General features: G+C 60.3%; 59 protein-coding genes, 1 other RNA gene and 2 pseudogenes (1 of these 62 only partly in view). 40 read left to right on the top strand and 22 right to left on the bottom strand.

The genetic code is table 11. The annotated features are described in order from the left end of the window. Positions 1-288, top strand: partial view of a metalloprotease PmbA gene (pmbA, locus tag BN1127_RS07695; RefSeq protein ID WP_005331315.1) — the 3' end only. The gene continues 1,056 nt to the left of window position 1, outside the view; only the last 288 of its 1,344 coding nucleotides appear in the window; its start codon lies off the left edge, out of view; it ends in the stop codon at positions 286-288. An 80-nt stretch (positions 289-368) separates the two neighbouring features. Here the strand turns inward: pmbA and murA are convergent, their stop codons facing one another. Genes murA through mlaF form a run of 7 tightly spaced genes read right to left on the bottom strand, consistent with a single transcriptional unit; the run spans position 369 to position 4,893 of the window. Beyond that, entirely contained in the window at positions 369-1,625 is a 1,257-nt protein-coding gene (murA, locus tag BN1127_RS07690) for a UDP-N-acetylglucosamine 1-carboxyvinyltransferase (protein ID WP_005331316.1), read from the bottom strand. A gap of 16 nt (positions 1,626-1,641) precedes the next feature. Then, on the bottom strand, positions 1,642-1,899 hold the full coding sequence (gene ibaG / locus BN1127_RS07685; RefSeq protein WP_005306001.1) for a BolA family iron metabolism protein IbaG: 258 nt from the start codon (positions 1,897-1,899) through the stop codon (positions 1,642-1,644). Further along, positions 1,899-2,171: an STAS domain-containing protein gene (locus BN1127_RS07680; protein WP_042649054.1), complete on the bottom strand. Its 273-nt coding sequence runs from the start codon at positions 2,169-2,171 to the stop codon at positions 1,899-1,901. Before BN1127_RS07680 ends, ibaG begins: the two co-directional genes overlap by 1 nt. After that, on the bottom strand, positions 2,168-2,803 hold the full coding sequence (gene mlaC, locus BN1127_RS07675) for a phospholipid-binding protein MlaC (protein ID WP_042649053.1): 636 nt from the start codon (positions 2,801-2,803) through the stop codon (positions 2,168-2,170). The genes BN1127_RS07680 and mlaC overlap by 4 nt, the downstream gene beginning before the upstream one ends. A gap of 2 nt (positions 2,804-2,805) precedes the next feature. Then, the gene (mlaD, locus tag BN1127_RS07670; RefSeq protein ID WP_042649052.1) at positions 2,806-3,306 is read right to left on the bottom strand and encodes an outer membrane lipid asymmetry maintenance protein MlaD; all 501 of its coding nucleotides are present in this window, start codon (positions 3,304-3,306) and stop codon (positions 2,806-2,808) included. A 7-nt stretch (positions 3,307-3,313) separates the two neighbouring features. Further along, positions 3,314-4,093 carry a lipid asymmetry maintenance ABC transporter permease subunit MlaE gene (mlaE, locus tag BN1127_RS07665; protein WP_025328536.1) on the bottom strand — a complete coding sequence of 260 codons (780 nt, stop codon included), beginning with the start codon at positions 4,091-4,093 and terminating at the stop codon, positions 3,314-3,316. Further along, the gene (gene mlaF / locus BN1127_RS07660) at positions 4,093-4,893 is read right to left on the bottom strand and encodes a phospholipid ABC transporter ATP-binding protein MlaF (protein ID WP_025328535.1); all 801 of its coding nucleotides are present in this window, start codon (positions 4,891-4,893) and stop codon (positions 4,093-4,095) included. The genes mlaE and mlaF overlap by 1 nt, the downstream gene beginning before the upstream one ends. A gap of 206 nt (positions 4,894-5,099) precedes the next feature. Between mlaF and BN1127_RS07655 the strand changes: the two genes are divergently transcribed. From BN1127_RS07655 to npr, 10 genes are all read left to right on the top strand, one after another. Next, a complete protein-coding gene (locus BN1127_RS07655) occupies positions 5,100-6,095 on the top strand; it encodes a KpsF/GutQ family sugar-phosphate isomerase (protein ID WP_025328534.1) in 996 nt (331 codons plus the stop codon). Then, on the top strand, positions 6,095-6,649 hold the full coding sequence (gene kdsC / locus BN1127_RS07650; RefSeq protein ID WP_042649051.1) for a 3-deoxy-manno-octulosonate-8-phosphatase KdsC: 555 nt from the start codon (positions 6,095-6,097) through the stop codon (positions 6,647-6,649). The genes BN1127_RS07655 and kdsC overlap by 1 nt, the downstream gene beginning before the upstream one ends. Then, on the top strand, positions 6,646-7,206 hold the full coding sequence (lptC, locus tag BN1127_RS07645) for an LPS export ABC transporter periplasmic protein LptC (RefSeq protein WP_042649050.1): 561 nt from the start codon (positions 6,646-6,648) through the stop codon (positions 7,204-7,206). Before kdsC ends, lptC begins: the two co-directional genes overlap by 4 nt. Beyond that, entirely contained in the window at positions 7,193-7,711 is a 519-nt protein-coding gene (lptA, locus tag BN1127_RS07640; protein WP_042649049.1) for a lipopolysaccharide transport periplasmic protein LptA, read from the top strand. Before lptC ends, lptA begins: the two co-directional genes overlap by 14 nt. Positions 7,712-7,723: 12 nt before the next feature. Then, positions 7,724-8,449: an LPS export ABC transporter ATP-binding protein gene (gene lptB / locus BN1127_RS07635; RefSeq protein WP_010675872.1), complete on the top strand. Its 726-nt coding sequence runs from the start codon at positions 7,724-7,726 to the stop codon at positions 8,447-8,449. 65 nt (positions 8,450-8,514) lie between these two features. After that, on the top strand, positions 8,515-9,954 hold the full coding sequence (locus tag BN1127_RS07630) for an RNA polymerase factor sigma-54 (RefSeq protein WP_041204880.1): 1,440 nt from the start codon (positions 8,515-8,517) through the stop codon (positions 9,952-9,954). A 20-nt stretch (positions 9,955-9,974) separates the two neighbouring features. Next, complete coding sequence (gene hpf / locus BN1127_RS07625) at positions 9,975-10,262, top strand: ribosome hibernation promoting factor (RefSeq protein ID WP_005305957.1); 288 nt, start codon at positions 9,975-9,977, stop codon at positions 10,260-10,262. 2 nt (positions 10,263-10,264) lie between these two features. Then, positions 10,265-10,711, top strand: a complete 447-nt coding sequence (gene ptsN / locus BN1127_RS07620) for a PTS IIA-like nitrogen regulatory protein PtsN (protein ID WP_005331355.1) — start codon at positions 10,265-10,267, stop codon at positions 10,709-10,711. Positions 10,712-10,751: 40 nt separating this feature from the next. Continuing rightward, the gene (rapZ, locus tag BN1127_RS07615; RefSeq protein ID WP_041204881.1) at positions 10,752-11,618 is read left to right on the top strand and encodes an RNase adapter RapZ; all 867 of its coding nucleotides are present in this window, start codon (positions 10,752-10,754) and stop codon (positions 11,616-11,618) included. Positions 11,619-11,638: 20 nt separating this feature from the next. Next, the gene (npr, locus tag BN1127_RS07610; protein WP_005331359.1) at positions 11,639-11,911 is read left to right on the top strand and encodes a PTS phosphocarrier protein NPr; all 273 of its coding nucleotides are present in this window, start codon (positions 11,639-11,641) and stop codon (positions 11,909-11,911) included. Between the two features lie 18 nt (positions 11,912-11,929). On the opposite strand, the pseudogene BN1127_RS23075 reads toward npr, so the two are convergent. The 4 genes and pseudogenes from BN1127_RS23075 to BN1127_RS07590 form a co-directional block, all read right to left on the bottom strand. Beyond that, positions 11,930-12,987, bottom strand: a pseudogene (locus BN1127_RS23075) (PTS sugar transporter subunit IIA); the annotation flags it as partial. 102 nt (positions 12,988-13,089) lie between these two features. Beyond that, complete coding sequence (gene degS / locus BN1127_RS07600) at positions 13,090-14,211, bottom strand: outer membrane-stress sensor serine endopeptidase DegS (protein ID WP_041204883.1); 1,122 nt, start codon at positions 14,209-14,211, stop codon at positions 13,090-13,092. Positions 14,212-14,300: 89 nt separating this feature from the next. After that, the gene (locus tag BN1127_RS07595; protein WP_042649048.1) at positions 14,301-15,659 is read right to left on the bottom strand and encodes a Do family serine endopeptidase; all 1,359 of its coding nucleotides are present in this window, start codon (positions 15,657-15,659) and stop codon (positions 14,301-14,303) included. Between the two features lie 81 nt (positions 15,660-15,740). Further along, complete coding sequence (locus BN1127_RS07590) at positions 15,741-16,121, bottom strand: Z-ring associated ZapG family protein (protein ID WP_042649047.1); 381 nt, start codon at positions 16,119-16,121, stop codon at positions 15,741-15,743. 139 nt (positions 16,122-16,260) lie between these two features. Here BN1127_RS07590 and zapE point away from each other — a divergent pair, with 139 nt between their 5' ends. From zapE to BN1127_RS07550, 8 genes are all read left to right on the top strand, one after another. Then, positions 16,261-17,355: a cell division protein ZapE gene (zapE, locus tag BN1127_RS07585; protein WP_042649046.1), complete on the top strand. Its 1,095-nt coding sequence runs from the start codon at positions 16,261-16,263 to the stop codon at positions 17,353-17,355. Between the two features lie 266 nt (positions 17,356-17,621). Further along, a complete protein-coding gene (rplM, locus tag BN1127_RS07580; protein ID WP_005336289.1) occupies positions 17,622-18,050 on the top strand; it encodes a 50S ribosomal protein L13 in 429 nt (142 codons plus the stop codon). Positions 18,051-18,064: 14 nt separating this feature from the next. Then, complete coding sequence (gene rpsI, locus BN1127_RS07575; protein WP_005331372.1) at positions 18,065-18,457, top strand: 30S ribosomal protein S9; 393 nt, start codon at positions 18,065-18,067, stop codon at positions 18,455-18,457. A 300-nt stretch (positions 18,458-18,757) separates the two neighbouring features. Further along, a complete protein-coding gene (petA, locus tag BN1127_RS07570) occupies positions 18,758-19,348 on the top strand; it encodes a ubiquinol-cytochrome c reductase iron-sulfur subunit (RefSeq protein WP_025328515.1) in 591 nt (196 codons plus the stop codon). A 2-nt stretch (positions 19,349-19,350) separates the two neighbouring features. Further along, on the top strand, positions 19,351-20,568 hold the full coding sequence (locus BN1127_RS07565) for a cytochrome b (RefSeq protein WP_042649045.1): 1,218 nt from the start codon (positions 19,351-19,353) through the stop codon (positions 20,566-20,568). Continuing rightward, entirely contained in the window at positions 20,565-21,299 is a 735-nt protein-coding gene (locus BN1127_RS07560) for a cytochrome c1 (protein WP_025328514.1), read from the top strand. Before BN1127_RS07565 ends, BN1127_RS07560 begins: the two co-directional genes overlap by 4 nt. Positions 21,300-21,386: 87 nt before the next feature. Then, positions 21,387-22,016, top strand: a complete 630-nt coding sequence (gene sspA / locus BN1127_RS07555) for a stringent starvation protein SspA (RefSeq protein WP_025328513.1) — start codon at positions 21,387-21,389, stop codon at positions 22,014-22,016. Positions 22,017-22,033: 17 nt separating this feature from the next. Further along, positions 22,034-22,441 (top strand): ClpXP protease specificity-enhancing factor, encoded by a 408-nt coding sequence (locus BN1127_RS07550; protein ID WP_025328512.1) that lies wholly within the window; start codon positions 22,034-22,036, stop codon positions 22,439-22,441. A gap of 46 nt (positions 22,442-22,487) precedes the next feature. Here BN1127_RS07550 and dolP read toward each other — a convergent pair whose 3' ends face one another. Genes dolP through BN1127_RS07530 form a run of 4 tightly spaced genes read right to left on the bottom strand, consistent with a single transcriptional unit; the run spans position 22,488 to position 25,774 of the window. After that, positions 22,488-23,066 (bottom strand): division/outer membrane stress-associated lipid-binding lipoprotein, encoded by a 579-nt coding sequence (dolP, locus tag BN1127_RS07545; protein ID WP_042649044.1) that lies wholly within the window; start codon positions 23,064-23,066, stop codon positions 22,488-22,490. Between the two features lie 4 nt (positions 23,067-23,070). Beyond that, positions 23,071-23,661 (bottom strand): D-sedoheptulose-7-phosphate isomerase, encoded by a 591-nt coding sequence (locus BN1127_RS07540; protein WP_005331389.1) that lies wholly within the window; start codon positions 23,659-23,661, stop codon positions 23,071-23,073. A gap of 9 nt (positions 23,662-23,670) precedes the next feature. Further along, positions 23,671-24,066 (bottom strand): YraN family protein, encoded by a 396-nt coding sequence (locus BN1127_RS07535; RefSeq protein WP_082030007.1) that lies wholly within the window; start codon positions 24,064-24,066, stop codon positions 23,671-23,673. After that, positions 23,984-25,774, bottom strand: a complete 1,791-nt coding sequence (locus BN1127_RS07530) for a penicillin-binding protein activator (RefSeq protein WP_042649043.1) — start codon at positions 25,772-25,774, stop codon at positions 23,984-23,986. The genes BN1127_RS07535 and BN1127_RS07530 overlap by 83 nt, the downstream gene beginning before the upstream one ends. 199 nt (positions 25,775-25,973) lie before the next feature. Here BN1127_RS07530 and rsmI point away from each other — a divergent pair, with 199 nt between their 5' ends. The 21 genes and pseudogenes from rsmI to mutT all read left to right on the top strand — a co-directional run bounded on the left by rsmI (position 25,974) and on the right by mutT (position 49,120). Further along, complete coding sequence (gene rsmI, locus BN1127_RS07525) at positions 25,974-26,807, top strand: 16S rRNA (cytidine(1402)-2'-O)-methyltransferase (protein ID WP_042649042.1); 834 nt, start codon at positions 25,974-25,976, stop codon at positions 26,805-26,807. 61 nt (positions 26,808-26,868) lie between these two features. Beyond that, positions 26,869-27,255: RNase P RNA component class A (gene rnpB, locus BN1127_RS20925), an RNA gene on the top strand. Positions 27,256-27,697: 442 nt separating this feature from the next. Continuing rightward, positions 27,698-28,156, top strand: coding sequence for a division/cell wall cluster transcriptional repressor MraZ (gene mraZ / locus BN1127_RS07520; protein WP_042649041.1), 459 nt, complete (start codon positions 27,698-27,700; stop codon positions 28,154-28,156). Continuing rightward, complete coding sequence (rsmH, locus tag BN1127_RS07515; protein ID WP_042649040.1) at positions 28,157-29,095, top strand: 16S rRNA (cytosine(1402)-N(4))-methyltransferase RsmH; 939 nt, start codon at positions 28,157-28,159, stop codon at positions 29,093-29,095. A 3-nt stretch (positions 29,096-29,098) separates the two neighbouring features. Beyond that, positions 29,099-29,413, top strand: a complete 315-nt coding sequence (ftsL, locus tag BN1127_RS07510; protein ID WP_005332094.1) for a cell division protein FtsL — start codon at positions 29,099-29,101, stop codon at positions 29,411-29,413. Beyond that, complete coding sequence (locus tag BN1127_RS07505) at positions 29,410-31,176, top strand: penicillin-binding transpeptidase domain-containing protein (protein WP_042649039.1); 1,767 nt, start codon at positions 29,410-29,412, stop codon at positions 31,174-31,176. Before ftsL ends, BN1127_RS07505 begins: the two co-directional genes overlap by 4 nt. Positions 31,177-31,277: 101 nt before the next feature. Continuing rightward, a pseudogene (locus BN1127_RS23130) lies at positions 31,278-31,475 on the top strand (Mur ligase domain-containing protein); the annotation flags it as partial. A gap of 126 nt (positions 31,476-31,601) precedes the next feature. Next, a complete protein-coding gene (locus tag BN1127_RS23065; RefSeq protein ID WP_414730587.1) occupies positions 31,602-32,888 on the top strand; it encodes a Mur ligase family protein in 1,287 nt (428 codons plus the stop codon). Continuing rightward, positions 32,885-34,240, top strand: a complete 1,356-nt coding sequence (murF, locus tag BN1127_RS07495) for a UDP-N-acetylmuramoyl-tripeptide--D-alanyl-D-alanine ligase (protein ID WP_042649037.1) — start codon at positions 32,885-32,887, stop codon at positions 34,238-34,240. Before BN1127_RS23065 ends, murF begins: the two co-directional genes overlap by 4 nt. Continuing rightward, complete coding sequence (gene mraY, locus BN1127_RS07490) at positions 34,234-35,316, top strand: phospho-N-acetylmuramoyl-pentapeptide-transferase (RefSeq protein ID WP_005332102.1); 1,083 nt, start codon at positions 34,234-34,236, stop codon at positions 35,314-35,316. The genes murF and mraY overlap by 7 nt, the downstream gene beginning before the upstream one ends. A 3-nt stretch (positions 35,317-35,319) precedes the next feature. After that, positions 35,320-36,603, top strand: a complete 1,284-nt coding sequence (murD, locus tag BN1127_RS07485) for a UDP-N-acetylmuramoyl-L-alanine--D-glutamate ligase (RefSeq protein WP_042649036.1) — start codon at positions 35,320-35,322, stop codon at positions 36,601-36,603. After that, positions 36,600-37,784, top strand: coding sequence for a cell division protein FtsW (ftsW, locus tag BN1127_RS07480; RefSeq protein ID WP_042649035.1), 1,185 nt, complete (start codon positions 36,600-36,602; stop codon positions 37,782-37,784). The genes murD and ftsW overlap by 4 nt, the downstream gene beginning before the upstream one ends. Beyond that, on the top strand, positions 37,781-38,866 hold the full coding sequence (gene murG / locus BN1127_RS07475; protein WP_042649034.1) for an undecaprenyldiphospho-muramoylpentapeptide beta-N-acetylglucosaminyltransferase: 1,086 nt from the start codon (positions 37,781-37,783) through the stop codon (positions 38,864-38,866). The genes ftsW and murG overlap by 4 nt, the downstream gene beginning before the upstream one ends. A 109-nt stretch (positions 38,867-38,975) precedes the next feature. After that, positions 38,976-40,430, top strand: coding sequence for a UDP-N-acetylmuramate--L-alanine ligase (gene murC / locus BN1127_RS07470; protein ID WP_041204901.1), 1,455 nt, complete (start codon positions 38,976-38,978; stop codon positions 40,428-40,430). 97 nt (positions 40,431-40,527) lie between these two features. Beyond that, positions 40,528-41,280, top strand: coding sequence for a cell division protein FtsQ/DivIB (locus tag BN1127_RS07465; RefSeq protein ID WP_041206795.1), 753 nt, complete (start codon positions 40,528-40,530; stop codon positions 41,278-41,280). After that, on the top strand, positions 41,261-42,520 hold the full coding sequence (gene ftsA / locus BN1127_RS07460; protein ID WP_025328454.1) for a cell division protein FtsA: 1,260 nt from the start codon (positions 41,261-41,263) through the stop codon (positions 42,518-42,520). Before BN1127_RS07465 ends, ftsA begins: the two co-directional genes overlap by 20 nt. Positions 42,521-42,559: 39 nt before the next feature. Continuing rightward, a complete protein-coding gene (gene ftsZ / locus BN1127_RS07455; RefSeq protein WP_005305686.1) occupies positions 42,560-43,711 on the top strand; it encodes a cell division protein FtsZ in 1,152 nt (383 codons plus the stop codon). Positions 43,712-43,812: 101 nt separating this feature from the next. After that, positions 43,813-44,736 carry a UDP-3-O-acyl-N-acetylglucosamine deacetylase gene (lpxC, locus tag BN1127_RS07450; protein ID WP_042649033.1) on the top strand — a complete coding sequence of 308 codons (924 nt, stop codon included), beginning with the start codon at positions 43,813-43,815 and terminating at the stop codon, positions 44,734-44,736. 140 nt (positions 44,737-44,876) lie between these two features. Beyond that, the gene (locus BN1127_RS07445; RefSeq protein WP_042649032.1) at positions 44,877-45,782 is read left to right on the top strand and encodes a M23 family metallopeptidase; all 906 of its coding nucleotides are present in this window, start codon (positions 44,877-44,879) and stop codon (positions 45,780-45,782) included. Positions 45,783-45,839: 57 nt separating this feature from the next. Next, positions 45,840-48,560: a preprotein translocase subunit SecA gene (gene secA, locus BN1127_RS07440; protein ID WP_042649031.1), complete on the top strand. Its 2,721-nt coding sequence runs from the start codon at positions 45,840-45,842 to the stop codon at positions 48,558-48,560. Between the two features lie 155 nt (positions 48,561-48,715). Continuing rightward, the gene (gene mutT, locus BN1127_RS07435) at positions 48,716-49,120 is read left to right on the top strand and encodes an 8-oxo-dGTP diphosphatase MutT (protein WP_005332118.1); all 405 of its coding nucleotides are present in this window, start codon (positions 48,716-48,718) and stop codon (positions 49,118-49,120) included. A 75-nt stretch (positions 49,121-49,195) separates the two neighbouring features. On the opposite strand, the gene yacG is transcribed toward mutT, so the two are convergent. The 7 genes from yacG to BN1127_RS23125 form a co-directional block, all read right to left on the bottom strand. Next, positions 49,196-49,390, bottom strand: a complete 195-nt coding sequence (gene yacG, locus BN1127_RS07430) for a DNA gyrase inhibitor YacG (RefSeq protein WP_042649030.1) — start codon at positions 49,388-49,390, stop codon at positions 49,196-49,198. 9 nt (positions 49,391-49,399) lie between these two features. Further along, positions 49,400-50,122: a cell division protein ZapD gene (gene zapD / locus BN1127_RS07425; protein ID WP_042649029.1), complete on the bottom strand. Its 723-nt coding sequence runs from the start codon at positions 50,120-50,122 to the stop codon at positions 49,400-49,402. Positions 50,123-50,159: 37 nt separating this feature from the next. Then, positions 50,160-50,774 carry a dephospho-CoA kinase gene (gene coaE / locus BN1127_RS07420; protein ID WP_042649028.1) on the bottom strand — a complete coding sequence of 205 codons (615 nt, stop codon included), beginning with the start codon at positions 50,772-50,774 and terminating at the stop codon, positions 50,160-50,162. A gap of 18 nt (positions 50,775-50,792) precedes the next feature. Beyond that, on the bottom strand, positions 50,793-51,665 hold the full coding sequence (locus BN1127_RS07415; protein WP_042649027.1) for a prepilin peptidase: 873 nt from the start codon (positions 51,663-51,665) through the stop codon (positions 50,793-50,795). Between the two features lie 80 nt (positions 51,666-51,745). After that, positions 51,746-52,987, bottom strand: a complete 1,242-nt coding sequence (locus BN1127_RS07410; protein ID WP_042649026.1) for a type II secretion system F family protein — start codon at positions 52,985-52,987, stop codon at positions 51,746-51,748. Between the two features lie 129 nt (positions 52,988-53,116). After that, entirely contained in the window at positions 53,117-54,823 is a 1,707-nt protein-coding gene (tapB, locus tag BN1127_RS07405; protein ID WP_042649025.1) for a PilB family type IVa pilus assembly ATPase TapB, read from the bottom strand. 3 nt (positions 54,824-54,826) lie between these two features. After that, complete coding sequence (locus BN1127_RS23125) at positions 54,827-55,288, bottom strand: pilin (protein WP_082030008.1); 462 nt, start codon at positions 55,286-55,288, stop codon at positions 54,827-54,829. Between the last annotated feature and the right edge of the window lie 140 nt (positions 55,289-55,428).

Raw genomic sequence — 55,428 nt, 5'->3', positions numbered from 1 at the left:
ACCGGCCAGGACTTCCAGGGCATGCTCAAGGAGATGGGCACAGGCCTGCTGGTGACCGAGCTGATGGGGCAGGGGGTCAATATCGTCAATGGTGACTACTCCCGCGGCGCCGCCGGTTTCTGGGTTGAGAATGGCGAGATCCTCTATCCGGTTGAGGAGATCACCATAGCCGGCAACCTGGCCGACATGTTCAGCACCCTGGTGGCGGTGGGGAACGACGAGGACGAGCGCTCCAGCCTCAAGACGGGCTCTGTGCTGGTCGAGCAGATGAAGCTGGCGGGGCACTGAATCGCCAGACCCCGGAAATGAAAAAGGCCCCCTCGCCTGGCGAGGGGGCCTTTTTATTGCTCATCGGCAGGGAGTGACGATCACGCCTTGATACGCTCTATGCATCCGCCCAGGCCTTGCAGCTTGTGCTCTATGTCTTCATAGCCACGATCGATGTGATAGATGCGCTCGACCATGGTGGTGCCTTCGGCCACGAAGCCGGCGAGGACCAGGCTGGCGGAGGCGCGCAGATCGGTTGCCATCACCTGGGCACCCTTGAGTTGTTCGGTGTCGCGGCAGATGGCCACGTTGCCCTGCAGCTCGATGTCCGCGCCCATACGTACCAGCTCGGGCACGTGCATGAAGCGGTTCTCGAAGATGGTCTCGGTGACCATGCCGGTACCCTTGGCCACGGCGTTCAGTACGGTGAACTGCGCCTGCATGTCGGTCGGGAAGGCCGGGTAGGGAGCCGTCTTGATGGTGACCGGCTTGAGGGTGCGGCCCGTCATGTCGAGGGAGATCCAGTCTTCCCCCTTCTCGATGAGCGCACCGGCCTCTTCCAGCTTGACCAGTACCGCTTCCAGCAGGGAAGGATCCGTCTTGCGGCAGGTGATCTTGCCCCCGGTGACGGCGGCACCCACCAGGAAGGTACCGGTTTCGATACGGTCTGGCTGCACGCTGTAGCTGCCGCCGTGCAGACGCTCGACCCCGTCTATGGTCAGGGTATCGGTGCCCGCACCCTGGATCTTGGCGCCCAGGGCGTTGAGGAAGTTGGCGAGATCGACCACTTCCGGCTCGCGGGCGGCGTTTTCGATCACGGTGCGACCGTCGGCCAGGGTGGCGGCCATCATCAGGTTCTCGGTACCGGTGACGGAGATCATGTCCATCAGGATGTGGGCGCCCTTGAGGCGACCGTCGACACGGGCCTTGATGTAGCCATCTTCGATGGCGATCTTGGCGCCCATCAGCTCGAGGCCGTGAACGTGCAGGTTGACCGGGCGGGCACCGATGGCGCAGCCACCGGGCAGGGAGACGTCAGCCGCGCCGAAACGGGCGGCCAGCGGGCCCAGCGCCAGTATGGAGGCGCGCATGGTCTTCACCAGCTCGTAGGGGGCGACGTGGTTGTTCACGGCGCCGGTCAGCACTGTCACGTTGCCGTTGACCTTGGTGCTGGCACCCAGCATCTCCAGCAGCTTGAGGGTGGTGCCCACGTCCTTGAGGCGCGGCACGTTCGAGAGCTGGATCTCCTCGTCGCACAGCAGGGTGGCGAACAGGATCGGCAGGGCGGCGTTTTTGGCGCCGGAGATGGTCACTTCACCGGAGAGGGTGCAGGGGCCGGTGATCTTGAATTTGTCCATTTACTTAGATACCAAATCAGGAGGGCAGTAGAAATTTACGTTCGCGCTTCCATTCGGCATCGGTAAAGGCCTTGATGGAGAGGGCGTGGATGGCGTTGCTGGCGATCTTGTCCATCAGCGGGGCATAGATGGCCTGCTGCTTCTTGACCCGGCTCATGCCGTCAAACATGTCGCCGACCGCAATCACCTGATAGTGACTGCCGTCGCCTTTGACATGGACTTCGGACAATGGCAAGGCCTCAAGGAGTATCGCTTCAATTTCAGAGACTTGCATTATGCGTCCTCGGTGTTGGGCGGGGTGGGTTGAAACAGACTGGCCACACCGTACAGCTTGGCCAGGGTATAAAAATCAGTGGAGGCGCCCACCAGTTGCGGCGTGGCCCCCCGTGTCAGGGTGGCTTTGGCCCACTTGACCAGCAGGGCCAGGCCGGCGGAATCCAGGGTGGTGACCCCGCTCATATCGAGCGCATCGTCTTGCCACCACTCGGATCGCCGTTGCCACAGGGCGTTGACCTGCGGTGCCTGCAGCTCCCCCTGGAGTGTCATGACTTGAGCACCAGCGGCTTGGCATTGTGCTCGCGCAACTGGGCGATCACCGCATCTATGCCGTTCTGGCGAATGAGGCCACCGAGCTCGCTCTGCTTGGCGGAGAGCAGGCTGATCCCTTCGGCAACCATGTCGAAGGCCTTCCATTCACCTGTCTTGTTGTTCTTGCGCAGCTTGAACTCGAGGAAAATGTCCGGCTTGCCGGCCTCTTTCACGCTGACGTTGACGGCGGTGATGTTGCTGTCACCGGGCGCCTTGCCAGGCTGGACCTTGACGGTCTGCTTGTCGAAATGGGCCAGGGCATCGGCGTAGGAGCTCACCATGTACTCGGTGAACACCTGGACGAAGGCATCGCGCTGGGCCGGGGTGGTTTCCTTGATCTGGTTGCCAAGCACCTTGTAGGCGGCGAAGCGGTTGTCCACATAGGGCAGCAGCTCTTCGCGGATGATCACCCGCAGGTGATCCGGGTTGCTCTTGACCTGGGACTTGTCCGCCTTCAGGCGGGCGAAGGTCTGCTGGGCTGCCTGATCCACCAAGGCATAGGGGTCGGCGGCATTGACCGCCGCCAGGGCGGAGACGGAAAACAGCATGCTGGTCATCAGACCCAGCAGCAGGGCGATCTTCTTGAACATGGTTACTCCTTGGTTGCTGGCGTATCGGTGGTCGGGGAAGACTGGCTGTAGAGGAACTTGCCAATCAGGTCTTCCAGCACGATGGCGGACTTGGTGTCTTCGATCATGTCGCCATCCTTGAGCATGCTGGTGCCCATCTCTTCATCGGTGAAACCCGGTGCCAGGCCGACATACTGCTCGCCCAGCAGACCCGAGGTCAGGATGGAGAGGGTGCTGGTTTCGGAGAACTCGCCGGCACTCTTTTGCATCTGCAGGGAGACGATGGGCACCTGGCTCTTGGCATCCAGCGTGATGTCGCTGACTCGACCGACGACGACGCCGCCGACCTTGACCGGCGAGCGCACTTTCAGGCCGCCGATATTATCGAAATGGGCGCGCAGGGTATAGGTTTCTCCTTCCGGTTTGAAACTCAATCCCGCCACTTGCAGTGCCAACGCCAGAATGGCTGCGATGCCAGCCAGCATGAAGGCACCGACCAGGAATTCTACTTTGCTGAACTTCATCTTTCCCTTATCCAAACATGACTGCGGTGAGTATAAAATCCAGACCGAGCACGGCCAGGGATGAGTGGACCACGGTACGGGTCGTCGCCTGACTGATCCCGGCCGAGGTCGGCTTGGCATCATAGCCATTGAAGAGCGCGATCCAGGTCACCACCAGGGCGAATATCACACTCTTGATGGCTCCTTGCATGATGTCGTCCTGCCAGTCGACGGAGGCCTGCATGGCAGACCAGAAACTGCCCTCATCCACCCCCAGCCAGTCGACCCCGACCAGTTTGCCGCCGAAGATGCCGATCAGGCTGAACATGAAGGCCAGCAGCGGCATGCTGATGACCCCAGCCCAGAAACGGGGGGCTACTACCCGGCGCAGCGGGTCCACCGCCATCATCTCGAGGCTGGAGAGCTGCTCGGTGGCCTTCATCAGGCCGATCTCGGCGGTGAGGGCCGAACCTGCACGACCGGCAAACAGCAGGGCGGTGACCACAGGGCCCAGCTCCCGCAGCAGGGAGAGAGAGACCAGGGGCCCCAGACTCTGCTCGGCGCCGAAGTCCTTCAGTACGTTGTAACCCTGCAAGGAGAGCACCATGCCGATGAAGAGACCCGACACCAGTATGATGGCGACCGATTGTACCCCCACCACATAGAGCTGCTGTACCAGCAGGGGGAAGTGCTTGCGGGGCTCGGGTTTGCCCGCCAACGCGTGAAACAGCATGATGGTGGCGCGGCCGACGGCGCTGATGAAGCGCACCCCGCTCCGCCCCAGCTTGCTTATCTGACTTATGAACATCACAGATCCTGTAGCAGGTCGCCTGCCGGAAAATGAAACGGAACAGGACCGTCGGGCAATCCCTTGAGGAACTGCTCGACCTCGGGATTGTGCTCCTCGCGAAGTTGCTCCGGCGTGCCCTGTGCCACCACCCTGCGGTTGGCGATGATGTAGGCGTAGTCGGCGATGCTGAGCACCTCCTTCACATCGTGGGTGACGATGACGGAGGTGATGCCGAGGGCATCGTTGAGCTCCTTGATGAGCTTGACCAGCACCGCCATGGTGATGGGATCCTGGCCGACGAAGGGCTCGTCATACATGATGAGATCCGGATCCAGTGCTATGGATCTGGCCAGGGCTGCACGACGGGCCATGCCGCCGGAGAGCTCGGAGGGCATCAGGCGGGCGGCGCCACGCAGACCCACCGCCTGCAACTTCATCATGACGATGGTGTGGATCAGCTCTTCCGGCAGACCCGAGTGTTCCCGCAGCGGGAAGGCCACGTTGTCGAACACCGTCATGCCGGTGAACAGGGCGCCGCTTTGGAACAGCATGCTCATCCGCTTGCGCACTTCATACAGACGGCTGCGGGAGAGGGTGGGGATGTCTTCCCCGTCAAACAGAATATGACCGGACTCAGGCTTCAGCTGGCCACCGATCAGGCGCAGCAAGGTGGTCTTGCCGATGCCGCTGGGGCCCATGACGGCGGTGACCTTGCCACGGGGAATGGTCAGGTTGATCCTGTCGTACAGCAACCTATCTCCGTGACTGAAGGTCAGGTCGGAGATGGTGATCAGGTCATCGTTCAAACAATTGTCCATCCGGTATAAATGAAGAGCGAATTTTATGGGCTAGTCTAGGTCTAAGCAACAGCAAGGAACAACTATTGAGCGGCTTTGCCCCCCAAATACGCGACAGTTTTATGTAACAACTTGCATCAGCGGCAGAGCGTCCCGCATCCGATTCGCTTATCTCGGCAGACTTTTTTATAATCCCGCAGCAAATTTCGGCCCGGAGCTGTGCCTTTATGTCTGTAAAGCCTGAAAAAGTGTCTGAATTGTTCGATTTCCGTCGCAGTGCCCGTGCGGTGCTGGACATAGAAAAACAAGCCATCGATGGGCTCTACCAGTACCTCGACGAGACCTTCGAGCGCGCCTGCGAGATGGTGCTGCGCTGCGCCGGCAAGATAGTGGTCACCGGCATGGGCAAGTCGGGTCATGTCGGCAACAAGATTGCCGCGACCCTGGCCAGCACCGGCACGCCAGCCTTCTTCCTCCACCCTGGCGAAGCCAGCCACGGGGATCTGGGGATGATCTCCGCCGGGGACCTCATCATCGCCATCTCCAACTCAGGCGAGAGTGACGAGATCCTGGCCCTGCTGCCGGTGCTCAAGCGTCGCGGCATTCCGCTCATCTGCATGACCGGCAACCCGGCCTCCACCATGGCCAAGGAGGCCAACGTGCACCTGTGCATCAAGGTGGAGAAAGAGGCCTGCCCGCTGGGTCTGGCCCCGACCTCCAGCACCACGGCGACCCTGGTGATGGGGGACGCCCTGGCCGTAGCCCTGCTGGAAGCGCGTGGCTTTACCGCCGATGACTTCGCGCTCTCCCACCCGGGCGGGTCGCTGGGCAAGCGGCTCTTGCTGCGGGTCGGCGATCTGATGCACAGCGGCGAGCTGTTGCCCCGGGTGGGGATAGATGCCACCATCAGCCAGGCGCTGCTGGAAGTGAGCCGCAAGGGCCTCGGCATGACGGCTGTGGTGGATGAACAGGGGCTGCTGGCCGGTCTGTTCACCGACGGTGACTTGCGCCGGATCCTGGATCTGCAGGTGGACATTCACCACACCCCGATCAGCCGCGTAATGACGGCCAACTGTGTTACCGTAGGGCCTGAGATGATGGCAGCCGAGGCCGTCAAACTGATGGAAACCAGAAAGATTAACGGATTGCTGGTGGTGGATGAAGAGCGGCGACCACTTGGCGCCTTCAACATGCACGACCTGCTGAGAGCCGGGGTGATTTGATGCAAGACGTACCGACCCTCTATGGTCCGGTGACGCGCAGCCAGTACGAGAAGGCGGCGCAGATCCGCCTGCTGGTGTGCGATGTGGATGGGGTGCTCTCCAATGGCTTCATCTATATGGGCAATAACGGCGAAGAGCTGAAGACTTTCTGCACCCGTGACGGTGCTGGCATGCGTGCCCTGCTCAACGCCGGCATCGAGATTGCCATCATCACAGGGCGCAACTCCCGTATCGTCAGCGATCGGATGAGGGGCCTGGGGGTGCAGCACCTGGTGCAGGGGGCGGATCAGAAACTGCCTCACTTCGAGGCGCTGCTGGCCAAGCTGGGCCTGACGCCGGAGCAGGCCGCCTACATGGGGGACGACACCATAGATCTGCCGGTGATGCAGGCCTGCGGCCTCGGCATCGCAGTGGCAGATGCCCATCCGCTGGTGCTGGCTCGTGCCGATCTGGTGACCCGTCTGGGGGGCGGAGTGGGCGCGGTGCGCGAGGTGTGCGATCTCATCCTGCAGGCGCAGGGCTTGGGCGACTACCAACCCGAGGCCTCGGTATGAACAAGCAGACGTTTCTGTTCGCCCTGCTGTTTCTGGCGGCACTCGCCGCCTGGCAGCTTGGCGAGATCGAGCTGGCGCCCGAACCGGCTGCCAAGGTAGAGAACTATCAACCGGACTTCACCGCCAAGAATCTGGTCACGACCCGCTTCAACGAGCAGGGCAAACGAACCGAGCGGTTGGAGTCCGAATATGCGGAGTATTACCAGATCCTCGAGCAGGCCACCTTCGACAAGCCGGTGGTCTACATGTTCGATGAGCAGGGGGAGGCTGAATGGAAAGTCACGGCCGAAACCGGGGTGCTCAACACAGATGACAACGTGATACTGCGTGACAAGGTACATCTGGACGGCCTGCTGCCGGCGTCTTTCATCTCCACGCTGGATACCCCTTATCTGGAGCTGGATCTGGTGACTCAGGACGTGAGAAGCAACCAGCACATCAGCATAGTGGGTCAGGAATTCCAGACCGAGGGCGTTGGCCTGAAGGGCCATCTGGAACGTAAATATTTCGAATTACTGGATAAAGGCCATGCCACTTATTTCAATGAAAAACGTTAATCTGGTCCTCGCGGCCCTGCTTCTGTGCAGTACAGTGAGCGCCAAAGAGTCCGACTTTGCCGAGAAGGTCTATGTGGATGCGGTCAAGCAAGTGGCCGAGATGCAGGACAACCGCATCACCTTCAGCGAAGACGTGATCATCACCCAGGGCACCATCAAGATTAAGGCCGACAAGGTGGTGGTGATCCGCTCCGGCGATAAAGGGGCCGAGGTGATGACCGCCTATGGCAATCCCGCCACCTTCTTCCAGATCCTGGACAACGGCAAGCCGGTCAATGCCCACGGCAACAGCATTCGCTACGAGCTGAAGAACCGCCTGGTCACCATCACGGGCAACGGTCAGCTCAAGCAGGAAGACAGCCAGGTCACCGGCGACCTCATCCGCTACGACATCGTCAAACAGAAGATGATCGCCGAGAGCAAGGGACCCACCCAGCGAGTCAAGACGGTGTTCCTGCCGGATCAGGTAGAAAACTTCGACAAACCCGCCGATCAGAAGAAGTAGGAAACAGAAGCCATGGCAGTGTTAAAAGCAACGGGTTTGCAGAAGAGCTACAAGCGCCGCATGGTGGTCAGCGACGTGAGCCTGGAAGTGGGTACGGGCCAGATAGTGGGGCTGCTTGGCCCGAATGGTGCCGGCAAGACCACCTCCTTCTACATGATCGTGGGCCTGGTGCAGCGGGATGCGGGTCTCATCACCATAGATGAGCAGGACATCAGCCTGCAGCCCATGCATATTCGCGCCCGCAATGGTATCGGTTACCTGCCCCAGGAAGCCTCCATCTTCCGACGCCTGTCGGTGTTCGACAACCTGATGGGGGTCATGCAGACCCGTAAGGGGTTGAGCCGCGAGGAGCGGGAGGATAAGGTCGAGCAGTTGCTGGAAGAGTTCAACATCACCCATATTCGCGACAGCCTGGGTCAGAGCCTGTCGGGAGGGGAGCGGCGCCGTGTCGAGATCGCCCGTGCGCTAGCGGCAGAGCCGCGATTCATCCTGTTGGATGAGCCCTTTGCAGGTGTTGATCCTATTTCGGTCATAGACATCAAGAAGATCATCCAACATCTGAAGGAAAGAGGGCTGGGCGTGCTTATCACGGACCACAACGTCAGAGAGACGTTGGATGTGTGCGAGAAGGCCTACATCGTCAGCCACGGCAAGATGATTGCCGAAGGCGCACCGGCCGACATCCTCGCCGATGAGCAGGTCAAGCGCGTCTATTTGGGCGATCAATTCAGTCTATAGTAAGGGGGCACCCCTCATTTTTGTTAGGTGACCGCCTCGCTGAACATAAGGATATCCCGACGTAGATGAAGCCGACATTACAGTTGCGTCTCGGCCAGTCCCTGACCATGACGCCACAATTACAACAAGCGATTCGTCTGCTCCAGCTCTCCACCCTGGAACTCCAGCAGGAAATTCAGCAAGCGCTCGATAATAACCCCTTGCTGGAGCAGGAGGAGAATGAGGCGCACGAAACCAGTCCGATAGAGCCCCAGGACGCCAGTCAACTCGACTCCAGTGACGCAATGGCACAGGACAAGATGCCGGATGAACTGCCGGTGGACACTACCTGGGATGAGGTCTATTCCGCTGGCACGGCTCAGAGCGCTGGCCCCATCCATGACGGGGAAGACAGCGTCTATCAGGGGGAAACCACCGAAAATCTGCAGGATTATCTGTTGTGGCAGATGCGACTGACGCCGTTCAGTGATCTGGATGCCGCGATTGCCCTCGCCATCATCGATGCCATCGATGAGTCTGGCTACCTGACCGTTTCTCTCGAAGATATTCAGGCTGCAGTCAGCAGTGAAGAGGTAGAAGTTGAACTGGATGAAGTGGAAGCCGTGCTCAAGCGGGTGCAGCATTTCGATCCGGTTGGCATCGCCGCTCGCTCGGTACAGGAGTGTCTGTTGATCCAGCTTGGCCAGTATTCGCCGGATCTGCCCTGGCTCAATGAGGCAAGGGAGGTGATCCGCGAGCACATGGACTTGCTCGGCAACCGTGACTACCGCACCCTGGCGCGCAAGACCCGGCTCAAGGAGAGCGACCTCAAGGAGGTACTGGATCTCATCCAGCAGCTGGAGCCCAGACCCGGTAATGGCATCATCCAGAGCGAATCGCAATACGTGATCCCGGATGTTTCCGTGGTCAAGAAGGGGGCGAAGTGGGTGGTTGAACTCAACCCGGATTCGGCGCCGCGCATTCGTGTCAACGAGGCCTATGCGGCAATGGCACGCAATGCCCGCAGCAGCACGGATACTCAGTTCATTCGTTCCCATTTGCAGGAAGCCAAGTGGTTCATCAAGAGTCTGGAGAGTCGAAACGACACCCTGCTCAAGGTGGCAAGCTGCATAGTCGAGCAGCAACAGGGTTTCTTCGAGTACGGTGAAGAGGCCATGAAGCCCATGGTACTCAACGACATCGCCGAGGCGGTGGAGATGCACGAGTCGACGATTTCACGGGTGACGACCCAGAAGTACATGCATACGCCCCGTGGCATCTTTGAACTGAAGTTTTTTTTCTCCAGTCATGTCAACACGGAGGGAGGAGGAGAGTGCTCATCGACCGCAATTCGCGCCCTGATCAAGAAGCTGGTGACGGCCGAAAACCCGGCCAAACCGCTTAGTGATAGCAAGATCGCGGATTTGCTGGCCGAACAGGGTATTATGGTGGCGAGACGCACGATCGCAAAGTACCGTGAATCCTTGTTGATCCCGCCATCCAATCAGCGCAAACGCCTGGTTTAGGCAAACAAAAGGAAGACGTTATGCAAATTAACCTGACCGGACACCATGTCGAGATTACCGAAGCTCTGCGTGATTATGTGAATAACAAATTTGCCAAACTCGAGCGTCACTTTGACCATATCAACAACGTACATGTGGTGTTGAGCGTCGAAAAACTGAACCAGATCGCCGAAGCCAAGCTGCACGTCAGCGGGGGAGAGGTGTTCGCCAATTCGCAGCATGCCGACATGTATGCGGCGATTGATACCCTGCTGGATAAACTGGATCGGCAGATCATCAAGCACAAAGATAAGTTAAATCAAAAATAACTATGCAACTTGAACACATACTGAGTCGGGACTGCACCAAGAGTGCGGTCCCTTGTACCAGCAAGAAACGCGCCCTCGAGATCATCAGTGAGCTGGCTGCAGAGCGCCTCGGCGCCTCCCGCCAGGTGCTGTTTGAAAGCCTGCTGGCGCGGGAAAAGATGGGCAGTACCGGGATCGGTGCCGGTATTGCCATTCCCCACGGCCGGATCGACGACGCCTTTGCGCCGACCGCTGTGCTGATGACCTTCTCTGAACCCATCCCTTTCGATGCTATCGACAATCAACCGGTTGACCTGCTCTTTGCATTGCTGGTGCCGGAAAGCGAGTGCAAGCAGCATCTCAAGACCCTTTCCCTGATGGCATCCAAGCTGGGTGACAAGGCCGTCTGTCGCCAGTTGCGCCAGGCGACTAGCGATGAAGAACTCTATCAGATCATGACCTCGGCCTGATGCCGGGTCTGACGCAGCCACGTTGGCGTGAGGGGACAAGATGCAGTTAATAGTGGTAAGCGGTCGTTCGGGCTCCGGTAAGACGGTAGCCCTGAGGGTGCTGGAGGATCTGGGTTACTACTGCGTGGATAACCTGCCGGTCAATCTGCTGCCCCAGCTGATCGTCTCGGTGGAGAGCCAGTATGACAAGCTGGCGGTCAGCATAGACGTGCGCAACCTGCCGACCCAGCCAGACAAGTTGGACAACCTGTTGACCCAGGTGCGCAACGAAGGGCGGGTGGAGTTCTCCAGCTTCTTCTTCGATGCAGACAACGGGACCCTGCTCAAGCGCTATGGCGAGAGCCGCCGGCTGCACCCCCTGTCTCGCAAGCAGCTGTCGCTGGATGAGGCGATTCGGGAGGAAACCCACCTGCTGGCGCCCCTCTCCTCGACCGCCGATCTGCGCATCGATACCACCAACCTCAGCATTCACGACCTCAGCGAGCTCATCAAGACCCGGGTGCTCGGCAAGAAAGAGAATGAGCTGGTGCTGGTGTTCGAGTCGTTCGGCTTCAAATACGGCATCCCCAAGGATGCGGACTTCGTGTTCGATGCCCGTTTCCTGCCCAATCCCCACTGGATCCCGGAGCTCAAGCCGTTCACCGGCCAGGACGAGCCTGTAGCCAACTACCTCTCGGCCCAGGCGGACGTGATGCTGTTCATCCAGCAGATAGAGAACATGCTGGTGACCTGGTTGCCCCACCTGGAGCGCAACAATCGCAGCTATGTGACCGTTGGGATCGGTTGTACCGGCGGGCAGCATCGCTCGGTGTTCATCGCCGAGCGGCTGGCCAGCGCATTCCGGCTGCTTGGCAAGAACGTGCAGATTCGTCACCGCACGCTGGACAAGCGCTCCCCCCAAGCCTGACAGACCCACAGGATGTTCAGATGACAGTTTCCGCCTCGGTAGAAGTCAAAAACAAGCTGGGAATCCATGCCAGACCGGCCATGATGCTGTTCGAACTGGTGCAGGGATTCGATGCTCATGTGCTGCTGCGCAACGAAGACGGCATCGAGGCCGATGCGGACAGCGTGATCGGTCTGCTGATGCTGGACTCCGCCCAGGGCAAGCAGGTGGAGGTGCAGGTGGAGGGCCCTGAAGAGGTGGAGGCCCTGGCCGCCGTGGTGGCACTGTTCACCTCGGGCTTCAACGAGGAGTGAGCGGCACCTCCTTTGCCGTCATGACCCGGCGCGCGCCAGCGCCTTGAAGTCGTTAAAGTCCCGACAAGCCAGCAGAGCCCTGCTGGCTTTTTCGTTCATCAGCGCCAGAAACAGATCGTAGAGCCCCATCGCCTCCTCGTAGTCCGCCTTGCTGATGGCAAGCACGAAGATGAGGGTGGTGGTCTCACCATTGCCCCACTCGAGGCCTGCACTGTATAGATCAGTGTGCGGTGGGCCAGCAGGCCGAGGGAGTGGGGCAGGGCTATGCCTTCTCCCAGCAGGGTGGATACGATGCGCTCCCGCTCGTGTAACGATCCCCTGAACCCAGTCTCAACAAGCTGCTCGGACTCCAGCTGGTCACCGATGCGGCACAAACAGCCGCGCCTGACTGAGCGGCTCTGTGACCACCATGAAGTGGTCGGTATCGAAGTACTTGTCCAGCAGGTAGAGGCGGGTGCGATCGGTCAGTACCAGCTTGCTGAACTGCTCCAGCTGGTACTGGGTCGTGAAGGGGTACAGTTTGTACCACGGGGACGTTTTTCTCGCTCACTTTGACTGTGCTGATGACGAAGTCCAGTTCGATCTGCGCCAGCCCCTCGTAATCCCGTTCTTGTGGTTCGCCAGCGGGTTGTGGCTGCCTATCTGGTAGTTGACCCGCAGCAGAATGGCACTGATGTGAGCCTGCAGGTCGGCACGCAACTGCGGGTCGCCGCGAAGATCGAAGATCATAGGAGTAGTGCTGGTGAATGCAGGTCAGCGGATGTGAACCAGTTGCTCGCTCTTGGCGGCCATGGCCGGGCCGAGCTGGGGGGATCTGCAGTGAGGCGGGTCTGGATCTGGATGACGAGGCTGGCGATCTCCTCCTGCCCCGGCGGGGCCTGGGTTGGTAACTCGGCATGGATGTCGCGGACCACCACGGCCAGGGTCAGGCTGATGTCATCGCTGGCAAACTGGCACAGCTCGTGGCCAGCCGCCTGACGCAACAGGGTGATGGCGTAGGAGATGGTGAGTTGTTGCAGGCTCTCGTCGGCGAGGCGCAACAGATGACGGCAGAGCTGATCGTGATAACCGGTGCCGCGCTGGTGGAAACTCTGAGTCATCTCACGCCAGGGAAGACGGGCCTGAGAGGTAGGCACGAAAAAGGGGCCTTGATGGCCCCTTTATTGACTCCCTTGCCGTCAGCTGGCGGGTGATGCACTGCTGGTGGGCAGGTTCTGGTAGCGCACGTCTTCCTCTATGATGACGTCGACGTCCAGGGGCTTGCCATTGCGGATCACCGAGATGGTCAGCTTGGTGCCGGGGCGGCTCTCGACGATCTTGTCCATCACGGGGCGCACGCCGCTGATGGCCTCGCCGTTGATCTTGAGCAGCACATCCCCACGCCTGAGGCCGGCCTTGGTGGCGGGACCATCGGGATCCAGGCTCTCTACCACCAGACCCTGCAGATCCCCGAGATTCATCATGCGCGCGACTATGGGGTTGATCTCGACGCTGGAGATGCCGAGGTAGCCGCGAATGACCCGGCCATTGGCAATCAGCTCGTCCATGATCCGCTTGGCCAGCTTGTAGGGGATGGCGAAGCTGATGCCGTAGCTCTCCTGATTGCCGTTGAGGTGGTAGGCGGCGGTGTTGATGCCCACCAGATCGCCACGGCCATTGACCAGGGCGCCACCCGAGTTGCCCTCGTTGATGGCGGCATCTGTCTGCAGCAGATCCTGCCGGCCGTTGCTGTCCGGCCCCATGCTGGAGAGCCCTATGCGGCCGGTGGCACTGATGATGCCCTGGGTGATGGTCTGGCCGACGTTGTAGGGGTTGCCGATGGCGAGCACCACGTCGCCTACGTCAGGCAGGCGCTCGGGATCCTGCGGTATCACCGGCAGGTTGTCCGACTCTATGTAGAGCACGGCGAGATCGGTCAGCTTGTCGGTGCCGACCAGCTCGGCGCTGAATACCCGGCCATCCTGCAGCGCGACTATGATCTGGTCCGCATCGGCGATGACGTGGTAGTTGGTCAGCACATGGCCGCGCTGGTTCATGATGACCCCTGAGCCCAGCCCCTGTGGCCTCAGCTCTGCCTTCTCGCCGCGATTGCCGGCGAAACTGCGGGTGTAGATGTTGACGACGGCAGGGCCGGCGCGGTGGGCGGCATAGGAGAAACTCAGCTCGCGGGAATTGGTGATGAGACCCGGCAGGGGGGCGCCGCCCCGAAAACTGGGGAACAGCAGCAACAGGAGCGCAGCCACGGTGAGGCCAAAGCCGACAGACTTGCCCAAGTAACTGATCAAAGGTGGGATTTTCATGTCATTCTCGTCCGTACATGCTGCGCGCAGAGAATAACATTATCGGTGGATAAAAATCACCCGCGGCGGTTGCCGCGGGTGTGAGGGACTTAACGGATCACCAAATAGAGCGAGGAGTCGCCACGCTGTATGTTCAGCGCCAGGACTTCCGGCTTGTTCTTCAAGGCCTTGGTCAGCTCATCCATGGAGTTGATACGCAGACGGTTGACGCCGATGATGATGTCGCCCTTCTGCAGGCCGGCGGCGGCGGCAGGGGAGCGCGGATCTATGTCGGCCACCGCTACGCCGGTCACCGGATCCGTGGTGGTGCTGAGCTTGGCCCCTTCCAGTGCCGGGTGCAGGGCGCTGGCGAGGATCTCGCTGTCATCGGCCTTCTTCAGGGTGACCTTGACGGTCTGCTCCTTGCCATCACGGATGAGGCCGAGTGCAACCTGCTTGTCGGCGCCCATGGTGGCGATCTTGGCCCGCAGTTCACCGAACGAGCGGATGGGCTTGCCATCTATGCTGATGATGATGTCGCCGGCCTTGATGCCCGCCTTGGCGGCGGCGGAGTCAGGCATGACCTGGTTGACGAAGGCACCATCCTTCTTGTTGTAGCCGAAGGACTTGGCGATGTCGGTGGTCAGCTCTGTGCCGGTGATCCCCAACTGGCCACGGCGCACTTCACCGTATTTCACGATCTGCTCGGACAGGTCGCGCACCATGTTGGAGGGGATGGCGAAGCCGATACCTATGTTGCCGCCGTTCGGGCCCAGGATGGCGGTGTTGATGCCGATAAGCTCCCCACGCAGGTTGAGCAGGGCGCCACCCGAGTTGCCCGAGTTGATAGCCGCATCGGTCTGGATGAAGTTCTCCAGGTTCTCGATGTTGAGGCCGCTGCGACCCAGGGCGCTGACGATACCCGAGGTGACGGTCTGACCCAGGCCGAAGGGGTTGCCGATGGCCAGGGCATAGTCACCGACCCGCAGCTCGTCCGAGTCGGCGAACGTGATCTGCACCAGGTCCTCCGCCTTGATTTGCAGCAGGGCAATATCGGACTGCTTGTCTTCACCTATCTTCTTGGCCGCGTATTCGCGACCGTCTTTCAGGTTGACCTTGATCTCGTCCGCCTCGTGAACCACGTGAGCGTTGGTGATCACGTAGCCCTTCTTGGCATCTATGATGACGCCGGAACCTAGCGCCTGGAAGGGCTGTTCGCTCACCTGTTCGTCAGGCATGTTGGGGCCGAAGAAGAAGCGGAATTGTTCCGGCAGGCGCTGGCGGGTGATCTTCTTGCCAGAGACGGAGATATTGACCACGGCAGGGGTCACCTGCTCGAGGACGGGGGCCAGGCTCGGCATCTCCTGACTGTTGCCCATCAGGGGCAGGGCGGCTTGTGCCGGTGCTGCGGACAGGGCGATACCGACACTGAGGGCTAACACACTGAATACAGAAAAAGATTTACGCATATGAGAAACAGCTCCCAGAAAAAGTTGCAGTGCAATCGTCAAGGTCTGACCACGATAAGGCGTAATTAGTTCCACCAGAGGCTAACCGGGCTGCTTGAGCAGGCCGGAGGCTCCCGCGTAGTCACGGGGTGGCTGGCCGGGCTCCTCGTTGGCGGACTCAGCGGTTGCTTCTTCCACCTGAGGTTCGCGGAACAGGGGCTCTTGCGCCTTGGCGAGGAACTTGCTCTGTTCGGCCATGTGGCGATAGAGGGTCTGGTATTGCTCAGCCAACTGCTCCATCAGGGCGGCGCTGTCGGCGAAGTGGGTGGTGATCTGGCCCTGGTAGCTTTCCAGCTCCTTGTGAGCCTTTTTCAGCTCCTGTTCCAGGCGCCCGGCATCCCGGCTGCGGACAGTGAAGCGGCCGATCAACACGCCGATGATCAGGGCGGCTACCGCCAGCAGGATCCCGTTTAACAGAGTCATAGAAGCTCCTTGTTACAGCTAAATCGATGAGTTTGAGGCGGCCGGATTGACCGCGATGCCTCGTTGGCACTATACCGTGCACCCCGAGAGCGTGATACCATTTTGTCCCTCATTCAGGGACTTGGAGGCGGTTTACAGGATGACCCCGCAGCAAAAATACCAGCAGGATTTGCAGCGTCCTGGCTTTTTGGCCGATCCGGCCCAGGCGATGGCCGTGACCCGCCTGGAGCGACTCTATCAGGATTTGTGCGCCAGCCCGACTCCGACCAGATCCCGTGGCCTGCTGGGCTGGCTGCAAAAGCCGAAAGCCCGCGAGCCCATCCTGGGTCTCTATATGTGGGGCGGAGTGGGCAGAGGCAAGACCTGGCTGATGGATACTTTTTTCGACAGCCTGCCGGGGGAGCGCAAACTACGCGTCCACTTCCACCGTTTCATGCATCGGGTGCACGACGAACTCAAGGGACTGACCGGTCAGGCCGATCCGCTCAAACTCATCGCCAGCAAGCTCGCCAGCGAGACAGACATCATCTGCTTTGACGAGTTTTTCGTCTCCGACATCACGGATGCCATGCTGCTGGGCACCCTGTTCCAGGAGCTGTTCGGTCATGGCGTGGTGCTGGTGACCACCTCCAACATTCCACCCAAGGAGCTCTATCGCAATGGGCTGCAGCGGGCCCGTTTCTTGCCGGCCATCGAATTGATCGAGCGCCACTGCGAGGTGCTCAATGTCGATGGTGGCGTCGATTACCGGTTGCGCACCCTGGAGCAGGCGGAAATCTATCACTTCCCGCTGGATCAGCAGGCCAAGACCAATCTGGACCGCTACTTTGGACAATTGACCGGGCTGGCGCAGATCACACCCGCGACCCTGGAGGTCAACCATCGTCAGCTGAGCGCGTTGGGCGTGGGGGAAGGGGTGCTTTATATGGAGTTCGAGCAGCTCTGCTGCACCCCGCGATCCCAAGGGGACTACATAGAACTGGCCCGGGAGTTTCACACCGTGCTGCTGGCCAACGTGCAGCCCATGGGCACAGGTACTGACGATGCGGCGCGACGTTTCATCGCCATGGTGGACGAGTTCTATGAGCGGCACGTCAAACTCATTCTGTCGGCGGCGGTGCCCATGGCCGCGCTCTACGGCGATGGCCTGCTGAATTTCGAATTCAAGCGCTGTCTTTCACGGCTCCAGGAAATGCAATCGCACGAATACCTTGCCAGAGTGCACCTTCCTTAGTCACAATACCGCGCCTGCCAGTCGGATGGGCATCTGCGGCAGGTAGGGCCGGGCGACATTTGCTAGCTTCATGGCAGTGAAATTAGCAGGTGATATTTAAGGCAACTTCACTTATAATCGCCCGGCCCACGTTACAGCTGTCGATAAGGCAGCAACACTTTAAGCTTTACTTGTATTCGAAGGGGTACAGGTAGGCCATCGTTTGTTGTTTGTGGGAGAGCCCCCATAAGCAATTGGGTCTGTAACAGGTAATTGGGTTTAACTTAATGAAAACTTTCGTTGCCAAGCCAGAAACCGTAAAACGTGACTGGTACATTGTGGACGCAGAGGGTAAAACTCTGGGTCGTATCGCAACCGAGATCGCTGCTCGTCTGCGTGGTAAGCACAAAGCTGAATACACTCCGCACGTTGACACCGGTGATTACATCATCGTTGTAAACGCTGAGAAGGTACACGTAACCGGTAAGAAATTTACCGACAAAATGTACCACGCTCACTCCGGTTTCCCGGGTGGTATCAAGTCCATCAGCTTTGACAAGCTGATTCAGCGCAAGCCGGAAATGGTAATCGAAGCTGCCGTCAAGGGCATGCTGCCGAAGGGGCCGCTGGGCCGTGCCATGTTCCGTAAGCTGAAAGTTTACGCAGGCGCAGAGCACGCTCATGCTGCTCAGCAACCTCAAGTACTGGATATCTAACGGGAACTGGCAACATGGCAGAAAATCAATACTACGGTACCGGCCGTCGCAAAAGCTCCACTGCTCGCGTCTTTATCAAAGCGGGTAGCGGTAAAATCATCATCAACCAGCGCTCCCTGGAGCAATACTTCGGCCGCCCGACTGCCCGCATGGTAGTTCGTCAGCCGCTGGAACTGGTTGAGATGACCGAGAAACTGGATCTGTACATCACCGTTAACGGTGGTGGCATCTCCGGTCAAGCTGGTGCGATCCGCCACGGTATCACTCGTGCTCTGATGCAGTACGACGAGACCCTGCGTTCTGAACTGCGTAAAGCTGGCTTTGTTACTCGCGATGCCCGTAAGGTTGAGCGTAAGAAAGTTGGTCTGCACAAAGCGCGTAAGCGTCCGCAGTACTCCAAGCGTTAATTCGCTTTTGGTACGCACTCTCACGAGTGTCAAAAAAGCCTGGCCATGTGCCAGGCTTTTTTTATTGGTAATATTACATACGCCAATGCTAACCATACGTCACAAAAGACAAAAATTTGTGTATTTATTGTTTTTGCCCATCGCTTCTCTTTCTTGTCAAATTGTTATCTTTTCTTTAAAATTTCCATGGTCTTTCTGTGTCAATTGCCACTCCGCCTCCGCCGCAGTTGTCAGAGGGAGAGGAGATAGGAAACGGGGACACTATAAGAATGAGCGGAGTCCACATGGGAGAGTTTTTGGATGAGCAATGCGCCAGTTGATACCGGTCGCCGCAGATTTCTTACCTGGTCAACGGTTGCCGTTGGCGGAGTAGGAGCTGCTTTTACCGCAGTGCCGTTTATAAAGTCATGGAATCCGAGTGCCAAAGCCAAAGCGGCAGGGGCACCGGTAGAGGTGGATATCAGCAAGTTGGAGCCGGGTCAGCTGATCCGCGTCGAGTGGCGCGGCAAGCCGGTCTGGGTGGTGAAGCGCACCAAGCAGACGCTGGATGCCCTGGCCACTCACGATGACAAACTGCGTGATCCCGCTTCCGATGAGCCACAACAGCCGGACTATGCCCATAACGGTTACAGATCCATCAAGCCGGAGATCTTCGTGGCGGTCGGTATCTGTACCCATCTGGGGTGCTCCCCTTCCTACCTGCCGGATAGCTTCGGTGAGCAGGTGCAAGGGGTGACCTCCGGCTTCTTCTGCCCATGCCATGGTTCCAAGTTCGACATGGCCGGTCGAGTGTTCCAGGGCGTGCCCGCACCGCTGAACCTGGTCATTCCGCCATACCAATTTCTTAGCGACACCACCATTCTGGTCGGTGCCGATGGCAAGGAGGCCTGACCATGTTTGTCAAACTCATGGGCTGGATTGACGATCGTTTCCCGCTCACGGCCATGTACAACGATCACATGGCCAAGTATCCGGCTCCCAAGAACCTGAACTTCTGGTACTTCTTCGGTTCCCTTGCCATGTTGGTGCTGGTCAACCAGATCATCACCGGCATCTGGCTCACCATGAACTACAACCCGTCGGCGGAGGGTGCCTTTGCCTCCGTGGAATACATAATGCGGGACGTGGACTACGGCTGGCTGCTGCGCTACATGCACTCCACCGGCGCCTCCGCCTTCTTCGTTGTGGTCTATCTGCACATGTTTCGCGGCATGATCTATGGCTCCTATCAGAAGCCGCGCGAGCTGCTGTGGATCTTCGGCATGCTGATCTTCCTGGTGCTGATGGCCGAAGCCTTCATGGGTTACCTGCTGCCCTGGGGACAGATGTCGTTCTGGGGTGCCCAGGTCATCATCTCGCTGTTTGGTGCCATTCCGGTCATCGGCGACGATCTGACCCTGTGGATCCGGGGTGACTACGTCATCTCTGGGGCTACCCTGAACCGTTTCTTCGCGCTGCACGTCATCGCCTTGCCGCTGGTGCTGGTGATGCTGGTGGCCATGCACATCCTGGCGCTGCACGAAGTCGGCTCCAACAACCCGGATGGGATCGACATCAAGAAGCACAAGGATGAGAAAGGCTGGCCGCTGGATGCGGTGGCGTTCCACCCTTACTTCACCGTCAAGGACATGATTGGGGTGGCGGGCTTCTTGTTCCTGTTCTGCGCCATCATCTTCTTCAAGCCGGATATGTGGGGCTACTTCCTCGAGAAGCCGAACTTCGAAGTGGCGAACGGGCTGAAGACCCCGGCGCACATAGCCCCGGTCTGGTACTTCACTCCCTTCTACGCCATCTTGCGCGCTGTGCCGGACAAGCTGCTGGGGGTCATCATGATGGGGCTCTCCATCGTCGTGCTGTTCCTGCTGCCTTGGCTTGATCGCTGCAAGGTACGTTCGGTGCGCTACCGCAGCACCCTGCACAAGCTGAACATCGCCCAGTTTGTGGTCTGCTTCGTCATTCTGGGTGTGCTGGGCGTACTGCCATCGACGCCTATGCTGACGCTGATCGCGCAGCTTTGCACTCTGGGTTATTTCGGGTTCTTCGTCCTGCTGTTCTTCTACAGCAAGAATGAAAGCACCAAGCCGCTGCCGGAGAGGGTGACATTCAAATGAAAAGAATAATTTTTGCAGTGCTGGCCCTGCTGCCCGGTCTGGTATTGGCCGCTGGCGGTGGCTTCCCCCTCGACAAGGCAGAGTACGATCTGAGTGACAAGGCATCCCTGCAACGAGGTGCTGCGACCTTCATGAACTACTGTGCCGGCTGTCACTCCACCCAATATCAGCGCTATAACCGGGTGGCTGCCGACATCGGCATCCCGGAAGAGCTGATGAGGGAGAACCTGGTCTTCACCGGTGCCAAGATTGGCGACCTGATGAAGAGCGCCATGTCTGAGAAGGATGCGGCGCGCTGGTTTGGGGCGCCGCCCCCGGACCTGACCCTGGTGGCCAGGGTGCGGGGTGCCGACTGGATTTACACCTATCTGCGGTCTTTCTATGTGGACGAAACCCGGCCGTTCGGGGTGAACAATGCGGTCTTCCCGTCTGTGGGCATGCCCCACGTATTGGAGCCGTTGCAGGGGACGCCCCGTGCCGAGTTCGAGACGCACACCCTGGATGGAGTGGAGATGCAGCAAGTCGTCAGCATCAAATCTGACGGCAATGGTGAAATGAACAACGAAGAATATGATCAGACGGTACTGGATCTGGTAAACTTCTTGGTCTACTCGGCTGAGCCGGTGCAACAGGAGCGCGAACGCATGGGCTTCTGGGTGCTCGGTTTCATCGCAATCTTCTTCATCTTCACTGTGCTGTTGAAGAAGGAATTCTGGCGCGACGTTCACTAAGCGACCAGATCGGAGTAATATGACGCACGGCAATGAAGATCAAAATGCTTCATTGCCGTTTCTGCTTTTTAATGACGGGAGGGTTCAATGGCTGTAGCTGCCAATAAGCGTTCGGTAATGACGCTGTTTTCCGGTGCCAACGATATGTTCAGCCATCAGGTGCGCATTGTCCTGGCGGAGAAGGGTGTTAGCGTGGATATCTGCCAGGTTGACCCGAGCAACCTGCCGGACGAGTTGGCCGAGCTGAACCCGTACAACACTGTACCGACCCTGGTGGATCGCGAGCTGGCGTTGTACACCTCGCGCATCATCATGGAGTATCTGGACGAGCGCTTCCCGCACCCGCCCCTGATGCCTGTCTATCCGGTGGCTCGCGGCAACAGCCGTCTGATGATGCATCGCATCGAGCTGGACTGGTACTCTCTGGCTGACAAGATCATGGCGGGCACCGATACCGAAGCCGCCCGTGCCGAGCTGCGTGACAACCTGCTGGCCATAGCCCCTATCTTTGGCGAAATGCCTTACTTCATGAGCGAAGAGTTCGGTCTGGTTGACTGCTACATGGCTCCGCTGCTGTGGCGTCTGCCGAGCCTGGGCATCGACTTCACCGGTCGTGGTGCCAAAGAGCTGAAGGCCTACATGGTCCGTCTGTTCGAACGTGAATCCTTCCAGGCCTCTCTGACCGAGGCTGAACGCGAGATCCGTGCCAGCGTATGAGTAGTTCGGAACCGACCATGACACCCAGTCGCCCCTATCTGTTGCGGGCGTTTTTTGACTGGTTGCTGGATAACGACTTGACCCCGCATCTGGTGGTCAATGCCAATATCCCCCATGTGATGGTGCCGATGCAGTTTGTGCAGGATGGGCAAATTGTCCTGAACATAGCGCCTCGGGCCGTGGGCCAGTTCCACATGGATAATGATGCCGTCAGCTTCAGCGCCCGCTTCGGCGGCGTGTCACAGCAGGTCTACATTCCCATGGCGGCCATATTGGCCATTCATGCCAGGGAAAACGGCGTGGGAACCCTGTTCCCGCCGGAGCCGGGCTACGATCTCTGGCTGGAGCAGGCCGAGGCGCCGGTAGAACCCGAGCCGGAGCCGCCGCGCCCGACGGGCCGTCCGACCCTGAAAGTCATCAAATAAAAAACGCAGCCAACTGGCTGCGTTTTTTTATCTCATCATTGCCCGCTTAGTTCTGGGCAAACTCGAAGGCCTTGATCACCTGCTTGACCCCACTGACGTGGCGAGCGATCTCCACTGCCTGATCCCCTTCCTGACGGGTCACCAGGCCGATGAGAAACACCTCGCTGTTCTCGGTGACCACCTTGACCTTGGTACTGTCGAAGTTCTTGGTGCCCAGCATGTCGGCCCGTACCTTGGAGGTGATCCAGGTATCGTTGCTGCGCACCCCTATGCTCACCGGCTTGCCGAGACGCAGCTCATTGTAGACATGACGCACCCCTTCGATCCGGCCCACAATCTTGCCCGCTTCCTGCTTGTAGGCGTCAGACGGTGTCTGACCGACCAGCAAGACACGGCCGTTATTGCTGTAGACACTGATCTTGCTAGCGGCGCTCAGCGGCTTGTTGTCGGCCAGCAGATTGGCCGCTTTCAGCTCTATGGTCTGATCGTCCCACTGGGCACCCAGGGTGCGACGATCCCCGGTCGCCTTGGCGGTACCGGCAGCGCCACCGACTACCACGGCGGCACAGCCCTGCAGCAGCAGGGCGCCGGTCAGCAGGGCGAGTGCGAGAATAGGCTTCTTCATTGTTTCAATCTTCCTGTTGCGGGAAAAGTGTCTGGTCGATGAGATCACAGAGGCAGTGCAGGGTCAACAGATTCACTTCCAGAATGCGAGGGCGGCGGGCGGATGGCACGCGGATCTCCACATCGTTGGGCCCGAGCAGGCCAGCTATCTCGCCACCGTCGCCCCCCCCGAGCACTATGATGGTCATGTCGCGGGAGAGTGCCGCCTCGGCGGCCTTGATCAGGCTGCGGCTGTTGCCCGTGGTGGTGAGCACCACCAAGATGTCGCCGGGCTGACCCAGGGCCCTGATCTGCTTGGCATAGACCTCTTCGAAGCCGTGATCGGTGGCGATGGCGCTGATGGTGGCCATGTCGGGGGTCAGGGCCAGGCCGGGCAGGGAGGGACGTGGCGTCTCGTAGCAGTTGACCAGCTCGGAGATGAACAGCTGTGCCAGGGCCGAGGAAGGGCCATTGCCGCATGCCATGACCTTGTGGCCATTGAGCAGGCAGATGGTCAGCATCTGGGCCGCGGTGTGGATGGCGTCCGGCAGCGCCTCGGCGGCGGCTATCTTGGTCTGGATGCTTTCGGTGTAATTCTCTTTGATGGGATCAGTCATGGGGTCCTCTTAAAAAGCGTTCTGGATCCAGTTTGGCTGGTCGCCCTCGAACGCGATCACATCGAATCGGCAGGCCTGGCTGGCCTCGTTGATGGCATGTTGCTTGAAATAGTGGCGCGCGGCCAGCACGATCTTGTGCTGCTTGCGTTGGGTGACTGAGCAGGCGGCTCCGCCATGGCTGGCCCGAGCGCGATATCTGACCTCGACAAACACCAGGGTATCCCCCTGGCGCATGATCAGATCTATTTCACCACCACGGCAGCGGTAGTTGCGGGTCACGGGTTGCAGGCCGCGGGCCTGCAACCAGCGTTCCGCTACTTGCTCAAAGTGCTGTCCCTTGCTCGTCGTTGCCGATGGCAACAGGTTCAACCATTGCTGGTGCAGTTGTGTCAGTAGCCTCTTCATGGGTGGTGTCCTCCAGCTGGGGCACGGCGCTGTCGCTGACCAGCTTGCCATTCTGGTAGGTGGCCCAGTCCAGCATGCGCACTATGTTGCCCTGGGGATCCACGCTCAGCTGGCCGCTCATGCCCGGTTGCTGCATGGCATTGAGCTTGCGCATCTGCCGCAGGTTGCCGGCCAGGCTGACCGCATCGTAGCCGAGGGCAAACAGGCGCAGCAGGTCACCCTGGGTCTGTGGCCAGAGCAGGGCTATCTGCTCCCGTTGCTGCTCATAGCCTCCCAGCAGCAGCGGCATGTCGGAGATATGCATGCCGTTGAGTTCGGAAGCCACCTCGGTCGCCCCGCTGTCATAGCCTCGCGAGCTGCTGTAGATGGGCAGGCTGCCCATGGGATTGACCGAGATGTCCACATAAGGCTTGATCATCCGGGTCTCCAGGCTGTTAGCCACCACATAGACGGCATCTATGCTGCGCGGCGCCGCATCAGAGAGCTGCACTATCTCCCCGGCCCGGGCGGTGGATCGACCGCTCAGGGCATTCTTGACCATGCCCTGCACCTCGTTGCGCGCCCCGAAGGTGGCGACTACGGGCTTCTCCTGGCTGACGCCGGCCCAGGCCTGCTCGAACGCCTTGATGCTGCTGTAGCCAATCCGGCCTTGCGCCGCGATCAGCAGCGGCTTGCGGTAACCCTGACCATAGAGGTACTGGGCGGCCTGGCTCGCATCGGCGGCGGCGGAGAGGGAGAAGTAGAAGGTGTTGTCGTTGATGATCGGCTTGTCCAGCTCGTTGAGCGCCAGCACCGGCACGGTCGGGCTGGCCTTGAGCAGCTCCTCGACCTGATCTTTGAGCAGTGGGCCTATGATCATGTTGGCCCCCTCCTGGATCGCCTGCTTGTAGAGATCCCCCATCGCCTTGCCCTGAGTGTCATAGAAGTTCAGGGTGAATTGCCCCTGATTTTCCTTGTAGGACATCAGCATGCCGTTGCGGATGGCAGCGCCCTGCGCCTCCAGGTTGCCGGAGAGGGGCAGGAAGACGGCGACCTGCTGCAGTACACCTGTGTCCGTGGTGGCGAGATCCCCGAGGCCAGCCGGCATGTCAGTCTGGGCCGGATGGTTCGGGAAGCTCTGCTTCCAGCCAGCCAGCTGGCGGGCGAGTTGACTCGGCTGGGCGCCGAACTCGTTCACCAGTGCCGCCAGTCGCAGCCAGCCGGTGGTCACGTCGGGGGCCGGTGCCTCTTCCAGCGCCTGCAGGGTGGAGGGGGTCATGCTTTTGAGCAGGGACCAGATCTGCTGGTGGTTGGTGGCCAGCTCATTCTTGGCCAGGTAGGGTTCCAGCAGGATCAGCGACTTGGCCGCACCAAACTTGTTGTTGATGTCCAGTTGCAGCACCACCCGCTGGCGATACCAATCCTTCTGGGTATCGGCATCGAGGGCCACTTCCGGCTTGCCTTCCAGCAGGATCAGGGCCTGATTGGCATTGCCCTGAGCCAGCAGGAGGTGCGCCTGCAGCAGTTGCAGCTGTGCCTGCTGTACCGGGTTGCCGGCCTGCTTCTGCAACTGTTGATACAGGGCGGCGGCCGGTTTGGCCTGGCCGAGCGCCAGATAGCTGCGCGCCGCCATCACCTGCCAGGTGAAGGCCTCAGCCGGTTTGGCGGGATCCACCTGCTCCAGATACCACTGGGCATTCTTGGTCAGATCCGAGAACGCCGACGGCATGCCGGGCTCCGCGGAAGATGGGTTGGGCTCCGACGCACAGGCGGCGAGCAGTACTGCCGCGAGTATGATGCCGAAGAGTCGTGATACACTTAGCTGCTTTGTAACCCGGTTCAAGTTCATTCCCCGACCAGTGTTGAAGTTCTCCATAGTGTAAACGGGCCAATATGGCGACACAATTGTCGGGACACTCGGAGATCCCATGAGTGACACCCCAACCCTGTATATAGTCCCCACTCCCATCGGTAATCTGGCGGATATCACCCAGCGTGCATTGGACATTTTACGCAGCGTCGATCTGGTGGCCGCCGAAGATACCCGGCACTCCGGCATCCTGCTCAGCCATTACCAGATCTCGGTGCCGACCTTCGCCCTGCACGATCACAACGAACAGCAGAAGGCGGATGTGCTGATCGGCCGGATCAAAGAGGGCAAGAGCGTCGCCCTGGTCTCGGATGCGGGCACCCCGCTCATCAGTGATCCCGGCTATCACCTAGTCACCCGCTGTCGCGAGGCTGGGGTCAAGGTGGTGCCGCTGCCGGGCCCTTGCGCCGCCATCACCGCACTCTCTGCCGCAGGTCTGCCCACTGATCGCTTCTCTTTCGAAGGGTTTCTGCCGGCGAAAGCCAAGGGCCGCGACGATCGGCTGCAGGCCGTCATCGAAGACACCCGCTCCCTGGTGTTCTATGAGTCACCACGCCGGGTGCAGGATACGGTGGAAGCCATCGCTCGCATTCTCGGTGAACGCCAGGTGGTGGTGTGCCGCGAGCTGACCAAGACTTTCGAATCCATCCACGGTCTGCCTGCCTCCGAGATGCTGACCTGGCTTGGGGAAGACGATAATCGCTGCCGTGGCGAAATCGTGCTGGTGGTCGCCGGTGCCAGCAAGACAGATGAAGATCTGCCCGCCGAGGCTATCCGCACTTTGGGGCTGCTGGTAGCGGAGCTGCCGCTGAAAAAAGCGGCTGCTCTCACCGCCGAGATCCACGGTGTGAAGAAGAATGCCCTCTACAAGTACGGCCTCGAGCACTATTAATTGCCGTAAAGGGGAATTGCCGGTTTACCCCACTGAGTCACGAGGCTATAATCCGCGCCTCGGAGTCGGCTGGGCAATCGCTGCTTCGTCGTTGTGTCCCTCGGGACAGACGGGCGGAGGGGAGGAAAGTCCGGGCTTCATAGGGCAGGGTGCCAGGTAACGCCTGGGAGGCGCGAGCCTACGACCAGTGCAACAGAGAGCAAACCGCCGATGGCCCGCAAGGGATCAGGTAAGGGTGAAAGGGTGCGGTAAGAGCGCACCGCGCGACTGGCAACAGTTCGTGGCACGGTAAACTCCACCCGAAGCAAGACCAAATAGGCCCCTATTGGCGCGGCCCGCGTTGGGGGCGGGTAGGTTGCTTGAGCCAGTGAGCGATTGCTGGCCTAGAGGAATGATTGCTACCCGGGGCAACCCGGTACAGAACCCGGCTTATAGGCCGACTCCGACCTATTCCTGAAGAGCCTTGCGATTTATCGCGAGGCTCTTTTTTATAGCGGTAGAAAATAGCAAAAGATTGGATGCAGATACTGGCCGACATAGAGAAGTATCATAAAAATTACATGTAAATCAATTCATTGCATTTTTTTGCATACGGTTGTCATGCATTACTGTGTAAAAAGAGGGGAGACTCCAGCATGTGTTACTTCTTTCACATTGTTCATTTTAAAAATATTCGCAATTAATCCTATGGCCGTTAACACAAATAACTTGTGGAAAATCAACTCATTTAATCTGTAGCCTCCCTGCGCTGCGTCAATATGTTCCCCATGCCCGAGATCCTTGCTTGAAAAGCCCCCTGCTCGTCCTTAAACTTCATGGTGGAGAAAAGTGGATCAAAGTGGTTTTTATCGGGCGATTTGCCCCCTTAACTCATTTTCAGGGACTGCAATTTGTTGCGTGGCGCTCACGCCATCAGCCTGGACAGCAAAGGGCGACTGGCGATTCCGACCAAATATCGAGATTGGCTGCGCTCCGAGCGCGACGGCCAGCTGGTCTGCACCATCGACATTGCCCACCCCTGTCTGCTGCTTTACCCCCTGAGTGAATGGGAAGAGATAGAGCGCAAGCTCAAGACACTTTCCAGTACCAACCCGGCTGAACGCCGCCTGCAGCGCATGTTGCTCGGACACGCGACCGAGTGCGAACTGGATGGCAACGGCCGTCTGCTGCTGAGCCAGCCGCTGCGCAACCATGCGGGGCTGGACAAGAAGATCATGCTGGTGGGCCAGCTCAACAAGTTTGAGTTGTGGGATGAAGCCCGCTGGCAACAACAGATCAATGACGACATTCTGGGCCTGCCCGAGGACGATTGGGCAAGTTCACCACGACTACAGGACTTTTCTTTATAAATGACCCAAGCCGCTGAACACATCACAGTGCTGTTGCACGAAGCCGTCGAAGGGCTGGCCATCAAGCCGGACGGTATCTACGTCGACGGTACCTTTGGCCGGGGTGGTCACTCTCGTCTCATTCTCCAGCAACTGGGTCCCAACGGCCGGTTGCTCGCCATCGACCGGGATCCCCAGGCCATTGCCGAGGCGGCCAAGATCCAGGATCCCCGCTTCGAGATCGTGCACGGTCCCTTCTCCGGCATCACCAGCTACCTGAGCGATCGCGGTTTGCTCGGCAAGGTCGACGGCTTCCTGCTGGATCTGGGAGTCTCTTCTCCCCAACTCGACGACGCCGAGCGCGGTTTCAGCTTCATGAAAGACGGCCCCCTCGACATGCGCATGGACCCGACCTCCGGCCAGAGCGCCGCCGAATGGCTGGCTCGCGCCGATGTGGATGACATCGCCTGGGTGCTGAAGACCTTTGGCGAGGAGCGCTTTGCCAAGAAGATTGCCCGTGCCATCGTCCATGATCGGGTGACCGAGCCCTACGTGCGCACCCGTCAGCTGGCCGAGATGATTGCCCGGGTCAATCCGAGCAAGGAGAAGGGCAAACACGCCGCCACTCGCAGCTTCCAGGCCATCCGCATCTACATCAACAGCGAGCTGGACGAGATCGAGACTGCGCTGAACGGTGCGTTGCAGGCGCTGGCGACCGATGGTCGTCTCTCCGTCATCAGCTTCCATTCCCTGGAAGATCGGCTGGTGAAGCACTTCATTCGCAAGCACGAGAAGGGGCCGGAAGTGCCCCATGGCATCCCGTTGACCGAGGCTCAGCTGGCCGGTGGCCGCAAGTTGAAGTCGGTCGGCAAGGCGCTCAAACCTTCCGAACATGAAGTCACCGAAAACAGCCGGTCTCGCAGCTCGGTGCTGCGAGTCGCCCAGCGCCTGGCGGATTGAGTCATGAGTGAGGTACGGATTCATCTGTCCAGGGAGATCATCAGCGATCTCTGGCGCCACAAGTTGCAGGTCGTGTTGACCCTGGCCGTACTGATCACCGCCTTTGCGGTGATCCTGGTGACCAACATGACTCGCGGGTTGACGGCCAAGCAGAATGACCTGATGGCGGAAGAGGACAGGCTCAACATCGAGTGGCGGCACCTGCTGCTGGAGCAGGGTACCTTGGCCGAACACTCCCGGGTGGCGAGTCTGGCCATGGATAAATTGCAGATGGCTCGCCCGTTGGTGACCACCGAAAAGGTAATTACACAACCATGACACGCAAGGCCGCCACCAAGGCTCCGGCAAAGGACAAAGCCAAGGTTAAAGCACCGTCACTCTACCCGTGGCGCTTTCGCACGCTGGTGTTTTTCATCGGCATCGCGTTTGCGGGGCTGATCTTGCGGCTGGCCTGGATCCAGGTGATAGATCCGGACAGACTGCGCCAGGAAGGGGACATGCGCTCCCTGCGTACCACCTCCACCCAGGCGGTGCGCGGCATGATCACCGACCGCAACGGCGAGCAGCTGGCGGTCTCGGTGCCGGTCGAGGCGGTCTGGGCCGATCCCAAGACGGTCCACGAGTCCGGCGCCATCCACAACGAGCGCGCCTGGCTGGCGCTCTCCGCTGTGCTCAAGCTCGACATCAACACCCTCAAGCACCGCATCTCCAACCCCAGCAAACGCTTCGTCTATCTGCAGCGTCAGGTGACCCCTGCCGTGGCGGAATACATCAAGGGCCTCAAGCTGGGTGGTATCTACCTGCGCCCAGAGGCGCGCCGTTTCTACCCGACCGGCGAGATCAGCGCCCATCTGGTGGGGGTGACCAACATCGACGGCAGCGGTATCGAGGGGATAGAGCGCAGCTACAACGAATGGCTGACCGCGACCCCGGGCGAGATGCGGGTGCGCAAGGACAGGCAAGGCCGGGTCATCGAGCGGCTCGGCCTGGTCAAGGAGGGCAAGCACGCCAACGATCTGCAGCTCAGTATCGATCAGCGGGTGCAGGCGCTGGCCTACCGCGCCCTCAAGCGCGCCACCGATGAGAACAAGGCGACCTCCGGCTCCATGGTAATGCTGGACGTCAAGACGGGCGAAGTGCTCGCCATGGTCAACACCCCCTCCTACAACCCGAACAACCGGGGCCAGTACCAGAGCTTCCGGGTGCGCAACCGGGTGGTGACCGACACCTACGAGCCGGGTTCGACCGTCAAGCCCCTGATCCTGCTCAGCGCCCTGCAGGCGGGCGTCACCAGCTGGAAGGACACCATACCCGGTGGTCCCCTGTTTATCGGAGCCAAGCAGATTCGCGATGTGAGCATTCACAAGGCGACCAACCTGTACGACATACTGCGCTACTCCTCCAACATCGGCATGTCGCGGATCGCGCTGCGGATGCCGGCCCAGGAGATGATCAACACCCTCAGCATGGTCGGTTTCGGGATGGATACCGGTAGCGGCCTGATGGGAGAGAGCGGTGGCATGCTGCCCCAGCGCCGCCGTTGGTCCGACATCGAGCGGGCGACCCTGTCGTTCGGCTATGGCCTGCGGGTCACCCCGCTGCAGCTGGCTTCTGCCTATGCCACCCTGGCCAACAAGGGCAAGCGGGTGCCGCTCTCCATCATCAAGGTGACCACGCCGCCCAAGGGTGAGCAGGTCATCGACCACAACAACGCCACCGCCATGCTGCAGGCGCTGGAGTACGTGGTCAGCAATGCCATTCCCAAGGCGCAGATCCCGGGTTATCGGGTCGGTGGCAAGAGTGGGACCGCCAAGGTCGCCGTCGCCGGTGGCTACGGCAAGGATTACATGGCCTGGTTTGCCGGCTTCGCACCGGCCAGCAACCCCCGCTTCGTCATGGTGGTGGTGATCAACGAGCCCAAGGGCGATGCCTATTACGGTGGTGCCGTGGCGACCCCGCCATTCGCCGAGGCCATGGGTGGCGTGCTGCAGCTCTTCAACATTCGCCCCGACGCAATCCCCCCTGAGGTGCCGGCGAAGCTTGCCCGTACGGAGACCGCCAATGGCGCACCTCGTACCTGACAGGCATCCGCGTTTCTCTGTCGACCCCGCGACTGTCGGGGTGTTTTCCATGGCGCCCCGTCCCCTGAGCGTCTGCATTCCTGTCCATTCGGAGGCTTCCCATGTTGCCGACCCGCGCACTTGATCAACTCATGAGCCATTTCGGCATCACTGCCCCGGCGCTTCCCCTCACCGACATCCAGCTCGACAGCCGGCGAGTCGGGCCCGGTTCTCTCTTCGTGGCAATCCGGGGCCACCAGATGGATGGCAGGCGTTTCATCGAACAGGCGGTGGCTCAGGGAGCGACCGCCGTCCTGTTTGAGGAGGATGGGGAATTCGTTGCCCCCGTCACTTCCATCCCCTGTTTCGGGCTCAAGGACCTGCCCGCTCGCCTCTCCGAACTGGCTGGCCATTTCTATGACCATCCGGCGCAGAAGCTGCAGTTGGTGGGCATCACTGGCACCAACGGCAAGAGCACCACGGCCCTGCTGGTCGCCAACTGGCGCACCCTGCTGGGAGGCAAGGCCGGTGTGATGGGTACCATAGGCAACGGCCTGTTTGGCAATCTGATCGAAGCAGAAAACACCACAGGCAGCGCCGTCCAGGTGCAAGCCAATCTGGCGGCGCTGCAACAGCAGGGAGCCGATCTGGTGGCGATGGAGGTCTCCAGCCACGGTCTGGTGCAGCATCGCGTCGCAGCTCTGCCGTTTTCCGCGGCTGTGTTCACCAACCTGAGCCGTGATCACCTGGATTATCACGGCACCATAGGCCTCCATGNNATGGAGGTCTCCAGCCACGGTCTGGTGCAGCATCGCGTCGCAGCTCTGCCGTTTTCCGCGGCTGTGTTCACCAACCTGAGCCGTGATCACCTGGATTATCACGGCACCATGGAGGCCTATGGTGCCGCCAAGGAAGAGTTGCTGAAACTGGTGGACGAGCCCTGCGCCGTCATCAATGCCGACGACCGTCTGGGGCGCCAGTGGCTGGCAGCCTACCCCGGCGCGGTAGCCTTCGGCGTGCATGGCCCGATTGAAAACCATGCCGGGCGACAGTTGACGGCGCAGGACCCCCATTTCCACCAACAAGGATTTGACACGCGCATTAACTCCAGCTGGGGGAATGGTGTATTATCCGCCCCCTTGCTCGGCCGCTTCAACGTCAGCAATGTGCTGGCCGCCATGGGCGCCATGCTGGTACTGGGATATGACTTCGATGCACTGTTGGCCAGCGCCCCGAAACTGCAACCAGTGACCGGTCGCATGGAGTGCTTCGGCGGTGGCAAGGCGCCGCTGGCGGTGGTCGATTATGCCCATACCCCGGATGCGCTGGAGAAGGCATTGCAGGCCCTTCGGGTGCACTGCGAAGGCCGGCTCTGGTGCTTGGTTGGCTGTGGTGGCGACCGGGATCGCGGCAAGCGGCCCATGATGGCCGCCATGGCGGAGCAACATGCGGACTGCGTGATCCTGACCGACGACAATCCCCGTACCGAGGCGCCGGAGCAGATAATGGCGGACATGGTGGCGGGCCTTCGCGATCCCGGTCTGGTGCAGATCGAGCACGACAGGGTCAAGGCAATCCAGCTGGCGCTGAGCCAGGCGAGCAAGCAGGACATCATCCTGGTGGCCGGTAAGGGCCACGAGGATTATCAGATCATTGGAACCGACAAGCGGCACTACAGCGATCGGGAAACCGTCGCGGCCGCGTTGCACACATTAATGGAGTCATTCACATGATGACCCTCAGGCTTGCCGACCTAGCGCAGGTGCTCGATGCCCGTCTGATCGGCGGCGATCACAAGATCACGGCAGTCAGTACCGACACCCGCACTCTGGGCAAGGGGGCGCTGTTCGTCGCGCTGCGTGGCGAGCGTTTCGACGCCCACGATTTTTGCGACCAGGCCGTTCAGGCAGGGGCCTCTGCCCTGCTGGTGGAGCGCGAGCTGCCGCTGGCCATTCCGCAACTGGTGGTGGCCGATACCCTCAAGGGGCTGGGTCGCCTCGGCAAGCTGGTACGCGAGCGGATCAACCCGAAAGTGCTGGCCATCACCGGCAGTTGTGGCAAGACCACGGTGAAGGAGATGGCGACTGCCATCCTGCGCCAGGAAGGGGAGGTGCTGGCCACCGCCGGCAACTTCAACAACGAGGTGGGGGTGCCGCTCACCCTGCTGCGCCTCGAGGCGCAGCACCAGTTTGCGGTGATGGAGCTGGGTGCCAATCACCCCGGCGAGATCGCCTGGACCACGTCGCTGGCCCAACCCGATGCCGCCATCATCAACAACGTGGCCGCCGCCCATCTGGAGGGGTTCGGCTCCCTGGAAGGGGTGTTCCACGCCAAGAGCGAAATTTTTGAGGGTCTGAGCGAGGGTGGCACCGCCATCGTCAATGCCGACAACGAGTTCTGGCCGAAGTGGCAGGCGAAGGGCATTCATTACGCCTTCTCCCTCGAGGATCAGAGCCAGCCGTTCCACGCCCGTGACATCGTACTCAACGGGCATGGCTGCGCCGAATTCGTGATGGTGACCCCTCAGGGGGAATTGACCCTGACCCTGGCCATCCCGGGCCGCCACAACGTGGCCAACGCCCTGGCTGCCGCTGCCGGTACCCTGGCGCTGGGCGCCTCGCTCGCCTCGGTCAAGGCCGGGCTGGAGCAGATGGCACCGGTCAAGGGCCGCTTCTGCGTGCAACGCTGGGGTGGCCTCACCCTGGTGGATGACACCTACAACGCCAGCGTGGAGTCCGTGCTGGCGGGCATCGATGCCCTGACCGCCATGGGTGGCTACAAGGTGCTGGTGTTTGGTGACATGAAGGAGTTGGGGGAGGAGTCCGAGGCCCAGCACGCCCGGGTCGGACACCACGCCCGCGAACAGAGCCTCGACGCCGTGCTGACGGTAGGGGAACAGAGTCGTCACACCGCAGATGCCGCGGCGGGTCGACATTTCGATAACAAGGCGTCGTTGTTTGAAGTGCTTGCGCAAATGATAAATACACATCAAGAAATCTCGATCCTGGTCAAGGGTGCTCGCGGGTCCCGCATGGAAGATATCGTCAAGATGGTCGTTGACCGTCAGGAGTCAGCCACATGCTAGTCTGGCTGGCGGAACTGCTCACCCCGCACTTCACCTTCTTCAACGTCTTCTCCTACCTGACGTTCCGCGCCATCCTGTCGATCATCACCGGTCTGGTGGTGGCGCTCTGGATGGGGCCGCGCCTCATCCGTCGCCTGCAGATCCTGAAATTCGGTCAGGTGATCCGCAACGACGGCCCTGAGTCACACCTCAGCAAGAAGGGCACCCCGACCATGGGGGGGCTGATGATCATTGCGGCCATCTTCATCTCCGTGCTGCTCTGGAGCCGCCTCGACAATCCCTATGTCTGGCTGGTGCTGTTCGTGCTCGGTGCCTACGGCGCCATCGGCTTTGCCGACGACTACCTCAAGGTGGTGCGCAAGAACACCGACGGCCTGATCGCCCGCTGGAAGTACTTCTGGCAATCCGCCGTTGCCCTGGCCGTGGCGGTGTTCCTCTATGCCACCGCGACCCATGACGGCCAGACCCAGCTGGTGGTGCCCTTCCTCAAGGATGTGATGCCGCAGCTTGGCCTGATGTTCATCGTGCTGACCTATTTCGTCATCGTCGGTACCTCCAACGCGGTCAACCTGACCGACGGCCTGGATGGGCTGGCCATCATGCCGACCGTGATGGTGGCGGGGGGCTTCGCCTTTGTCGCCTGGGCCACCGGCAACGTGAACTTCGCGAACTACCTGCACATTCCCTACGTGCCCTACACCTCCGAGCTGGTGATCGTCTGTACCGCCATCGTCGGGGCGGGTCTGGGGTTCCTCTGGTTCAACACCTATCCGGCCCAGGTCTTCATGGGGGACGTCGGCTCCCTGGCGCTGGGCGGCGCGCTCGGCACCATCGCCGTGCTGGTGCGTCAGGAGTTCCTGCTGGTGATCATGGGGGGCGTCTTCGTGATGGAAACCGTCTCGGTGATCCTGCAGGTGGGGTCCTACAAGCTGCGCGGCGTGCGCATCTTCCGCATGGCGCCCATCCATCACCACTATGAGAAGAAGGGCTGGCCGGAGCCGCGCGTCATCGTGCGCTTCTGGATCATCACCCTCATGCTGGTGCTGCTCGGCCTCGCCACCCTGAAGGTGAGGTAAGCCATGGTCATCATCATCGGACTCGGCAAAACCGGACTTTCCTGCGTCGACTACTTCCTCGGTCGTGGTGTCACGCCCCTGGTGATGGATACCCGCGCCAATCCGCCTGGCAAGGAGCAACTTCCCCCCGAGGTGGAGCTCGTTCACGGGCTGGACGGCGATCTGCTCAAGCAGGCGCACATGATAGTGGCTAGTCCGGGTATCGCCCTGGCGACCCCCGAACTGAAAGCCGCAGCGGAGTTCGGGGTGCGCATCGTCGGCGACATCGAACTGTTCGTGCGCGAGACCCAGACCCCCGTCATCGCCATCACCGGCTCCAACGGCAAGAGCACCGTCACCACCCTGGTCGGCGAGATGATCGCCGAGGCCGGCCTCAAGGTGGGCGTGGGTGGCAACATCGGCACCCCGGCGCTCGAGCTGCTCAAGCAGCCCATGGATCTCTGCGTGCTGGAGCTCTCCAGCTTCCAGCTCGAGACCACCTACAGCCTGCGTGCCGCGGCGTCCGTGGTGCTGAACCTCTCCGAGGATCACATGGATCGCTATGAGGGCATGGCGGATTACCGCGCCGCCAAGCAGGAGATCCATCAGCACTCCCAGCACATCCTGGTCAACCGGGACGATCCTCAGACCCTGCCCGACGTGGGTCAGGTGTGGCAGAGCTTCGGGCTCGATTGCAACGGCTATGGTCGCTGCGAGCTGGATGGCCGCCACTGGCTGACCCTGCACGGGGAGCCGCTGCTCGCCGTGGACGAGATGAAGATAGTCGGCGCCCACAATCAGGCCAACGCCCTGGCGGCCATGGCTCTGTGCGATGCGGTCGGCATTCCCCGTGAGCCGCAACTCGCCGTGCTGCGCCGCTTCGAAGGCCTGCCCCACCGTGCCCGCTTCGTGCGGGAGGTAAACGGGGTGCGCTGGATCAACGACTCCAAGGCCACCAATGTGGGGGCCACCCTGGCCGCCGTGGCCGGCGTGCGTGAATCGGTGAAGGGCCGGCTGCTGCTACTGGCTGGCGGCCAGGGCAAGGGCCAGGATTTCGGTCCGGTGCAGGCGCTGCTCGGCAACCAGATCGATCACATGTATTGCTTCGGCCAGGATGCGGACATCCTGCTCGCGCTGGGTGAGCAGACTGAGAAGGTCGCCTCCATCGACGCCGCCGTGGCCAAGGCCGCAGTCGACGCCAGGCCCGGTGACTGGGTGCTGCTGGCGCCGGCCTGTGCCAGCCTGGATCAGTTCACGTCTTTCGAAGCGCGCGGTGATCGTTTCACCGAACTGGTGATGACGCTATGAACGCCCTTCGCGTCGTCGCAGGCTTTTTGCAGCGCTGGCTGTTGCCTGCGCGCCCTGCCGGCCTCTACGACAGGCAGCTGGTGGTGCTGGCGCTGGCGTTGATGTCGGTCGGGTTGGTGATCGTGGCCTCCGCCTCCATCCCCGAAGGGATAGCCCTCGGCGATGACCCCTTCATGTTCGTGAAGCGTCACGGGATGTTTCTGGTGATGGCGCTTGGCATCTCCTGGTTCGTGCTGCAGGTGCCCATGGCGCGCTGGCAGCAGTACAACGGCCCCATGCTGCTGCTGGCCATCGTGCTGCTGGTGATGGTGTTGCTGGTGGGCCGCAGCGTCAACGGTTCGGTGCGTTGGCTGCCGCTTGGCCCCTTCAACCTGCAGCCGGCCGAGTTCGGCAAGCTGGCGCTGTTCGTCTATCTGGCGGGTTATCTGGTGCGCCGTCAGAGTGAGGTGCGCGAGCGCTTCATCGGTTTCATGAAACCCATGGCGGTGCTGTTCGTGGTGGCCATCCTGCTGCTGGCCCAGCCCGACCTCGGCTCCGTGGTGGTGATGTTCGTCACCTCCCTCGGCATGCTGTTCCTGGCGGGGGCCCGCATGGTGCAGTTCATCGGTCTTATCCTGGTGGGGGTGAGCGCCGTGGTGACCCTGATCATCGCCGAGCCCTACCGGATGCGGCGGGTCACCTCTTTCCTGGATCCCTGGGCCGATCCGTTCGGCAGCGGCTACCAGCTGACCCAGTCCCTGATGGCGTTCGGTCGTGGCAGCTGGTTTGGCGAGGGGCTCGGCAATTCCATCCAGAAGATGGAGTACCTGCCGGAGGCCCACACCGACTTCGTGTTTGCCATCCTGGGCGAGGAGCTGGGGTATGTGGGCGTACTGGGTGCGCTCTTCCTCATCTTTGCGCTGGCGGTGAAGGCGCTCAAGCTCGGTCATCAGGCGCTGGTATCAGAGCGCCTGTATGAAGGCTATCTGGCCATCGGCATCGGCATCTGGTTCAGCTTCCAGACCTTCGTCAACGTCGGCGCCGCCAGCGGCATGATGCCGACCAAGGGCCTGACCCTGCCGCTGGTCAGCTACGGCGGCTCCAGTCTCATCATCATGATGGTGGCGGTGAGCATGTTGATTCGTATCGATTTCGAGTTGCGCCAGGCCAGTGCCCAGGCGCGCGTGCGGGAGGTTGCGTGAGCAAAACGTTACTGGTGATGGCGGGCGGTACCGGGGGCCATGTGTTCCCCGGGCTGGCCGTGGCCGATCGCCTCAAGGCACAGGGCTGGACCATTCACTGGCTCGGTACCGCCGACCGGATGGAGGCCGAGCTGGTGCCCGCCCATGGCTACCCCATCTCCTTCATCGACATCCAGGGGGTGCGTGGCAACGGCATCAAGCGGCTGCTGGCGGCGCCCTACCGGATCGTCAAATCAGTGCTGCAGGCCCGCCAGGTGATCAAGACCATCCAGCCCGACGTCGTGCTCGGCATGGGGGGCTTCGCCTCCGGTCCGGGTGGTGTTGCCGCCTGGCTCTCCGGCATTCCGCTGCTGCTGCACGAGCAGAACGCGGCGGCCGGCATGACCAACAAGCTGCTGGCGCGCCTTGCCAAGCGGGTGCTGATGGCCTTCCCCGGCGCCTTCGCCCCCAATGCCCGTACCGCCGTGGTGGGCAATCCGGTGCGCCCCGAAGTGGTGGCCCTGCCGGATCCCCAGTTGCGCAGCAGCAGCGAGCCGCTGCGCCTGCTGATCGTCGGCGGTAGCCTGGGGGCCCGGGTGCTCAACGAACAGGTGCCGCCAGCGGTCGCGGCCGCCGGTGTGCCCATCGCAGTGCGCCACCAGTGCGGCAAGGGCAACCGGGAGGCTGTCGCGCAGGCCTATGCCGTGCAGGGCGTCGAGGCCGAGGTGAGCGAGTTTATCAAGGACATGGCCGATGCCTACGCCTGGGCCGACCTGGTGGTGTGCCGGGCGGGGGCGCTGACCGTCTCCGAAGTGGCTGCCGCTGGTGTGGCCGCCATCTTCGTGCCGCTGCCCCATGCTGTGGATGATCACCAGACCCGCAACGCCCTGACCCTGGTCGATGGCGGGGCTGCGGAGTTCCTGCCCCAATCAGAGCTGACCCCGGCCTCCCTGGCGGCGCGTCTCTCCTGGCTCGCCGGGCGCAGGGAAACCTTGTTGAACATGGCCCAGGCCGCGCGCCGCGTCGCCATCATCGATGCCGCCGAGCGGGTGGCCGATGAGTGCAAGCGGCTCGCCACCGGGCAGAATGAGAAAGCATGTTGAGCAAGATTGCACAGGCCAGGCCGTGCAGTCTTGTCCCCGTATATATTGATGCCGCCGAGCAGGTTGCCGATGTGGGCAAGCGGCTGGCGGCAGACATGAAGAGAGAGCTATGACCAAGGTTGAACTGGCAAAACTGCGTACCGTAATCCCCGAAATGCGCCGCGTGCGTCGCATCCACTTCATCGGCATAGGTGGTGCCGGCATGGGGGGGATCGCCGAGGTGCTTGCCAACGAGGGCTATCAGATTTCCGGCTCCGATCTGTCCCGCAATGCGGTGACCGAACGGCTCGCATCCCTGGGGGCTCATATCTTCGTGGGACACAGTGCCGAGCACGTGAACGAGGCGAGCGTGGTGGTGGTGTCCACCGCCATCAAGCAGGACAACCCCGAGTTGCTGGCCGCCCGCGAGCTGCGCATTCCCGTGGTGCGCCGTGCCGAGATGCTGGCCGAGCTGATGCGCTTCCGCCACGGAGTTGCCGTCGCCGGCACTCACGGCAAGACCACCACTACCAGTCTGGTGGCGAGCATCTATGCCGAAGCCGATCGCGACCCGACCTTCGTCATCGGCGGTCTGCTCAACAGCGCCGGCACCAACGCCCGCCTGGGCAGCAGCCGCTATCTGATCGCCGAAGCGGACGAGAGCGATGCCTCTTTCCTGCATCTGCAACCCATGGTTTCCATCGTGACCAACATCGAAGCGGATCACATGGACACCTATGGCGGCGACTTCTCCAGGCTCAAAGCCACCTTCATCGACTTCCTGCACAACTTGCCGTTCTACGGCCTGGCCGTGGTGTGCGTGGATGATCCCGTGATCCGTGGCATGCTGCCGGAGATCGCCCGTCCGACCCTGACCTACGGCCTCAGTGAGGATGCCGATGTGCAGGTGCTGGACTTCGTGCAGACCAGCAACCGCAGTCGCTTCCGGGTGCGCCGCAAGGATGCCGGCGAGCTGACCGTCACCCTGAATCTGCCGGGCATCCACAATGCGCTCAACGCCGCCGCTGCCATCGCGGTTGCGACCGAAGACGGCATTGGTGACGAGGCCATCATCCAGGCGCTCGCCAAGTTTGAAGGTGTGGGCCGCCGCTTCCAGCAATATGGCGAGTTCGAGACCGGCCGTGGCAAGGCCATGCTGGTGGATGACTACGGTCACCACCCGAGCGAGGTCAAGGTGACCATCAATGCCGCTCGCGCCGGCTGGCCCGAGAAGCGACTGGTCATGGTGTTCCAGCCACACCGTTACAGCCGGACCCGGGATCTCTACGAAGATTTCGCCGACGTGCTCTCCAAGGTGGATGTGCTGGTGATGCTGGAGGTGTATGCCGCCGGTGAAGAGCCTATTCCGGGTGCCGATGGCCGTGCCCTGTGTCGCTCCATCCGCTCTCGCGGCACCCTGGAACCCATCTTTGTCGCAACGCCTGACGATGTGCCGGCGGTGCTGGCCGACCTGATTGGCGAGGGGGATCTGGTGCTGACTCAGGGCGCCGGTAACGTCGGGGCACTGGCCCGCCGTCTCGGTGAGATGAAATTGAGCGTAGATAGCATGAAATCCGGTGCCTGAGGGCCCAATGAGTATTTTGACCGCCAAGCCGGGGCCTATATAATGGCGAACCGGTCTGCAAGTGGCCGGCATGGCGCGTTATACGGGGATCGATCGGGTGGAGGCAAGGGCACAAGGGCGCACCAAGGGGGGCTTCATCGCCGGGGTGGCATTTTTCATCCTGGTCATGTGGGGGCTCTACCAGACTGCGCTGGATGTTAAAGACTGGCTGACGGATGCCAGTCGGTTGCCCATGAGCGAGCTGTTGCTGCAGGGGCAACACGAATATTTGAAAGCCGATGAGTTGCGCGCGGCCGTGCTGGATGGCGCCGAGTTGCGCAACTTCTTCGAGTTGGACGTGAACGAATTGCAGGGGCGTTTGAACGCCCTGCCTTGGGTGGCCCAGGTCTCGGTACGCAAGAAGTGGCCGAACAAGATCAAGGTCTACCTCACCGAACAGGATGTGGCGGCACGCTGGAACGGCAACCGCTTCGTCAACACCAAGGGTGAGGTGTTCAGTGCGCCGGACAGGGTGAAGAAACCCCTGATGCAGTTGTCCGGGCCCGATGATCAGGCCGCCAAGGTGCTGGAAGCCAGCCATCAGTACGAGACGCTGCTGGCGGCCAGGGGATACAAGTTGTTGGGGGTGAATCTGACCCCCCGCCATGCCTGGGAACTGACCCTGGATGGCAACATTCAGCTGTTCGTGGGGCGCTCGGATATCGCGCTTCGCCTGCAGCGGTTTATCGATGCCTTTCCGGTCATCGAACCCCGTGAGCGGGTTGCTTACGTGGATCTTCGATACGACACCGGAATGGCGGTTGGCTGGAAGAAGAACGAAGAGAAAGTGAATGACCAACACCGCAGATAGAAATTTGATTGTCGGACTGGATATCGGCACGACCAAGGTGGCGGTACTGGTTGGCGAAGTATTGCCCGATGGCGAGCTCAATGTCATCGGCATGGGCAGCCACGCTTCTCGCGGGATGGAGAAGGGCGGGGTCAATGATCTCGACTCCGTGGTCAAGTCCCTGCGCCGCGCGGTGGAAGAAGCCGAGATGATGGCCGACTGCCAGATCAGCTCCGTCTATCTGGGGCTGTCCGGCAAGCACATCGATTGCCGCAACGAGACCGGCATGGTGCCCATCTCCGACGAAGAGGTGACCCAGGAGGACGTGGACAACGTCATCCACACCGCCAAGTCGGTACGACTGTCCGATGAGCTGCGGGTGCTGCACGTGCTGCCTCAGGAGTTTGCCATCGACTATCAGGAAGGGATCAAGAATCCGGTTGGTCTCTCCGGCGTGCGGATGGCGGCCAAGGTGCACCTGATCACCTGCCACAACGACATGGCTCGCAACATCGAGAAATGTGTGGAGAAGGTGGGTTTGCGGGTGGATCAGCTGATCTTTTCGGCCCTGGCTTCCAGCTATGCCGTGCTGACCGAAGACGAGAAGGAGCTGGGTGTCTGCGTGGTGGACATCGGTGGCGGGACCATGGACATGTCGCTGTTTACCGGCGGCGCCCTGCGCCACACCAAGGTGATCCCGTATGCTGGCAGCACTGTGACCAGCGACATCGCCTACGCCTTTGGCACACCGCCACTGGACGCGGAAGCGATCAAGGTGCGCTACGGTTGCGCCCTCGGCCGCCTGGTCAGCAAGGAAGACAATATTGAAGTCCCCAGTGTCGGCGGTCGCCCGGCGCGCAGCCTGCAACGGCAGACACTGGCTGAAGTGATTGAACCCCGCTACACGGAATTGCTCTCCATGGTGAATGACGAGCTGGTACGGGTGCAGAGCGAATTGAAGGCACAGGGGGTCAAGCATCAGCTGGCGGCCGGTGTGGTATTGACCGGTGGCGCTGCCCAGATCGAAGGCATTGTGGAGTGCGCAGAGCAGATCTTCCAGAGCCAGGTCCGGGTGGGCGAACCCATGAACATTCGGGGATTGAGCGATTACGTGCAGGCACCTGTGTACTCGACTGCGGTCGGGCTACTGCAGTACGGCCGTACCAATCAATCCACCGGCAGTAGCAAGGAATATGCCGCCAAGGCAAGCGTAGGTGGGCTGGTCAAACGGGTCAGCAACTGGTTGCGTGGCGAGTTCTAAAGATTTTGCTGAGTCAGGCAAATAAAGCGGAGAGACAACATGTTTGAATTTATGGATAGCCACACTGACGAAGCCGTCATCAAGGTGATAGGTGTGGGTGGCGGCGGCGGCAACGCAGTCGAGCACATGGTTCGTCAAAACATCGAGGGTGTTGAGTTCATTACCGTCAACACCGACGCCCAGGCACTGCGCAACTCCAGTGCCAACACTACCTTGCAGATCGGCGGTGGCATCACCAAGGGTCTGGGGGCCGGAGCCAATCCGGAAGTGGGCCGTGATGCCGCCATGGAAGACAGGGAAGCGCTGCGTGAGCTGCTGACCGGTTCAGACATGGTGTTCATCGCAGCCGGCATGGGCGGTGGTACAGGTACGGGTGCCGCACCTATCGTGGCCGAAGTGGCCCGGGAGATGGGCATCCTGACCGTCGCCGTCGTGACCAAGCCGTTCTCCTTCGAAGGGAAGAAGCGGATGGGCTTCGCCGCCCACGGCATCGAGGAGCTGTCCAAGAATGTCGATTCCCTGATCACCATCCCCAACGACAAGTTGCTGAAGGTACTGGGTCGCGGCATCTCCCTGCTGGACGCCTTCAAGGCGGCCAACGACGTGCTGCTGGGTGCGGTACAGGGCATCGCCGAGCTGATCACCCGTCCGGGCTTGATCAACGTCGACTTCGCGGACGTGCGTACCGTGATGCGTGAAATGGGTACCGCCATGATGGGGACTGGTTCCGCCTCCGGTGATGACCGTGCCGAAGAAGCGGCCGAGAAGGCCATCTCCAGCCCGCTGCTGGAAGACGTGGATCTGGCCGGTGCCCGTGGCATCCTGGTCAACATCACCGCCGGCATGGACATGACCATCGAAGAGTTCGAAACCGTGGGTAACGCGGTCAAGGCCTTCGCCTCCGAGAACGCCACTGTGGTGGTGGGTACCGTAATCGACCCGGAGATGCACGACGAACTGCGTGTGACCGTGGTGGCCACCGGTATCGGTGCCGAGCGCAAGCCCGACATCACCCTCGTCAAGAACAACATGGTTCAGGAACGTCCGGCCCGTCAGCCCCTGATCAGCGAAGCCCTGCAGTCTCGCGTGATGGAAGAGGCCCCGGCCAAGGTGGTGAACGCCGAGCCGCAAGCTCGTCGCGAACCGGATTATCTCGATATTCCTGCGTTCCTGCGCAAGCAAGCTGACTAAGCCTCGTATGGCCTTGGTTTGTTTGTTGCTTAAGGATTGTGCTAAGATGGCCCGGCAACGACCATCTGGTCAGGAATTTGAGCTGTTAAGCGGATACGCCCATGATTAGACAAAGAACCTTGAAAACGAGTGTCCAGGCCACCGGTGTGGGCCTGCATTCGGGTCGGAAAGTCACAATGACATTCCGTCCGGCGCCTGTTAACACAGGGATCGTTTACTTGCGTACCGATCTGAATCCTGTGGTCGCGCTGCCAGCCAACGCCGATCAGGTGCGTGATACCGTGCTTTGTACCGCTCTGGTAAACGAAGCCGGTGTCCGCGTGTCAACCATCGAACACCTCTCTGCCGCCCTGGCCGGGATGGGGATCGACAACCTCTATGTCGAGGTTGATGCCCCCGAGATCCCGGTGATGGATGGCAGTGCGCACCCGTTCATCTACCTGCTGCAAGAAGTGGGTATCCGTGAGCAGAATGCGCCCAAGCAGTTCGTGCGGATCAAGCAGAGTGTCCGGGTTGAAGACGGCGACAAGTGGGCGGAATTCCACCCCTATCGCAACGGCTTCAAGATGGATCTCGAGATCGATTTCCAGCATCCGGTATTTGAAGGCCGCAACCAGCGTTGCGTGCTGGACTTCTCCGGTGCTTCTTTCGTGAAAGAGATCAGCCGTGCCCGTACCTTCGGCTTCATGCGCGACATCGAGTACCTGCGTTCCCAGAACCTGGCCCTGGGCGGAAGCCTGGAAAACGCTGTGGTGCTGGATGACTACCGGGTGCTGAACGAAGATGGTCTGCGTTACGAGGACGAGTTCGTCAAGCACAAGATGCTGGATGCGATCGGTGATCTGTATATGTGCAATCGCAGCATCATCGGTGAATTCCGTGCCTACAAGACGGGCCATGCCCTGAACAACAAACTGCTGCGTGCCTTGCTGGCCAAGCAGGAGGCCTGGGAACTGGTGACCTTCGAGGCGGAGGGCGACAAAGCGCCCATCGCTTACTACGATAACGGTCTGGTTCTGGCCTGATAGCTGTGCAACAGGACGTCGGTCATCTCTCCGCACCGACGTCCTGTCATTTGTTTATTCCATCCTTTAATACCGATTATCTCCCGGTTTTATTGCCCGTGTTGGCTCCTGGCCTCACCTGACCGAGAAGACAGATTTCTATGAGCATTACCCTGATCCTCAACGGTAAGCAGCGCCGCAAGTTGCACTTACCCAAACAACGTCTGGCCTGGGTCGGCGGTATCCTCTTCACTGTATTGGCACTGAGTGGTGGTTGGCTCTGGCAGAGCTGGCACCAGAAAATGGAGGCGCTGGAAGTCGCGCTGGCCATGGCCGAACAGCAAAAATCCACGCAAGGGGCCGATGAAGCCCGTGAACAGCTTGCCATGCTGGCCGCCCAGGTGGGCACCATGCAGGGGCAGCTCGGTCGCCTCAATGCGCTCGGCGAGCGTCTGACCGAGAAGGCAGACCTCGATCCCGACGAATTCAATTTCAAGGAGCTGCCCCCCATGGGTGGCCCTTCCTATGACGAAGAGCTGGAAGTGAGCTTGGGCGAGCTGCAAGCCTCCATGAAACACCTCAGCCAGCAGCTCAGCAGCCGTGAAGAACAGCTGTCGGTACTTGAATCTTTCATCATGAATCACCATATCACCGATGCCGGTTTCATCTCGGGTTCACCGGTGAAGCAGGAGCGAGTCTGGATCTCCTCCGGGTTCGGTGGACGGGTAGACCCGTTCAACGGCCGCGCCAAGATGCACAAGGGGGTGGATTTTCGTGGCAAGCCCGGCACTCCCATCCTGGCGACCGGCAAGGGGATCATCAGCTGGGCAGGCCGCCACCCGGAATTTGGCAACATGGTGGAGATAGACCATGGCAATGGTCTGGTGACCCGCTATGCCCACAACTCCAAGTTGTTGGTGGATGTGGGCACCCTGGTCGATGAGGGCCAGAAGATTGCCTTGATGGGGCGTACCGGTCGTGCGACCGGGGTCCATCTGCATTACGAAGTGTTGAAAGATGGTCGTCAGGTCAACCCCGCGCGCTTTCTGAATGCCAGACGGGGTTAGGTTTTTTCTTCAGGTTCCAGTGACGGAACGCTTATATAACCAAAACAGTTGGTACACATGATTAGTACACTGCTCACCAAGATTATCGGCAGCCGGAACGACAGAACGCTCAAGGCTTTGCGCAAAATTGTTAAACAGATCAATGCGATGGAGCCTCAGTTCGAGGCCTTGTCCGATGGCGAGCTGCAGGCGAAGACCGCCGAGTACCGTCAGCGCCTGGAGCAGGGCGAGACGCTTGAGCAGTTGTTGCCGGAAGCGTTCGCCACCGTACGCGAGGCCTCCCGCCGGGTGTTCGGCATGCGTCATTTCGACGTGCAGCTGATCGGCGGCATGGTGCTGAACTCCAACCGTATCGCCGAGATGAAGACGGGCGAAGGCAAGACGCTGACTGCAACCTTGCCTGCCTATCTGAACGCGCTGACCGGTCGCGGTGTGCACGTGGTGACGGTGAACGACTATCTGGCCAAGCGCGATGCGGAGGCGAACCGCCCGCTGTTCACCTTCCTCGGCATGACGGTCGACTGCAACGTGCCCGGTATGGATGCGTCCCAGAAGCGCGATGCCTACGCCGCCGACATCACTTACGGTACCAACAACGAATTCGGTTTCGACTACCTGCGCGACAACATGGCGTTCTCGCCCGAGCAGCGCGTGCAGCGTCCGCTCAACTACGCGCTGGTGGATGAGGTGGATTCGGTGCTCATCGATGAAGCCCGTACCCCGCTCATCATCTCCGGCCCGGCGGAAGACAGCTCCGCCATGTATACCCAGATCAACAAGCTGATCCCGCTGCTGGTCAAGCAGGACAAGGAAGACTCGGAAGAGTATACCGGCGATGGCCACTACACCGTGGACGAGAAGAACCGCCAGGCGCTGCTGACCGAAAACGGCCAGATTTTCGTGGAAGAGCTGCTCAAGAAAGAGGGGCTGCTGGCGGAAGAGGACTCCCTGTTCTCCGCCACCAACATCAGCCTGCTGCACCACGTCAATGCCGGCCTGCGCGCTCACACCCTGTTCGAACGCAACGTCGACTACATCGTCCAGAAAGACGAGATCGTCATCGTCGACGAACACACCGGCCGTACCATGCCGGGTCGTCGCTGGTCTGACGGCCTGCACCAGGCGGTCGAGGCGAAGGAAGGGGTCAAGATCCAGAACGAGAACCAGACTCTGGCCTCCATCACCTTCCAGAACTACTTCCGCCTGTATGACAAGCTGGCGGGGATGACCGGGACTGCGGATACAGAAGCCTTTGAATTCCAGCAGATTTATGGTCTGGATACCGTGGTCATTCCGACCAACAAGCCGATGGTGCGCAAGGACATGGGCGATCTGGTCTACCTGACCGCCCAGGAGAAGTACGTCGCCATCGTCGAAGATATCCGTGGCTGCGTCGAGCGTGGCCAACCTGTACTGGTCGGTACCGTCTCCATCGAGAACTCCGAACTGCTGTCCGGCATCCTGACCAAGGAAAACATCCCGCACAAGGTGCTGAACGCCAAGTTCCACGCCATGGAAGCGGAAATTGTTGCCCAGGCCGGTCAGACTGGCGCAGTCACCATTGCCACCAACATGGCCGGTCGCGGTACCGACATCGTGCTCGGCGGCAACTGGCAGGCCGAGATCGCCGCGCTGGAAAACCCGACCGACGAGCAGATTAAAACCATCAAGGCGGCCTGGCAGATCCGTCACGATGAGGTGCTGGCCGCTGGCGGTCTGCACATCATAGGCACCGAGCGCCACGAATCCCGTCGTATCGACAACCAGCTGCGTGGCCGTTCCGGTCGTCAGGGTGACCCGGGCTCCTCCCGTTTCTACCTCTCCATGGAAGATACCCTGATGCGGATCTTCGCCTCCGACCGCGTGACCGGCATGATGAAGAAGCTGGGCATGGAAGAGGGCGAGGCCATCGAACACCCCTGGGTGACCAAGGCCATCGAGAACGCCCAGCGCAAGGTAGAGGGTCGCAACTTCGACATCCGTAAAAACCTGCTCGAGTTCGATGATGTGGCGAACGACCAGCGCAAGGTGGTCTACGAACAGCGCAACGAGCTGCTGGACACCAACGACATCTCCGACACCATCCACGTCATCCGGGATGACGTTTATGGCGCCGTGATCGACGAGTACATTCCGCCCCAGTCCCTGGAAGAAATGTGGGACGTGCCTGGTCTGGAAGCGCGCCTGAAGTCTGATTTCGCGCTGGACCTGCCGCTGCAGCAGTGGCTGGCGGAAGACGACAAGCTGTATGAAGAGAAGCTGCGCGAGCGCATCCTGGAAGAAGCCACCAAGCTCTACGCCCACAAGGAAGAGCTGGTCGGCAAGGACGTATTGCGCAACTTCGAGAAGGCGGTGATGCTGCAGACCCTGGATGGTCTGTGGAAGGAGCATCTGGCGGCCATGGATCACCTGCGTCAGGGCATCCATCTGCGCGGCTACGCCCAGAAGAACCCCAAGCAGGAGTACAAGCGTGAGTCCTTCGATCTGTTCACCCAGATGCTGGAAACCCTCAAGCGCGACGTGGTCAGCATCCTGAGCCGGGTACAGGTCCAGGAGCGCGACGTGGAAGCGATGGAAGAGCAGCAGCGCCAGCAGGCGGAAGCGGCTCCCCGCACCTATACCCATGCCGCCGCCGAGAACCAGCTGGCCGACGAAGAGACCCAGGCCGACGCGGCGCCGGTGACCTTCGTGCGCGACGAGCAGAAGGTCGGTCGCAACGATCCTTGCCCCTGCGGATCCGGCAAGAAGTACAAGCATTGTCACGGTCAGTTGACCTGAGTGACCTAATGCCATGACAAGGCGGGCCCGGTGCCCGCCTTGTTTTTGTCACATGGCGACGCAAAATCGGATGTTGGGCATCATCGGCAGCTCACCCAGCCGGGTGCTGGGGTCATAGAGCGATCCGAGCAGGCAGAGAGTACAAAGGTAACAAGATGGAACAGAAAAAGCGGATCTGGGTGGCGGTCGGCGTCATCGAGAATGAACGGGGCGATATCTTCATCGCCAAGCGCTCCTCCGATCGCCATCAGGGGGATCGCTGGGAGTTTCCCGGGGGCAAGGTGGAGTCGGGGGAAGACTTGCTCACCGCGCTCGACAGGGAGCTGTGGGAGGAGATCGGCATCCGGGTGCAGGATTGCACACCTTTCATGGAGCTGCATCACGACTACCCGGACAAGCAGGTGCTGCTAGATATCTGGAAGGTGACCCGCTTCCATGGCGAACCCTTTGGCAAGGAAGGGCAGGAGTGCCGCTGGGTGCCGCTGGCAGAGCTGCACAACTACCAGTTCCCCGATGCCAATGGCCCCATAGTGGCGCGGCTGCAGGCCGTGCTGGCTTGAGCCGGTAGCAAAATAAAATGAAAAAGGGCCAAGCGGCCCTTTTTCATTTTGCAGAGGTGAGTGACCGCCACTGGCTTATAGCCACTGGTCGCCCTCTTCCGGCTCCGGCAGCAGATCCGGGTTGATCTCCCCTGGGATCCGCTTCTCTTCATCCGCCCATTCGCCGAGATCGATCAGCTGGCAGCGCTTGCTGCAGAAGGGGCGAAACGGGCTCTGTGGGCCCCATTCCACTTCGTTCTGACAGGTCGGACATTTTACCTTGGTGACCATGGGAGCTCCTTAGCAGCAGGCAAGCTGGAAGGGTACATCGCCAATCGCTTGTTCTGTTGTGGGCAGAAAACGCAGGGCGAAGCGGTTCTTGTGGCCACTCAGGGTCGGGTAGCAGGACTGGGAACCGGTCAGGCGGATGCGGATCAGCTCGGCCCCCTCGGCGGTATCCTGGAAGAAGCCATTGGTGGCTACCTGATCGCTGAAGTGGCCAGATTCACGCCACAGCCTCAGCAGCAGGGAGATGGCGTTCATCAGCAGGTTGATGTCGCTGAGCCATTGCTGCATCTGTTGATGGCGAGCAACGGCCGGCGTCACCAGCCAGTGGTGCAGTTGTGGCACGTCGAAGGCGCATAGACCACCAGGAATGGAGAAGCGCTGGCGGATGGAGCCGAGCAGACGATCCTCTTTCAGGCGGGCGCCAGGACGAGGGGAGCTGAGCAGGCTGCGGGAAAGCTGGGTGCTCTCCTGCTGCATCCGCTGGATCTGCTCGAGGTCAACGTCCGGCAGGCTGGCCCAATGGCTCAGACGCTGGCCGAGACGCTCGAGATCCTTGATCAGATCGGCGCGCAGATCACCGCGCTCCAGCAACTCCTGCAAATCGAACAACCCCTTGAAGAAGGCGATGTGTGCCCAGGACTGGTCACTCTCCAGATTGTCGCGGATCTGGGAAAACAGGGACTCCAGACGAAGATAGGTCCGGCTTTTTTCGTTGAGGGGAAAATCGTAAATCATGCCTAATCCTGGCCAGCCATAAACCGGCCTAGTGTACTCACACTTGGGGGGCTTGTTGAGAGGCAAATGCCAGATATGTCTCGTGCAGCGCTAAAATTCGCTCCCGTATGGTCTCAGTCGTGCCACTCTGGTTGTCCAGCACGTCATCGGCCATCGCCAGGCGCTCGCTGCGGTTCGCCTGGGATGCCAGTATGGCTTCGGCCTGCTCTCGGCTGACTCCGTCCCGGCGGCAGGTTCGCTCGATCTGGGTCGCCTCATCCACGTCGATGACCAGTACTCTATCGGCCAGTTCGGTGAGCCGGTTTTCCACCAGCAGGGGCACCACCAGCAGACAGTAGGGGGAACTGACTGCCGCGCACTGGCGCAGCATCTCGCTGCGAATGATCGGATGGAGAAGGGCATTGAGCCAGGACTTGGCCGCCGGATCGCTGAAGATCCGCTCGCGCAGGACTCGCCTGTCCAGCAGTCCCTGCTCGGTCAAGATCTCTGGGCCGAAGTGGTTGACGATGGCGGCCAGCGCCGGAGTTCCGGGTGCCACCACTTCGCGGGCAATCAGGTCGGCATCGACCACCTCTATCCCCAGGGCCGCAAACTGGTTGGCGATGGTCGTCTTGCCGCTGCCTATTCCGCCGGTGATGGCTACCACATACATAGATTTGTGATCCCCTTGCTAGAGAACGATGTCCAGATACCAGCGGGTGATGTTATCCCCCCACAGCAGTGCTATCCAGCCCGCGATGGCGAGATAGGGGCCAAAGGGGATGGGTTTGCCCTGATGATGGTTGCGCAGCAGGATAAGTCCGATCCCGATGATGGCGCCGACCAGTGAAGAGAGCAGCAGCACTATGGGCAGCGCCTGCCAGCCCAGCCAGGCACCGAGTGCCGCCAGCAGCTTGAAGTCGCCATGACCCATCCCCTCCTTGCCGGTCAGCAGCTTGAACGCCCAGTAGAGACTCCAGAGCACCAGATAGCCAGCCATGGCGCCGATCACCGCATCGGCCAGCGGCACAAAGCCGCCTGCCAGATTGAACAACAGACCGCCCCACAGCAGCGGCAGTGTGAGCTGGTCCGGCAGCAGCATCTTGTCCAGATCGATGAAGGTGAGGGCCACCAGTACCCAGGTCAGTGCGAGGGCTGCCAGGGCTCCCCAGCCGGGAGTGAGGGTCGCCGCAACGGTGACCGACAACAGGGCGGTCAGCAGCTCGACCAGGGGATAGCGGGCCGAAATTGGCGCCTTGCATTGTCGGCAACGTCCCTTGAGCCAGAGCCAGCTCAGCAGGGGGATGTTCTCCAGCGCGCTTATGGGGTGATCGCAGTGGGGGCAGCGAGAGCGCGGTACCATCAGGTTGTAAGGTTCGGCGGGGGAAGTGGCAACCTCGCTGCCGAAGTAATCACGGTAGTCTGCATGCCACTCCCGCTCCAGCATGATGGGCAGGCGATGGATCACCACGTTAAGGAAGCTGCCAATCATCAGGGAGAAGAGAAAAATCAGGGAGAGATAGAGCCAGGGCAGGCCCTGGGCCAGTTCGATCAGAGGCACCATAAATCAACCGCTTGTGTGGAGAATCAGGATGGCAGAGGACCAGAACGAGCCATGCCCGCTGGTCACTCTGCCGAAGGGGCTCAGTGTATCACAGAGCCCAGCTTGAAGATGGGGAGGTACATGGCGACGACCATGCCACCGACCAGCACCCCGAGCACCACCATGATGATGGGTTCGAGCAGGCTGGTGAGGCCATCGACCATGTCGTCCACCTCCTGCTCGAAGATGGCGGCAACCTTGGAGAGCATGTCATCGATGGCGCCTGACTCTTCACCAATCATCACCATCTGGATCACCATGTCTGGGAAGAGATCCACGGTACGCATGGCGACGTTGATCTGCATGCCGGCCACCACTTCGTTGCGAATGGCCAGGATGGCCGTGCGATAGACATAGTTGCCAGAGGCGCCGGCCGCTGACACCAGGGCATCCACCAGAGGTATCCCGGCGGAGAAGGTGGTGGAGAGGGTACGGGCGAAGCGGGCCATGGCCGCCTTGTGCAATATGTTGCCCACGACAGGAATGGTGAGGATGAATCTGTCGGTGTTGTCCCGCACCTTCTGGGATTTTCGCCAGGCGCGCACATAGAGGAAGATGGCCAAGGCAGTGCCACCAAAGATGATATACCACCAAGCTTGCATGAAGCGGGAGATACCGATGACGAATTGGGTGAAGACTGGCAGCTCTGCCCCGAAGCTCTTGAAGATCTCCTCGAACTGGGGAATGACGAACAGCAGCAGGATGGAGGTTACGATGATGGCGACCAGGATGACCATGGCGGGATAGAACATGGCTTTCTTGATCTTGGACTTCAGCGCCTCACTCTTCTCGCGGTATGTGGCAATCCGGTCGTAGATGGTTTCCAGCGCGCCGGACTGCTCCCCCGCGTCTACCAGGTCGCAGTAGAGCGCATCGAAGTGGCGGGGATGGCGGCGCAGCGCCTCTGACAGCGGGGTGCCGGTTTCCACATCGGTGGCGATCTGGCCGATGAGTTCGCGTACTGCTGCCTTCTCATGACCGCGGGCGATGATCTGCAAGCTTTGCACCAGCGGCACACCGGCCGAGAGCATGGTGGTGATCTGACGGGAGATGACGGCGATGTCCATCGGCTTGATCCGAGCACCCCCCTTGGAAAACAGGCCCTGGCCCTGCTTGCTGACCTTGGTGACATTGACGCCCTGCTTGCGCAGCTCCGCCTTGACGGTGTTGATGCTGTCGGCCTGGAACTCACCGGAAACCTTTTGTCCCTTGCGATTGAATCCATGCCAGCGGAAGGAGAAGACCTTTTTAGGTGTGTTACGTTTTTGCGCTAATGTTGCCATCACTGCATCCTGCAATTGGGCGACGGTGGCCGGATGAGGCACTGCCCGTCCGGTTCATCTTGGCTTGAAGAACATCATCGGGGTGACTGTATCGGCTTCACCCGGCTTGATGACTGGAACATTATGTATTCAGTTGGTCGTGATCCTGTTGATCTCGGCCAGGCTGGTGACCCCCAGACGGGCCTTCTCCAGGCCGGAAATGCGCAGGGTACGCATACCCTCCTTCTGGGCGATGGCAGCGATCTGCAGCGAGTTTGCTCCCTGCATGATCAGCTTGGCGATGTTCTCCGACATCAGCATGATTTCATAGATGCCGACCCGTCCTCTGTATCCTCCCGAACACTCCTTGCAACCGACCGGTTTGAACAGCCGCAAACCGGCGGCAAGCTGTTGCTGGGTAAAACCGAACTCCAGCAATTCGGCTTCCGGCACTGCCTCGGGCACCTTGCAGTGATCGCACAGCTTGCGTGCGAGGCGCTGGGCCATGATCAGGGTCACCGAGGAGGCGATGTTGAAGGCGGGCACCCCCATGTTCATCATCCGGGTCAGGGTCTCGGCCGCCGAGTTGGTGTGCAGGGTTGACAGCACCAGGTGTCCGGTCTGAGCGGCCTTGATGGCAATCTCGGCGGTTTCCAGATCCCGGATCTCCCCCACCATGACGATGTCAGGATCCTGGCGCAGGAAGGAGCGCAGGGCACTGGCGAAGGTGAGCCCCGCCTTGGGATTGATCTGCACCTGGTTGACGCCGGGCAGGTTGATCTCCACTGGATCCTCGGCGGTGGAGATGTTGACCTCGCTGGTATTGAGGATGTTGAGACCGGTATAGAGTGATACTGTCTTGCCCGATCCCGTGGGGCCCGTGACCAGTATCATGCCCTGTGGCTTGGAGAGCGCATGCAGATATTGCGCCTTCTGGCGTTCGTCGAAGCCGAGTTGGTCTAGGTTGAGGCGAGATACTGACGAGTCCAGCAGGCGAATGACGACCTTTTCTCCCCACATGGTGGGCAGGGTGTTGACCCGCATATCCATGGACCGGTTGCGGGAGATCTTCAGCTTGATCCGTCCATCCTGGGGCAGGCGCCGCTCGGCGATATCGAGCCGCGCCATTACCTTTAAGCGAGCCGCGAAACGGTTCGCCAGATTGACCGGCGGGGTGGCGATTTCGTGCAGTATGCCGTCGATCCGGAAGCGGATCCGGTACTTGGTCTCATAGGGTTCGAAATGCAGGTCGGATGCGCCACGCTTGATGGCGTCCATCATGATCTTGTGAATGTATTTGACGATGGGGGCATCGTCGTCGGCGGTATTGACGTTGTCGTCGAGCCGCGAACTCTCATCAGAGACCTCGAGTTCCGAGATTTCGGCCTCGTCGATGTGATCCATGCCCAGGGTGTCCTGCTCGCTTTCCATCAGCTTGCCGATGGCGGCGGTCAGCTTGCCCTCTTCGACCAGCAAGGCTTCGGTATGCAGACCGAAGCTGAAGCCAAAGTCCTCCAGAGCCGACACATTGGTCGGGTCCGACATGGCGATATAGAGGGTGTGGCCCTGGGTGTAGATGGGCAGCACATGGTGTTTCTCGATAAGCTTCTGATTGAGGTACTTCTGCGGGATCTCGGAGAGATCGAAGGCGGCAAGATCCAGCAGAGGTACCCCATACTCCAGCTCGCAGAAATCCGCTAGGGCCTTGCTGTCGAGGATGTCATTTTCGATCAGGAAGGTGACAAAGGGCTTGCGCTGCGCCCTGGCCTGGCTCAGATAGCGCTGTGAGTCCGGCTCACTGAGGAGGGAAGAGGCGGCCAGGCTGGTGGCCAGGCCGCTATTGAGGCTAGAGGTCATGCGTTAGCAATAACCATCTTGCTTGCAAGATCCGGTTGTAACCCAGTTAATTTGTTCTCCGGGTACTGTAGAAGTTGTTAATGCAGGGCTTGCACTCAGGGTATAGGTGGATTCTTTGGCAGAATCAAAAATAGCTGAGGATCTAACTGTAATTGCTCCAGCTGTTGTTACATCGGTTGAGACGGGAGCCTTAACGTACTCTTGATTGTCTATCGCTGCAGAAAGAGCAGCAAAAGCCCTTGCCCCACAGCCAGTGGTTGCATTCATAATTTCAGCGTTATTACTTGCTCCTTGAACACATACCTCTATGGCTGTTTTTGCTGGGCCTATAGCTGCAATTACTTCAGAAAATTTTGCGCGTTTGGTATAGGTCTGATACGCCGGCAAGGCGATGGCGGCCAGAATGGCAACGATCGCAACCACTATCATCAATTCGATTAGCGTAAACCCTGATTGTTTTTTCATGTTGCTTTTCATGTCAAATTTCCTTTTTTCCATGGTTCCTGAACAGTGCCGGTGGAATTCTATCCACACTCCAGCATCTTATCCGAGCGCTTCGGGTTGGCAACAGAGGCAGCACCCTTGTTAGCAACTGCCCCGTAAAC

It is taken from the genome of Aeromonas media (assembly GCF_000819985.1).
Lineage (GTDB): Bacteria > Pseudomonadota > Gammaproteobacteria > Enterobacterales > Aeromonadaceae > Aeromonas > Aeromonas media.
This window is presented reverse-complemented; position numbering and strand designations above follow the sequence as displayed.

Bases quoted from the DNA above. Each gene is read 5' to 3' on its own strand.
- BN1127_RS23125 (WP_082030008.1), bottom strand. From the start codon at position 55,288: ATGAAAAAACAATCAGGGTTTACGCTAATCGAATTGATGATAGTGGTT.
- BN1127_RS07415 (WP_042649027.1), bottom strand. From the start codon at position 51,665: ATGGTGCCTCTGATCGAACTGGCCCAGGGCCTGCCCTGGCTCTATCTC.
- lptB (WP_010675872.1), top strand. From the start codon at position 7,724: ATGGCAGTGTTAAAAGCAACGGGTTTGCAGAAGAGCTACAAGCGCCGC.
- rapZ (WP_041204881.1), top strand. From the start codon at position 10,752: ATGCAGTTAATAGTGGTAAGCGGTCGTTCGGGCTCCGGTAAGACGGTA.
- zapE (WP_042649046.1), top strand. From the start codon at position 16,261: ATGACCCCGCAGCAAAAATACCAGCAGGATTTGCAGCGTCCTGGCTTT.
- npr (WP_005331359.1), top strand. From the start codon at position 11,639: ATGACAGTTTCCGCCTCGGTAGAAGTCAAAAACAAGCTGGGAATCCAT.
- yacG (WP_042649030.1), bottom strand. From the start codon at position 49,390: ATGGTCACCAAGGTAAAATGTCCGACCTGTCAGAACGAAGTGGAATGG.
- mraY (WP_005332102.1), top strand. From the start codon at position 34,234: ATGCTAGTCTGGCTGGCGGAACTGCTCACCCCGCACTTCACCTTCTTC.
- ptsN (WP_005331355.1), top strand. From the start codon at position 10,265: ATGCAACTTGAACACATACTGAGTCGGGACTGCACCAAGAGTGCGGTC.
- mlaC (WP_042649053.1), bottom strand. From the start codon at position 2,803: ATGTTCAAGAAGATCGCCCTGCTGCTGGGTCTGATGACCAGCATGCTG.
- murA (WP_005331316.1), bottom strand. From the start codon at position 1,625: ATGGACAAATTCAAGATCACCGGCCCCTGCACCCTCTCCGGTGAAGTG.
- ftsA (WP_025328454.1), top strand. From the start codon at position 41,261: ATGACCAACACCGCAGATAGAAATTTGATTGTCGGACTGGATATCGGC.
- ftsL (WP_005332094.1), top strand. From the start codon at position 29,099: ATGAGTGAGGTACGGATTCATCTGTCCAGGGAGATCATCAGCGATCTC.
- rplM (WP_005336289.1), top strand. From the start codon at position 17,622: ATGAAAACTTTCGTTGCCAAGCCAGAAACCGTAAAACGTGACTGGTAC.
- hpf (WP_005305957.1), top strand. From the start codon at position 9,975: ATGCAAATTAACCTGACCGGACACCATGTCGAGATTACCGAAGCTCTG.
- mutT (WP_005332118.1), top strand. From the start codon at position 48,716: ATGGAACAGAAAAAGCGGATCTGGGTGGCGGTCGGCGTCATCGAGAAT.
- ftsW (WP_042649035.1), top strand. From the start codon at position 36,600: ATGAACGCCCTTCGCGTCGTCGCAGGCTTTTTGCAGCGCTGGCTGTTG.
- rpsI (WP_005331372.1), top strand. From the start codon at position 18,065: ATGGCAGAAAATCAATACTACGGTACCGGCCGTCGCAAAAGCTCCACT.
- dolP (WP_042649044.1), bottom strand. From the start codon at position 23,066: ATGAAGAAGCCTATTCTCGCACTCGCCCTGCTGACCGGCGCCCTGCTG.
- BN1127_RS07535 (WP_082030007.1), bottom strand. From the start codon at position 24,066: ATGAAGAGGCTACTGACACAACTGCACCAGCAATGGTTGAACCTGTTG.
- degS (WP_041204883.1), bottom strand. From the start codon at position 14,211: ATGAAAATCCCACCTTTGATCAGTTACTTGGGCAAGTCTGTCGGCTTT.
- BN1127_RS07630 (WP_041204880.1), top strand. From the start codon at position 8,515: ATGAAGCCGACATTACAGTTGCGTCTCGGCCAGTCCCTGACCATGACG.
- BN1127_RS07560 (WP_025328514.1), top strand. From the start codon at position 20,565: ATGAAAAGAATAATTTTTGCAGTGCTGGCCCTGCTGCCCGGTCTGGTA.
- BN1127_RS07505 (WP_042649039.1), top strand. From the start codon at position 29,410: ATGACACGCAAGGCCGCCACCAAGGCTCCGGCAAAGGACAAAGCCAAG.
- murC (WP_041204901.1), top strand. From the start codon at position 38,976: ATGACCAAGGTTGAACTGGCAAAACTGCGTACCGTAATCCCCGAAATG.
- murF (WP_042649037.1), top strand. From the start codon at position 32,885: ATGATGACCCTCAGGCTTGCCGACCTAGCGCAGGTGCTCGATGCCCGT.
- BN1127_RS07445 (WP_042649032.1), top strand. From the start codon at position 44,877: ATGAGCATTACCCTGATCCTCAACGGTAAGCAGCGCCGCAAGTTGCAC.
- BN1127_RS07540 (WP_005331389.1), bottom strand. From the start codon at position 23,661: ATGACTGATCCCATCAAAGAGAATTACACCGAAAGCATCCAGACCAAG.
- BN1127_RS07565 (WP_042649045.1), top strand. From the start codon at position 19,351: ATGTTTGTCAAACTCATGGGCTGGATTGACGATCGTTTCCCGCTCACG.
- BN1127_RS07655 (WP_025328534.1), top strand. From the start codon at position 5,100: ATGTCTGTAAAGCCTGAAAAAGTGTCTGAATTGTTCGATTTCCGTCGC.
- BN1127_RS07680 (WP_042649054.1), bottom strand. From the start codon at position 2,171: ATGACACTCCAGGGGGAGCTGCAGGCACCGCAGGTCAACGCCCTGTGG.
- mlaD (WP_042649052.1), bottom strand. From the start codon at position 3,306: ATGAAGTTCAGCAAAGTAGAATTCCTGGTCGGTGCCTTCATGCTGGCT.
- secA (WP_042649031.1), top strand. From the start codon at position 45,840: ATGATTAGTACACTGCTCACCAAGATTATCGGCAGCCGGAACGACAGA.
- lptC (WP_042649050.1), top strand. From the start codon at position 6,646: ATGAACAAGCAGACGTTTCTGTTCGCCCTGCTGTTTCTGGCGGCACTC.
- murD (WP_042649036.1), top strand. From the start codon at position 35,320: ATGGTCATCATCATCGGACTCGGCAAAACCGGACTTTCCTGCGTCGAC.
- rsmH (WP_042649040.1), top strand. From the start codon at position 28,157: ATGACCCAAGCCGCTGAACACATCACAGTGCTGTTGCACGAAGCCGTC.
- lptA (WP_042649049.1), top strand. From the start codon at position 7,193: ATGAAAAACGTTAATCTGGTCCTCGCGGCCCTGCTTCTGTGCAGTACA.
- tapB (WP_042649025.1), bottom strand. From the start codon at position 54,823: ATGACCTCTAGCCTCAATAGCGGCCTGGCCACCAGCCTGGCCGCCTCT.
- mlaF (WP_025328535.1), bottom strand. From the start codon at position 4,893: ATGGACAATTGTTTGAACGATGACCTGATCACCATCTCCGACCTGACC.
- zapD (WP_042649029.1), bottom strand. From the start codon at position 50,122: ATGATTTACGATTTTCCCCTCAACGAAAAAAGCCGGACCTATCTTCGT.
- mlaE (WP_025328536.1), bottom strand. From the start codon at position 4,093: ATGTTCATAAGTCAGATAAGCAAGCTGGGGCGGAGCGGGGTGCGCTTC.
- lpxC (WP_042649033.1), top strand. From the start codon at position 43,813: ATGATTAGACAAAGAACCTTGAAAACGAGTGTCCAGGCCACCGGTGTG.
- coaE (WP_042649028.1), bottom strand. From the start codon at position 50,774: ATGTATGTGGTAGCCATCACCGGCGGAATAGGCAGCGGCAAGACGACC.
- BN1127_RS07595 (WP_042649048.1), bottom strand. From the start codon at position 15,659: ATGCGTAAATCTTTTTCTGTATTCAGTGTGTTAGCCCTCAGTGTCGGT.
- kdsC (WP_042649051.1), top strand. From the start codon at position 6,095: ATGCAAGACGTACCGACCCTCTATGGTCCGGTGACGCGCAGCCAGTAC.
- BN1127_RS07410 (WP_042649026.1), bottom strand. From the start codon at position 52,987: ATGGCAACATTAGCGCAAAAACGTAACACACCTAAAAAGGTCTTCTCC.
- ftsZ (WP_005305686.1), top strand. From the start codon at position 42,560: ATGTTTGAATTTATGGATAGCCACACTGACGAAGCCGTCATCAAGGTG.
- BN1127_RS07590 (WP_042649047.1), bottom strand. From the start codon at position 16,121: ATGACTCTGTTAAACGGGATCCTGCTGGCGGTAGCCGCCCTGATCATC.
- BN1127_RS07530 (WP_042649043.1), bottom strand. From the start codon at position 25,774: ATGCCGTCGGCGTTCTCGGATCTGACCAAGAATGCCCAGTGGTATCTG.
- petA (WP_025328515.1), top strand. From the start codon at position 18,758: ATGAGCAATGCGCCAGTTGATACCGGTCGCCGCAGATTTCTTACCTGG.
- ibaG (WP_005306001.1), bottom strand. From the start codon at position 1,899: ATGCAAGTCTCTGAAATTGAAGCGATACTCCTTGAGGCCTTGCCATTG.
- BN1127_RS07550 (WP_025328512.1), top strand. From the start codon at position 22,034: ATGACACCCAGTCGCCCCTATCTGTTGCGGGCGTTTTTTGACTGGTTG.
- sspA (WP_025328513.1), top strand. From the start codon at position 21,387: ATGGCTGTAGCTGCCAATAAGCGTTCGGTAATGACGCTGTTTTCCGGT.
- rsmI (WP_042649042.1), top strand. From the start codon at position 25,974: ATGAGTGACACCCCAACCCTGTATATAGTCCCCACTCCCATCGGTAAT.